This is a genomic window from Arthrobacter sp. HMSC08H08 (assembly GCF_001807575.1).
GTDB lineage: Bacteria > Actinomycetota > Actinomycetes > Actinomycetales > Micrococcaceae > Pseudoglutamicibacter > Pseudoglutamicibacter albus.
Genome location: NZ_KV789382.1, coordinates 57,672 through 115,342, shown reverse-complemented (window position 1 = coordinate 115,342; position 57,671 = coordinate 57,672). Strand labels below are relative to the sequence as shown.

Annotated in this window: 51 protein-coding genes and 2 tRNA genes (2 of these 53 cut by a window edge); 9 read left to right on the top strand and 44 right to left on the bottom strand. The window is 61.0% G+C overall.

The genetic code is table 11. The features are described 5' to 3' along the window. From HMPREF3175_RS03740 to rimP, 20 genes are all read right to left on the bottom strand, one after another. On the bottom strand, window positions 1–163 hold the beginning of the coding sequence (locus tag HMPREF3175_RS03740) for a ribonuclease J (protein ID WP_070490722.1). The gene continues 1,547 nt to the left of window position 1, outside the view; only the first 163 of its 1,710 coding nucleotides appear in the window; its start codon is at window positions 161–163; its stop codon lies off the left edge, out of view. 17 nt (window positions 164–180) lie between these two features. Next, complete coding sequence (dapA, locus tag HMPREF3175_RS03735; protein WP_070490721.1) at window positions 181–1,083, bottom strand: 4-hydroxy-tetrahydrodipicolinate synthase; 903 nt, start codon at window positions 1,081–1,083, stop codon at window positions 181–183. A gap of 10 nt (window positions 1,084–1,093) precedes the next feature. Beyond that, window positions 1,094–1,552, bottom strand: coding sequence for a hypothetical protein (locus HMPREF3175_RS03730; RefSeq protein WP_070490720.1), 459 nt, complete (start codon window positions 1,550–1,552; stop codon window positions 1,094–1,096). 21 nt (window positions 1,553–1,573) lie between these two features. Beyond that, window positions 1,574–2,347, bottom strand: coding sequence for a 4-hydroxy-tetrahydrodipicolinate reductase (gene dapB / locus HMPREF3175_RS03725; protein ID WP_256276263.1), 774 nt, complete (start codon window positions 2,345–2,347; stop codon window positions 1,574–1,576). Window positions 2,348–2,444: 97 nt separating this feature from the next. After that, window positions 2,445–2,939, bottom strand: a complete 495-nt coding sequence (locus HMPREF3175_RS03720; protein WP_370977538.1) for an S-ribosylhomocysteine lyase — start codon at window positions 2,937–2,939, stop codon at window positions 2,445–2,447. A gap of 67 nt (window positions 2,940–3,006) precedes the next feature. Then, entirely contained in the window at window positions 3,007–4,491 is a 1,485-nt protein-coding gene (locus tag HMPREF3175_RS03715) for a M16 family metallopeptidase (RefSeq protein WP_083289386.1), read from the bottom strand. A 128-nt stretch (window positions 4,492–4,619) separates the two neighbouring features. Next, window positions 4,620–6,308 (bottom strand): thiamine pyrophosphate-binding protein, encoded by a 1,689-nt coding sequence (locus tag HMPREF3175_RS03710; RefSeq protein WP_070490718.1) that lies wholly within the window; start codon window positions 6,306–6,308, stop codon window positions 4,620–4,622. Window positions 6,309–6,426: 118 nt separating this feature from the next. Next, window positions 6,427–7,200: a cyclase family protein gene (locus tag HMPREF3175_RS03705; protein ID WP_070490717.1), complete on the bottom strand. Its 774-nt coding sequence runs from the start codon at window positions 7,198–7,200 to the stop codon at window positions 6,427–6,429. A 262-nt stretch (window positions 7,201–7,462) separates the two neighbouring features. Next, complete coding sequence (locus HMPREF3175_RS03700; RefSeq protein ID WP_070490716.1) at window positions 7,463–9,691, bottom strand: polyribonucleotide nucleotidyltransferase; 2,229 nt, start codon at window positions 9,689–9,691, stop codon at window positions 7,463–7,465. A gap of 288 nt (window positions 9,692–9,979) precedes the next feature. Then, the gene (gene rpsO, locus HMPREF3175_RS03695) at window positions 9,980–10,249 is read right to left on the bottom strand and encodes a 30S ribosomal protein S15 (protein WP_035756943.1); all 270 of its coding nucleotides are present in this window, start codon (window positions 10,247–10,249) and stop codon (window positions 9,980–9,982) included. A gap of 196 nt (window positions 10,250–10,445) precedes the next feature. Beyond that, the gene (locus HMPREF3175_RS03690) at window positions 10,446–11,237 is read right to left on the bottom strand and encodes a class I SAM-dependent methyltransferase (RefSeq protein ID WP_256276262.1); all 792 of its coding nucleotides are present in this window, start codon (window positions 11,235–11,237) and stop codon (window positions 10,446–10,448) included. Window positions 11,238–11,250: 13 nt separating this feature from the next. Continuing rightward, window positions 11,251–12,246 carry a bifunctional riboflavin kinase/FAD synthetase gene (locus HMPREF3175_RS03685; RefSeq protein WP_070490714.1) on the bottom strand — a complete coding sequence of 332 codons (996 nt, stop codon included), beginning with the start codon at window positions 12,244–12,246 and terminating at the stop codon, window positions 11,251–11,253. 148 nt (window positions 12,247–12,394) lie between these two features. Continuing rightward, window positions 12,395–12,892, bottom strand: coding sequence for a hypothetical protein (locus HMPREF3175_RS03680; protein ID WP_256174163.1), 498 nt, complete (start codon window positions 12,890–12,892; stop codon window positions 12,395–12,397). A 15-nt stretch (window positions 12,893–12,907) separates the two neighbouring features. Then, window positions 12,908–13,282: a hypothetical protein gene (locus HMPREF3175_RS03675; RefSeq protein ID WP_035757076.1), complete on the bottom strand. Its 375-nt coding sequence runs from the start codon at window positions 13,280–13,282 to the stop codon at window positions 12,908–12,910. A 93-nt stretch (window positions 13,283–13,375) separates the two neighbouring features. Continuing rightward, window positions 13,376–14,284, bottom strand: coding sequence for a tRNA pseudouridine(55) synthase TruB (gene truB, locus HMPREF3175_RS03670; RefSeq protein WP_070490713.1), 909 nt, complete (start codon window positions 14,282–14,284; stop codon window positions 13,376–13,378). Between the two features lie 7 nt (window positions 14,285–14,291). Further along, the gene (gene rbfA, locus HMPREF3175_RS03665; protein ID WP_070490712.1) at window positions 14,292–14,720 is read right to left on the bottom strand and encodes a 30S ribosome-binding factor RbfA; all 429 of its coding nucleotides are present in this window, start codon (window positions 14,718–14,720) and stop codon (window positions 14,292–14,294) included. Window positions 14,721–14,938: 218 nt separating this feature from the next. Next, the gene (gene infB / locus HMPREF3175_RS03660; protein WP_070490756.1) at window positions 14,939–17,794 is read right to left on the bottom strand and encodes a translation initiation factor IF-2; all 2,856 of its coding nucleotides are present in this window, start codon (window positions 17,792–17,794) and stop codon (window positions 14,939–14,941) included. Window positions 17,795–18,055: 261 nt separating this feature from the next. Further along, window positions 18,056–18,373, bottom strand: coding sequence for a YlxR family protein (locus HMPREF3175_RS10625; RefSeq protein WP_070490755.1), 318 nt, complete (start codon window positions 18,371–18,373; stop codon window positions 18,056–18,058). Window positions 18,374–18,431: 58 nt separating this feature from the next. Beyond that, complete coding sequence (nusA, locus tag HMPREF3175_RS03650; RefSeq protein WP_035756929.1) at window positions 18,432–19,412, bottom strand: transcription termination factor NusA; 981 nt, start codon at window positions 19,410–19,412, stop codon at window positions 18,432–18,434. 2 nt (window positions 19,413–19,414) lie between these two features. Then, complete coding sequence (rimP, locus tag HMPREF3175_RS03645; protein ID WP_256174161.1) at window positions 19,415–20,047, bottom strand: ribosome maturation factor RimP; 633 nt, start codon at window positions 20,045–20,047, stop codon at window positions 19,415–19,417. A 63-nt stretch (window positions 20,048–20,110) separates the two neighbouring features. Between rimP and HMPREF3175_RS03640 the strand changes: the two genes are divergently transcribed. Continuing rightward, a complete protein-coding gene (locus HMPREF3175_RS03640) occupies window positions 20,111–21,259 on the top strand; it encodes a hypothetical protein (RefSeq protein WP_070490710.1) in 1,149 nt (382 codons plus the stop codon). A gap of 26 nt (window positions 21,260–21,285) precedes the next feature. Here HMPREF3175_RS03640 and HMPREF3175_RS03635 read toward each other — a convergent pair whose 3' ends face one another. The 6 genes from HMPREF3175_RS03635 to dxr all read right to left on the bottom strand — a co-directional run bounded on the left by HMPREF3175_RS03635 (window position 21,286) and on the right by dxr (window position 28,893). Then, window positions 21,286–22,086, bottom strand: coding sequence for a sulfite exporter TauE/SafE family protein (locus tag HMPREF3175_RS03635; RefSeq protein WP_070490709.1), 801 nt, complete (start codon window positions 22,084–22,086; stop codon window positions 21,286–21,288). 8 nt (window positions 22,087–22,094) lie between these two features. Then, entirely contained in the window at window positions 22,095–23,891 is a 1,797-nt protein-coding gene (locus HMPREF3175_RS03630; RefSeq protein WP_070490708.1) for a proline--tRNA ligase, read from the bottom strand. 163 nt (window positions 23,892–24,054) lie between these two features. Beyond that, window positions 24,055–24,972 carry a GNAT family N-acetyltransferase gene (locus HMPREF3175_RS03625; RefSeq protein WP_052048564.1) on the bottom strand — a complete coding sequence of 306 codons (918 nt, stop codon included), beginning with the start codon at window positions 24,970–24,972 and terminating at the stop codon, window positions 24,055–24,057. Between the two features lie 18 nt (window positions 24,973–24,990). Next, window positions 24,991–26,127: a flavodoxin-dependent (E)-4-hydroxy-3-methylbut-2-enyl-diphosphate synthase gene (gene ispG, locus HMPREF3175_RS03620; protein WP_035756919.1), complete on the bottom strand. Its 1,137-nt coding sequence runs from the start codon at window positions 26,125–26,127 to the stop codon at window positions 24,991–24,993. A gap of 129 nt (window positions 26,128–26,256) precedes the next feature. Further along, complete coding sequence (locus HMPREF3175_RS03615) at window positions 26,257–27,609, bottom strand: M50 family metallopeptidase (RefSeq protein WP_035756917.1); 1,353 nt, start codon at window positions 27,607–27,609, stop codon at window positions 26,257–26,259. A gap of 21 nt (window positions 27,610–27,630) precedes the next feature. Next, window positions 27,631–28,893: a 1-deoxy-D-xylulose-5-phosphate reductoisomerase gene (gene dxr / locus HMPREF3175_RS03610; protein ID WP_256174158.1), complete on the bottom strand. Its 1,263-nt coding sequence runs from the start codon at window positions 28,891–28,893 to the stop codon at window positions 27,631–27,633. Window positions 28,894–29,138: 245 nt separating this feature from the next. On the opposite strand from dxr, the gene HMPREF3175_RS03605 reads away from it, so the two are divergent. Beyond that, window positions 29,139–29,603 (top strand): GNAT family N-acetyltransferase, encoded by a 465-nt coding sequence (locus tag HMPREF3175_RS03605; RefSeq protein WP_052048563.1) that lies wholly within the window; start codon window positions 29,139–29,141, stop codon window positions 29,601–29,603. 223 nt (window positions 29,604–29,826) lie between these two features. Here HMPREF3175_RS03605 and HMPREF3175_RS03600 read toward each other — a convergent pair whose 3' ends face one another. The 6 genes from HMPREF3175_RS03600 to rpsB all read right to left on the bottom strand — a co-directional run bounded on the left by HMPREF3175_RS03600 (window position 29,827) and on the right by rpsB (window position 35,368). Next, window positions 29,827–30,414 (bottom strand): DivIVA domain-containing protein, encoded by a 588-nt coding sequence (locus HMPREF3175_RS03600; protein ID WP_370977533.1) that lies wholly within the window; start codon window positions 30,412–30,414, stop codon window positions 29,827–29,829. Between the two features lie 50 nt (window positions 30,415–30,464). Beyond that, window positions 30,465–31,982, bottom strand: a complete 1,518-nt coding sequence (locus tag HMPREF3175_RS09855) for a phosphatidate cytidylyltransferase (RefSeq protein WP_083289376.1) — start codon at window positions 31,980–31,982, stop codon at window positions 30,465–30,467. Next, entirely contained in the window at window positions 31,982–32,539 is a 558-nt protein-coding gene (gene frr, locus HMPREF3175_RS03590; RefSeq protein WP_070490706.1) for a ribosome recycling factor, read from the bottom strand. Before frr ends, HMPREF3175_RS09855 begins: the two co-directional genes overlap by 1 nt. Window positions 32,540–32,709: 170 nt before the next feature. After that, the gene (gene pyrH / locus HMPREF3175_RS03585; protein ID WP_035756906.1) at window positions 32,710–33,435 is read right to left on the bottom strand and encodes a UMP kinase; all 726 of its coding nucleotides are present in this window, start codon (window positions 33,433–33,435) and stop codon (window positions 32,710–32,712) included. Window positions 33,436–33,652: 217 nt separating this feature from the next. Beyond that, a complete protein-coding gene (tsf, locus tag HMPREF3175_RS03580) occupies window positions 33,653–34,489 on the bottom strand; it encodes a translation elongation factor Ts (RefSeq protein WP_070490705.1) in 837 nt (278 codons plus the stop codon). A gap of 42 nt (window positions 34,490–34,531) precedes the next feature. Continuing rightward, window positions 34,532–35,368 carry a 30S ribosomal protein S2 gene (rpsB, locus tag HMPREF3175_RS03575; protein ID WP_035756896.1) on the bottom strand — a complete coding sequence of 279 codons (837 nt, stop codon included), beginning with the start codon at window positions 35,366–35,368 and terminating at the stop codon, window positions 34,532–34,534. A 389-nt stretch (window positions 35,369–35,757) separates the two neighbouring features. Here rpsB and HMPREF3175_RS03570 point away from each other — a divergent pair, with 389 nt between their 5' ends. Next, a complete protein-coding gene (locus tag HMPREF3175_RS03570; RefSeq protein WP_035756893.1) occupies window positions 35,758–36,399 on the top strand; it encodes a LysE family translocator in 642 nt (213 codons plus the stop codon). A gap of 323 nt (window positions 36,400–36,722) precedes the next feature. Here the strand turns inward: HMPREF3175_RS03570 and HMPREF3175_RS10455 are convergent, their stop codons facing one another. Further along, window positions 36,723–36,998, bottom strand: a complete 276-nt coding sequence (locus tag HMPREF3175_RS10455) for a GNAT family N-acetyltransferase (RefSeq protein ID WP_232219312.1) — start codon at window positions 36,996–36,998, stop codon at window positions 36,723–36,725. A 301-nt stretch (window positions 36,999–37,299) separates the two neighbouring features. Further along, window positions 37,300–38,625, bottom strand: a complete 1,326-nt coding sequence (locus tag HMPREF3175_RS03560) for an ISL3 family transposase (protein WP_141739871.1) — start codon at window positions 38,623–38,625, stop codon at window positions 37,300–37,302. 319 nt (window positions 38,626–38,944) lie between these two features. On the opposite strand from HMPREF3175_RS03560, the gene HMPREF3175_RS03555 reads away from it, so the two are divergent. Then, the gene (locus tag HMPREF3175_RS03555; RefSeq protein ID WP_070490753.1) at window positions 38,945–39,448 is read left to right on the top strand and encodes a M23 family metallopeptidase; all 504 of its coding nucleotides are present in this window, start codon (window positions 38,945–38,947) and stop codon (window positions 39,446–39,448) included. A 68-nt stretch (window positions 39,449–39,516) separates the two neighbouring features. On the opposite strand, the gene HMPREF3175_RS03550 is transcribed toward HMPREF3175_RS03555, so the two are convergent. Next, window positions 39,517–41,607 carry a CocE/NonD family hydrolase gene (locus HMPREF3175_RS03550; RefSeq protein WP_070490752.1) on the bottom strand — a complete coding sequence of 697 codons (2,091 nt, stop codon included), beginning with the start codon at window positions 41,605–41,607 and terminating at the stop codon, window positions 39,517–39,519. 42 nt (window positions 41,608–41,649) lie between these two features. Beyond that, entirely contained in the window at window positions 41,650–43,272 is a 1,623-nt protein-coding gene (locus HMPREF3175_RS03545; protein WP_083285537.1) for a peptide MFS transporter, read from the bottom strand. A 246-nt stretch (window positions 43,273–43,518) separates the two neighbouring features. On the opposite strand from HMPREF3175_RS03545, the gene HMPREF3175_RS03540 reads away from it, so the two are divergent. Then, window positions 43,519–44,436: an oxygen-dependent tRNA uridine(34) hydroxylase TrhO gene (locus HMPREF3175_RS03540; protein ID WP_070490704.1), complete on the top strand. Its 918-nt coding sequence runs from the start codon at window positions 43,519–43,521 to the stop codon at window positions 44,434–44,436. A 173-nt stretch (window positions 44,437–44,609) separates the two neighbouring features. On the opposite strand, the gene HMPREF3175_RS03535 is transcribed toward HMPREF3175_RS03540, so the two are convergent. Beyond that, window positions 44,610–44,683: transfer RNA gene (locus HMPREF3175_RS03535), tRNA-Ile, on the bottom strand. 327 nt (window positions 44,684–45,010) lie between these two features. Here HMPREF3175_RS03535 and HMPREF3175_RS03530 point away from each other — a divergent pair. The 4 genes from HMPREF3175_RS03530 to hutH all read left to right on the top strand — a co-directional run bounded on the left by HMPREF3175_RS03530 (window position 45,011) and on the right by hutH (window position 50,566). Further along, a complete protein-coding gene (locus HMPREF3175_RS03530; protein ID WP_070490703.1) occupies window positions 45,011–45,865 on the top strand; it encodes an IclR family transcriptional regulator in 855 nt (284 codons plus the stop codon). A 136-nt stretch (window positions 45,866–46,001) separates the two neighbouring features. After that, window positions 46,002–47,705, top strand: coding sequence for a urocanate hydratase (gene hutU / locus HMPREF3175_RS03525; protein ID WP_070490702.1), 1,704 nt, complete (start codon window positions 46,002–46,004; stop codon window positions 47,703–47,705). 52 nt (window positions 47,706–47,757) lie between these two features. Further along, window positions 47,758–48,966 (top strand): imidazolonepropionase, encoded by a 1,209-nt coding sequence (gene hutI, locus HMPREF3175_RS03520; protein ID WP_083289375.1) that lies wholly within the window; start codon window positions 47,758–47,760, stop codon window positions 48,964–48,966. A 43-nt stretch (window positions 48,967–49,009) separates the two neighbouring features. Continuing rightward, complete coding sequence (gene hutH / locus HMPREF3175_RS03515) at window positions 49,010–50,566, top strand: histidine ammonia-lyase (protein ID WP_070490701.1); 1,557 nt, start codon at window positions 49,010–49,012, stop codon at window positions 50,564–50,566. A 121-nt stretch (window positions 50,567–50,687) separates the two neighbouring features. On the opposite strand, the gene HMPREF3175_RS03510 is transcribed toward hutH, so the two are convergent. The 7 genes from HMPREF3175_RS03510 to HMPREF3175_RS03480 form a co-directional block, all read right to left on the bottom strand. Further along, window positions 50,688–51,902, bottom strand: coding sequence for a glycosyltransferase (locus HMPREF3175_RS03510; protein ID WP_070490700.1), 1,215 nt, complete (start codon window positions 51,900–51,902; stop codon window positions 50,688–50,690). Window positions 51,903–51,933: 31 nt separating this feature from the next. Beyond that, entirely contained in the window at window positions 51,934–52,824 is an 891-nt protein-coding gene (locus HMPREF3175_RS03505) for a DMT family transporter (RefSeq protein ID WP_070490699.1), read from the bottom strand. 97 nt (window positions 52,825–52,921) lie between these two features. Next, window positions 52,922–53,758, bottom strand: a complete 837-nt coding sequence (locus tag HMPREF3175_RS03500; protein ID WP_070490698.1) for a phage holin family protein — start codon at window positions 53,756–53,758, stop codon at window positions 52,922–52,924. A 138-nt stretch (window positions 53,759–53,896) separates the two neighbouring features. Then, a complete protein-coding gene (locus tag HMPREF3175_RS03495; RefSeq protein ID WP_070490697.1) occupies window positions 53,897–54,982 on the bottom strand; it encodes a glycosyltransferase family 4 protein in 1,086 nt (361 codons plus the stop codon). Window positions 54,983–55,093: 111 nt separating this feature from the next. After that, window positions 55,094–55,165 (bottom strand) — tRNA-Asn (locus HMPREF3175_RS03490). A 67-nt stretch (window positions 55,166–55,232) separates the two neighbouring features. Beyond that, window positions 55,233–57,170, bottom strand: coding sequence for a DNA primase (dnaG, locus tag HMPREF3175_RS03485; RefSeq protein ID WP_070490696.1), 1,938 nt, complete (start codon window positions 57,168–57,170; stop codon window positions 55,233–55,235). A gap of 12 nt (window positions 57,171–57,182) precedes the next feature. Continuing rightward, on the bottom strand, window positions 57,183–57,671 hold the final stretch of the coding sequence (locus HMPREF3175_RS03480; protein ID WP_370977531.1) for a deoxyguanosinetriphosphate triphosphohydrolase. Its footprint extends 972 nt past the window's final position; the window shows 489 of its 1,461 coding nt (coding positions 973–1,461); its start codon lies off the right edge, out of view — the gene reads right to left on this strand; its stop codon occupies window positions 57,183–57,185.

Here is a 57,671-nt window from a genome sequence, read left to right as displayed (position 1 = left end):
AGTCAACGATGAGTAGCTTGCCGTCCATTTCATAGACGGTCATGTTACGACCCACTTCGCCAACCCCACCGAGTGGGTAGACGCGAAGTGTTCCCTTAGGTAGTTGAGGCGGTGCTGAGACCTTCCGGTCGACGTCGAACGCGATGGTCGGTGTGTCAGTCATCCTGTTGATAAGCCTTTCTATAGATGTAGACCGCCCTCCGCGAGGTCTGCGAGTACGGGGGCGAGCTCAGCATCCGTAGGCTCCACGAGTGGGAGGCGGACGTGAGCGCTCGGCAGGACACCCTGCCGCTGAAGAACTGTTTTCGATGCCACGGCTCCTTGGAGATGGCTCATGATGCCACGCTGGAGCGGGTCGATGTCCGCGTGGGCTTTGCGTGCGGTCGCAAGATCACCGTTGGCGACCGCGTCGATCATGGTGCGGTATTGCGCAGCCGCGATGTGCGCGGTCACGGACACAAGCCCGATCGCACCGATCGCCAGCAACGGCAACGTCAGCCCGTCTTCACCCGAGTAGATGTCAAGGTCGGTGCGGGCGATGACCTTGGTGGTCTCCATGAGGTCGCCCTTGGCGTCTTTGAGGGCCACGATGTTGGGGTGCTTGGCCAGCGCTACGATCGTTTCGGTCTCGATGGGTTTCACGGAGCGGCCTGGGATGTCATAGAGCATCACGGGTAGGTCTACCGCATCGGCGATGGCTTCGAAGTGGGCTTGGATGCCTGCCTGGGATGGCTTGTTGTAGTACGGGGTCACCAGCAGCAGCCCGTCAACGCCGACCTCTTTCGCCATGCGGGAGAGGTTGATCGAGTGGCGGGTGTCGTTGGTTCCGGTGCCCGCCACGACAGCGGCGCGGTCCCCGACTTCCTCGACGACTGCCTTGAACATTTCGACGTTCTCTTCGTCAGTCAATGTCGAGGTTTCGCCCGTGGTGCCGGTCACGACCAGCCCGTCACAGCCGTCGTCAACAAGCTTTCGGGCCAGGGCGCGCGCGGCGTCAAGGTCGAGCTCACCGGTGGCCTTGAAGGGCGTCACCATTGCGGTCAGCAGTGTTCCGAAGCGTGGACGATCAGTGTGAAGTGCCATGGTTCCCAGGTTACCTGTCTGTGCTGTTTCGGGCTTGTTTGCGAAGCGATATGGCGGTGCGCATGGATTCGCGGGCACGCCGGCGATCCCCCGCCGCATCGTATGCGAGCGCGAGCCGATGCCAGGACTGCCACCTCTCAGGATGTTCTTTGGCTTCTGCCGCGTATTTCTTGAAGTCTTCGTCTGCGGCTTCTTTAACGATGCGCCCCGACGGCATGCGCGGCAAGTCATCGCGTGGCAGTAGGCCTTGCTCTTCTAGTTCTTTGGCCATGGCCTCAGTCGTGGCGCCGAACGTGACCTCGCGTACAAGGATCCACACGCCGATGAGCGGGACCACGAGGATCGCGGCACCCAGCGCGATCCCGATCGGCTCGCCGGTCTGCCACAACCTCACCACGGACCCGAAGAACGCGATGAGATAGATGATGTAGACGGCCAGGATGATGCCGGTGAAGATTTTCGCTTTCATAGTGTTGCGCTATACCTGCCTCTATGCGCCGAGGTCGAGGTAGCCTTCCAGCCCGTGGGTCAGCCCGGGCCGTTGCGCGACGGTGCGCAAGCCGAGCAGGACCCCAGACATGAAGGAGACACGGTCGAAAGAGTCGTGGCGGATCGTGAGCATCTCGCCTTCACCGCCCAGTAGCACCTCTTGATGAGCCACGAGGCCGCGTAGGCGCACCGCGTGGACGTGAACGTCGTCGACCACGGCCCCGCGCGCTCCGTGCGGGTCGGTTTCTGTTGCATCGGGGCTTGGTGCCCGTCCGGCTTCGGCACGCGCTTGGGCGATCATGCGGGCCGTGCGGTCCGCGGTGCCGGAGGGCGCATCGACCTTGTCGGGGTGATGCATCTCGATCACTTCAACCGATTCGAAATACGGTGCCGCTTGAGCGGCGAACTGTGCGGCAAGCACGGCACCGAGCGCGAAGTTAGGGGCGATCAAAACCCCAACCTCCGGCTGACCTTCAAGCTGGGTGCGGACTGCGGCGAGGCGGTCGGCATCCCAGCCGGTAGCGCCAACAACCGCGTGGATCCCGTGTTCGATAGCGAACGCGACGTTATCGGCAGTCGCTGATGGAACGGACAGATCCACCATGTGGGTCGCGTTCGCATCGAGCATCGCATCCAGCGAGTCCCCTCGCCCGATCTGTGCGACCACCTCCATATCCGGTGCGTTCCCGACGGCCTCAACGGCTTGGGATCCCATGCGCCCGCGGGCGCCGATAACGGCTACGCGGAGAGGCGAGGTGGTCTGCGTGTCAGTCACGATGTGCTGCTCCAAAGTGAGGTTTTAGCGTTCTGATGCGTTGCGGTATTCGAACGGTGAAGTATCTAAACTGTGCCGTATCTAAACTGTGCCGTTTCTAAACCGTGGCGCTGCGGTCGAACGGGTCGAGCGAGAAGTCATCGCGCAGGATGCGTTCTGCCCAGGCCTTCGCCGAGTGCAGCGAGTGGTCTTTGAAGTTACCGCACGAGACTTCGGTGGTGCCTGGGACGTCTTCCCATTCGACGGTGTCGCGGATCGCTTCAAGTGAGGACTTGAGCGCGCGGGCCACTTCTTCGATGCTGGGGGTGCCCCACGTGATGAGGTGGAAGCCGGTGCGGCATCCGAATGGAGAGCAGTCGATGATGCCATCCAAGCGAGTCCGCAGAAGACCCGCCAAGAGGTGTTCGATGGTGTGTAGGCCAGCGGTGTCGATCGCCTCGTGGTTGGGTTGCAGCAAACGCAGGTCGAAGTTGGAGATGGTTCCGTTGCCTTCAGGACCGTGCTCTACCGCGATGAGACGCACATAGGGAGCCTTGACCGCGGTGTGGTCAAGCTCGAAGCTCTCGACGTTCGCCATGTTCTTTTCAGCCACGATTCCTCCTGACACGGTTGCCCGTGAAACCTAATTCTGCAGTTGTAAAGCGCAGTTGCCGTTAAGGTTACCGGGTGGCGGCGCCGCTGGCCCTCGTTACGTAATCAGGCTCAGTTACGTAGTCAGGCTCAGTGACGTAACCGGGCTCAGTTAGATCACCGGTCTGGCCGATGAAAGCCTCGGGCGCGAGGATCACGGCGGTTCGCGGTTGCGCGGCTAGACGGGCGGCGAGCGCCTTGACCTCATCGATGGTTACGGCCCGCAGTTTCTCGAGTGTTTCTTCGAGGGTTACGTAGTGGCCGGTCATGAGTTCAGCTCCTGCTAGGCGTGACATGCGTGGCCCGTGGTCCTCGCCGGTCAACACGGATTGGCCGGCGAGTGAGCCGACTGCCCAGTCGAGTTCGTCCTCGGTGATGCCGGCAGCTGCGATGAGGTCGAACTGCTCCCCTAAGACCGTGAGCGTGGTTTCGGCGTCTTCGGGCGCGCATCCGGCATACAGTGAGAAGAACCCGGTGTCTGAATAGCCGGCGGTCATCGCGAAGGTTGAGTACGCGAGTCCGCGGCGTTCACGCACTTCCTGGAAGAGGCGTGAGGACATTCCCCCGCCTAGCACCGTGGAGAGGATCGAGAGCGCAAAGCGGTTCTCTGAATCCGAGGGCAGGCCAGGAACGCCCAGGAACACTTGGGCTTGTTCGATGTCTTTATAGATGCGGAAAACACCGGACTGGGCTCCCGGCATTGCCCGTAGCTCTTCAACAGGTTCAGGGATACCGCCGTGGGTTGCCAGCGCCTGCGCGTCCACTTCTACCCCGTACACGCCGGTGCGGCGCGGCATCGGAGTGCGTTCGGTCTCTAGATCCCAGCCGCCGTCTTTGAGGGCCTGGGTAGCCAACCGAACCACCTCATCGTGCTCTACCGCGCCCGCCGCCGTGATCACGAGCGTTTCCGGGGAGTAATACTTGTTGTAGTGGTCACGGAACTCTGCAACTTTGAGTTCGCGGATCTCGGCACGCGTACCGCCGACGGGGCGGGCCAGTGGATGCTCACCGAAGATGAGCCGAGAGAACTGCTCGTGGGCCATCGAGAGCGGGTCATCGGCATCCATCGCAAGCTCATCCAAGATGACCCCGCGCTCCCGTTCGGCTTCTTCGTGGTCCAGGAGGGGCTGGGTCACCATGTCAGAGATGACCTCGATCGCCATCGGCAGATCCTCACCCAAGACGCGGGCGTGATAGCACGTGGTCTCCTTGGTGGTTGCGGCATTCGCTTCCCCACCCACGCGGTCAAAAGCCAAGGAAATTTCGAAGGCCGAACGAGTCGGGGTGCCCTTGAACAAGAGGTGTTCCAAGAAGTGTGTGGAACCGTATTGGCCTTCAGCCTCATCACGGGAACCCACGCCCACCCAGAAACCCACCGAAGCCGAAAGTGCCGCCGGCATGTGCTCCGTCAAGATCCGCACCCCTGAAGGCAAAACCGTGCGGCGAACCACCGAGCCGTCTTCATCCTGCCGTAGCGTCTGCTCAAGACGCTCAGGGGACGGGACCAACGGCAAATCTATCGGCACAACGAAATCCTTTCGCGCTAGGTTATATAGCTCAGCAAGCTATACGACTCAGTAGGTTATACGACTCAGTGGGTCATGTGACTCAGTGGGTTATACAGCACCGCGGCTGAGGTAGCTCAGTGGCCTTTGAAGGCTTCCGCGAGCCACCACGCCCCGGAGTCCGATGCGATCTTCGCGTCAATCACGAGCGGCGCTTGAGGATCGCTAGCGAGCCATTCGCGTACCGCCGCGAGGTCCTGGACCCTACGCACCGTAACCCCTTCGGCTCCGAAACCGCGGGCGATCGCCGCGATGTCGGTATCCGGGAACGTGACCGTGGACATGTCAGGTTCTGAACCGTCCGCGTTGAAGTGGTAGATCTCGGCTCCGTAGGCGGCATCGTTATAGACGATGCACACGAGCGGAAGCCGCAACCGGACCGCTGTCTCAAGCTCCGCGATCGCCATATGGAATCCACCATCCCCGGTTCCCAGAACCGGCATCCGGTCCGGCCTGGCCAGCGCCGCGCCGATCGCGGTGCCCAGCCCCAGCCCGATCGCCTGGAAAGCCTGCGTGAAGCAGAATCCATCAACGTCCGGAACATCCAGAAACTGGCTCGGATACCCCATGAAGTTACCCGAATCGATACTCACGATGCGTTCGGCAGGCAGGATCTTGTTGAGTTCGATAGTCAACGTGCGTGGGTCGATGCGCGCTTGCGTTCCGACGTCAGTGGACAGGTCGCTGTAGGGTTCGCTCGCCCACGAGCTGCGGGAAGCGATGAGTTCGCGGTTGGCTTGCGTCCGGTAGCCGGTGCGAGGTGCCGGGTGCTGTTCACGGATGTGCTCAAGCACATCGGCGGCGGTTTCGGCGGTGTCGCCGAGCACCCCGAGCGTAATGGGCCTGTTCCGCCCCAGCGCGGCGTCTTCACAATCGACCTGCACCACCGCCGCATCCGGGCTGATCAGGGTTCCGTGCCGCATGGTCCACATGTTCATCGCGCACCCGAACCCCACAATGAGATCCGCGTTGCTGATGAGCTCGGCCGTCACAGGCGATGAGAATCCCCCGGAGATCCCGAGGTTGTAATCCTTGCCGTTGAAAAGCCCCTTCACAACCGCCGAGGTCGCCAACAGCGCACCCGTATGCTCCGCCAGTTGCGAGATCACACCACCTGCGTGCTTCGTGCCGCGCCCAGCGACGAACACAGGGCGCTGTGCCCGAATGATCAGTTCCGCGAGCGCGGCAACGCTCGCCCGCGAAGGCCGCACAGGTTCCGCCCGATGTAGACGCTCAGCGGCTGGAACAGCGCGGGCCGGACCGGCTTGATCAGCGTACGCGGGCTGAACCTGAACATCCAACGGGAGGTTCAAAACCACCGTCCTGCGGTCGTTGACCGCCGTACGGTAGGCGCGCACCACATCGTCCACCACCGTCTCAGCGGAATGAACCCGCACCGAGACCGCATACACCGACTCCGCTAGCCCATCCTGATCCATCGCGAAGTTCGAGCTCACAGCGCTCGCCGCGGACTCACCGGTCAGAACGATCATCGGGGTGCGGGACTTCGCGGCCTCACCGATCCCGGTGGTCGCGTTCGTCAGCCCACAGCCCTGATGCACGCTCAGCACCGAAACCTTGCCCGAAACACGGGCATACGCATCCGCCATGTTCGCCGCCCCGCCCTCGTGACGGGCCGCGGTGAACGGGACCCCGTGGGCTTTCAACGCGTTCGTGACCACGAAATTACCGCTACCCACCACACCGAAAGCGTGCCCCACACCCAACTGGGCCAGCAGGGCTGCGACCTGTTCAGCGACGTTCATAACCACTTCTTCAATCTTCCAATGCCTTAGCGACGGCACCCAACCTCAGTGACGGCAGGGCCGAGTTCGCACCGGAGGCGTTACTTCGCCGTGCTCGTTTTACTTCTCAGCGCCTGTTTTACTTCTCAACGAACGTGTAGACACGGCATGGGGAGCCGGTGCCGCCCACGATCGGTAGCGGGGCCACACAGATCATCGAGCCAGTTGTTGGTAGCTTCGCGAGGTTCTTCAACGACGTGATCCCGTATTTATCCGCACCCAGCAGATAGTAGTGCACCGGGAACGGTGGGTCCTGTTCCCCGCCGCGGCCGGCATCGATCCCGACAGTCTCAACGCCCATGCCCGAAATCGGAAGCTCATCCGCCATGTAGCGGGCGCATTCGACCGTGAAGCCTGGGGTGTGGGAACCGGCCTCGTCCGCGTTGAGGAACGCTTCCTCGCTGTGGTCGTGCTGATCCCAGCCGGTGCGGAACAAAAGCCACGCTCCTTCCGGGAACGCGCCGTGACGTTCTTGCCACTGTTTCAGGTGTGAGACATCAACCAGGAAGTCCGGGTCAGCCTCAACCTCAGCGGTGAAATCCAAGACCACCGCCGGGCCAGTCAGCCGCGGCAGATCGATCTGGGATACGTCCTTACCCTCGCGGCCGCTGATCCAGTGGATCGGGGCATCCAAATGGGTTCCGATGTGCTCACCGGTACGGATGTTGTGGTGCTTCCAGAACGGGCCCGGCTCGTCATAGGCCGAGACCTGTTCGAGGCTGAAATCATCCAGGTTCGGGAACGGGTCAGGCAACGTCAACGTCGGCGTCTCAGACGACAACGGCGCCGTAAGATCCACCATCTCTATCGAACCGGATGCCACCCCGGCCAAGAACGCCTCTACTGCAGACATCGCCCCTCCAGAATCCAATACAACTGCGCCGATGGTTAGTAATGCTTAGTTAAGAACGTTTGGTTAACAATGCTAACCATCGTGATCCACGCCTCACTCGCAACCCAAACCAATGACGATGCATGACGTGGGCACCAGACGCACAGACCCTTACAGCACAAGACCCCCTTACAGCAAAAGGCCCCGGAACCGTTGACTGGTTCCGGGGCCCGCGTATCAGCGAATCAGCTCAAGCGATCACAGCCACGCGTGCGCTGACGCCTTACTCGGCGTCCTTCTCAGCTGCTTCCTCGTCAACGACTGGGGCGAGCGAGAGCTTGCCGCGGTCGTCAACCTTGGTGATCTCAACCTGGAGCTTCTGGCCCACGCCCACAACGTCTTCGACGTCGTTGACGCGCTGGCCGCCGTTGAGCTTACGCAACTCGGAGATGTGCAGCAGGCCATCCTTGCCTGGCGTGAGCGAAATGAACGCGCCGAAGGAGGTCAGCTTCACCACGGTACCGAGGTAACGCTCGCCAACCTCAGGGATCTGCGGGTTAGCCATCGCGTTGATCGTTGCGCGTGCAGCTTCAGCCGCAGCGCCGTCGGTCGCGCCGATCAGGACCGTGCCGTCATCTTCGATCGAGATTTCAGCGCCGGTGTCTTCCTGAATCTGGTTGATCATCTTGCCCTTAGGACCAATGACCTCACCAATCTTTTCCACTGGGATCTTCACCGAGATGATGCGTGGAGCGTATGGGGACATCTCGTCTGGGGCGTCGATCGCAGAATCCATGACGTCCAGGATGTGAACGCGGGCCTCGTGAGCCTGCTTGAGTGCGGCAGCGAGCACGGAAGCCGGGATGCCGTCGAGCTTGGTGTCCAGCTGGATCGCGGTAATGAAATCGCGGGTACCGGCCACCTTGAAGTCCATGTCACCCATCGCGTCTTCAGCACCGAGGATGTCAGTCAGGGCCGCGTAGCGGGTCTCGCCGTCCACCGTGTCGGTGACCAGGCCCATCGCGATACCTGCAACAGGTGCCTTGAGTGGAACACCAGCGTTGTACATCGACAGAGTCGATGCGCAGACCGAACCCATCGAGGTCGAGCCGTTGGAGCCCAACGCTTCGGAAACCTGGCGGATCGCGTATGGGAATTCATCACGCGATGGCAGAACCGGAACCAGAGCGCGCTCCGCGAGGGCGCCGTGGCCGATCTCGCGGCGCTTTGGCGAGCCGACACGGCCCGTCTCGCCCGTGGAGAACGGCGGGAAGTTGTAGTGGTGCATGTAGCGCTTCGCCTTCTCTGGGGCGAGCGAATCGATCTGCTGCTCCATCTTGAGCATGTTCAGGGTCGTAACACCCATGATCAGGGTTTCGCCGCGCTCGAAGATCGCGGAACCGTGAACGCGCGGCAGAACCTCGACCTCGGCCAGCAGCTGGCGGATGTCAGTCAAACCACGACCGTCGATGCGGACCTGGTCCTTCAAGATGCGCTGACGCACGATGTGCTTGGTGAGTGCACCGTACGCCTTGGAGACCTCGGATTCGCGTTCCTCGAACTCCTTGCCCTCACCGGCCAGAGCCTCAAGGACCTCTTCCTTCAGCGCATCGTCAGCGTCCTGGCGCTCCTGCTTATCAGCGATCTGGTAGACCTCTGCAAGCTTCTGCGCAGCGATCTTCTCGACTGCCTCGTAGGCGTCGTCCTCGAAGTCGAGGAAGATCGGGAACTCACGGGCAGGCTTAGCCGCACGCGATGCGAGGTCAGCCTGCGCCTCAACGAGTGCACGGATGAATGGCTTGGCGGCTTCGAGGCCTTCAGCGACAACGGTCTCGGTCGGTGCCGTGACGCCGCGATCGTGGATGAGTTCCCACGCGTGATCGGTAGCGCCAGCCTCGACCATCATGATCGCAACATCATCGCCAGCAACGCGGCCTGCAACAACCATGTTGAACACGGCCTCATCAAGCTGGGTCTTGGTTGGGAACGCAACCCACTGTGGGCCTTCGCTGTCTTCGATGAGCGCGATGCGCACGCCACCGATCGGGCCGGAGAACGGCAGACCCGAAAGCTGGGTGGACATCGAGGAAGCGTTGATAGCGACCACATCGTAGTAGTCATCCGGGTTGATCGAGGTCACCATGACCACGATCTGAACCTCGTTGCGCAAGCCCTTGACGAAAGACGGGCGCAGCGGGCGGTCCATCAGACGGCACGCGAGGATCGCCTCAGTCGATGGACGGCCTTCACGGCGGAAGAACGAGCCCGGGATCTTACCCGCAGCGTACATGCGCTCTTCAACGTCGACGGTGAGCGGGAAGAAATCGAAGCCCTCACGCGGATGCTTACCGGCGGTGGTTGCCGAGAGCATCGAGGTGTCATCATCGAGGAACACCATCGCCGAACCAGCAGCCTGCTTGGCTACGTGGCCGGTCTCGAAACGGATGGTGCGCTTACCAAAACGGCCGTTATCAATCACGGCCTCTGAATATTGAATGTCAGTAGCTTCCACTACAGTTTTCTCCTCAAAATGCACGTCAACAACGAAACGCGTTTTCGCGGTTGGTGCTCGATCGAGGCCATCGGTACTGCAATCTGGCCGCCCTCTTGAGGACGAACAACCGGCCGCCCTGTTGAGGACGTGTTCCGGAAATACCGCACCGCGGGCCACTACCGAGGACCACACGCGAACGTCTTGAGCGTCAACGTTCTTGACTATGTATTGGATTAGATATTGATGTTTGAACTTCTGATGCGTTAACGCCCCGGAAAGGTCTTCCGGGGCGTTAAACGTGAGACATTAGCGGCGCAGACCGAGGCGCTCGATCAGCGAACGGTAACGCTCAATGTCTACAGACTTGAGGTAGCCGAGCATGCGGCGGCGGCGACCAACCAGGGCCATGAGGCCACGGCGGGTGTGGTGGTCGTGCTTGTGATGCTTCAGGTGCTCAGTCAGGTCAGAGATACGACGGGACATGACAGCGATCTGAACCTCAGGGGAACCAGTGTCGCCCTCGTGGATCGCGTATTCCTTGATGATCTCTTGCTTTACGGCCTGGTCAAGAGCCATGTATTTACTCCTTGAGAGTGTGCCGCGTACAGTGAACCCGCACGGGATCGCCCTCAACTGATATCGCTGGGCCATCGTCGCCGGGGATGTTAGCCACCGCGGACTGCAGCTAACACCAGCTATAAGTCTATCAAGCCGATCCAAAGCCCGCGATGAGCCTCAGAACACAGCGGCGTCGGGCCGCTTCACGCGAGTCTCACGTGCGTGTGTTGCGTACCGCGAGCGTCCTGTACGGAAGCTCGATGCACTCCCCCGGCTCAAATCCCAGATGCTCGTGCAAGTACCAGCGCAGGTTATCTTCAACCCGTTGCCGGGTCTTCTGATTCGCCCGCAACCAATAGGCTCGCGTGCGGGTCAGCTCGAACACCTGCTCAACACTGAGCCGCTGCACCCAACGGTCTTCGCGGACCGCCTCGATACGCCACAGCGGCCCCGCCTGCGCGGCAGCTTGAGCATCCCGATGCACATCGCCGGCATGCATGATCCGCGCTAAACGGTGCACCCACGGCACCTGCACATCCAGCTGATTCCACACAAGCCCCAGCACCGGGTCACTCGCTGCCTGGGTGATGCGCGCGGCCTCGGCGCCAGCCTCGATCGGATCAACCCAATGCCACGCTTGCGCGGCAACCACCGCATCGACCGTTTCCTCCAGACCGGTGGACTCCCCCGTGCCGATCAACGTGTGTTCAACCCCAGGAACCTGTTTCCGCAGCACCTCAAGCATCGATACGGAAGGTTCAACCGCTATCACCCGATGCCCCGATGCAACCAGGTCGCGCGTGAACAAGCCCGTCCCCGCGCCGACCTCGACCACGCGACGGGTAGCGCTACCATCTAGCAGCCACGGCACGCACCACTGCGGATAGGTAGGCCGAACCGCATCGTAGTCGGCACCCGAACCAGTCCACGCAGAACCGATCAACGCACGCTTCGCGCCAGCCAGATTCGGCCCGCGCTGCGGAAGATCCGGGACTTGCCCCGTCAAACCTGAACCGTTCTCAACCAGCGGCTACTTTGACCACGTCAGGGCGGGCTTTGGCATCAGCGCGCAGAATCTCACGAGCACGGTCAACGTCCATGTGCATCTGCTCGATGAGCGCCTCAGGGCCGCGGTAGGTGATGGTTGGCCGTAAGTGGTCCACAAACTCGAGCACCACATCCTGCTCATACAAGTTAAAGTCCTCGACCTGCTCGCCCTCGGGACGGCCCATCACAAACGCCTCAGCGACACGCACCACGCCATCGAACGTCGGGTTCGTACCAATCGAGATCGCAGACGGCCACCACACCCCGGCCTGATCGATCAACCAGCCCGCATACACGCCGTCAGCCGGCATCAGACCGGTCGCGTCATCGGCCAGATTCGCGGTAGGGAAACCGAGCTCGCGGCCGCGCGCGAAACCGTGCGCCACCGTCCCGAACATGCGGTGATTACGGCCCAAAACCTCCGCCGCGGATTTCACATCCCCCACCTGCAGCGCTTCACGCACCCACGTCGAGGACCAGCGCCGCTGCAGGCCCACATCAGCCAGCGTGACAACCTCGAAACCAAACTTCTCACCCAGCGTGCGCAAACACTCGATGTCACCCGCGTTGTCCAGGCCGAACCGCACGTCCTCACCCACCACCACGGCACGGGCATGCAACACATCCACCACGTAGTTCTTCACGAACTCTTCAGGGGTCTGTTGCGCGAACTCCCACGTGTAGTTCAGGCGCAGAACCGCGTCAACCCCGGCCTCAGCACAGTGGATGTCCTTGATCTCATCAGCCATGATCGGAACCGGCGCAAACGCCGGCCGGTGCACCGTGGCAGGATGCGGGCTAAACGTCATCACAACACCGGCACACGGCGGCTCGCTCGCGGCAGCGAGCTCAACAACCCGTTCCAGCAAGGCCATGTGCCCGCGGTGAACGCCATCGAAATTACCGATCGTCACCACCGAACACGTCAGCGACTCCGGAACCTCAGAAGGATCCGTCCAAATATGCACAAAGACTCCTCGTGTGCTGAAGATCGATTCTCACGTCACCGCGGTGTGCGCTTGTCACCTCACGATGCGGTGGCCGGGCCGGATAAGCACCCGTCCGTGACACCCCGCGCTATTCTCTCACGAACGCCACGACCGCTGCGCTCTACGCTCACGCCGCGACCTTGTGGGGCCGGTGAACCCACAGCCACCAGAAACCGATGATGGGCAGAACGAACGGAACATAACCGTAGCCTTGACCAAAATGGCTCCACACGCTCGCCTTCGGGAACAATTCAGGCGAGATATACGACAAGATCGAGACCGCAACCACGCCAACGAACTCAACAATCACCGCCGCGAACGCCGCACGCCAGGCTGTGACACCCGGTAGAGCGAGTGCGACCGTAGCCACGATGTAGATCACAGCCGCGAGCGCCGAGAGCGAGAACGCGACCGGCGCGAGCGAGAAATCAGTCGCAATCTGATACACAGAACGCGCAAGAGCCGACAACGCAAACACGCCATACACCGCAACCAGGATCCGGCCAAGGCCCTTATTTTTCGTCTGCACTGGGCTATCTGGCTGCACTGCGTTATCTGACTGCGGTGCGTTATCTGGCTGCGGTGCGTTATCTGGCTGTGCCGTATCCTTCACGTGATTATCCATTCCACTCATCAATCCCTAGCCGGCAAAGAATCCTTGACCGTGCCACACCTGCTGCATACGAACCAGCATGACCAGCACAGTAAAGCCTGCCGCGGCCATCACGGTGTTGGACCAGCGGGACTTATCCCCGATCGCCCACCATGCCGCCAAAGGAACCAGCAACAAAGCGGTCGCGAGGTATCCCCAGAACTCCCATCCAGCGCCTAGAAGCGGGGCAGAGCCGGCATGCCGCACCGCGGCCTGAATCCCGTACACCACCAGATACAGCTCAACCAACGCGAGGCTCAGAATCGAAGAGTCCGCCGGGAAGGTGCGGATCACCGTCATCGCGATACCAACGATCATCGAGATCACGCACACCACAACGCCCGCGATCGCGAAGCCATCCATCAACACGACTACAGAATCTCCTCGAACAACAACCTAGAAAGCCAACAACTGAGAAACCAGCAAGCTAGAAAACCACCGAAGGCGGGTCTGTGCCTAGCGCGGCGCGAAAACCAAGGCGGGTTTGGCCATCGAATGCGTGCCTTGAGCCTTGTTCTCGATCAAAGCGATCAAGTCACCGGCCGGGTCGATCGCCGCGGTCACCCCCGCCGACTCCGACGGCGTGATGCGCCGGCCGTGCCCGAGCTCAATCGCTTCCTGATCGCTCACGTGCCGGACCGGGAACAGCGCGCGGGCAGCATCCGCGAGCGACAACACAATGAACTGCTCCGCAAGCTGCTCCAGCGTGCGAGCCTGGCCCAAATTGAAGCCACCCACACGCGTACGCCGCAACGCGGTCAAATGGCCGCCCACGCCTAAAGCCTCGCCCAAGTCGCGCGCTAAAGCACGCACGTATGTGCCAGAAGAGCAATCGACCACAACGTCAACGTCCATCGTCGTGCCGTCATTGGCGCGGCGAACATCCAAAACATCGAAACGGTTCACCGTGACGGCCCGGGCCTGCAACTGCACGTTCTCCCCGTCACGGACCCGCTGATAAGCGCGTTTACCGTCCACCTTGATCGCCGAAACAGCCGAGGGCACCTGCTGAATCTCCCCCGTCAACCCGGCCACCGCATCGTCAAGCTGGGGGCGAGTCACCGCCGCAACATAACGACGCTCAAGGATCTCCCCTTCGGCGTCCTCAGTCGTGGTGGTTTCCCCCAAACGAATCGTAGCCACATAGGTCTTCGATTCGCCCACGATATAGGTCAGAAGCCGGGTAGCTCGACCCACACCGGCAACCAGCACACCGGTCGCCATCGGATCCAACGTGCCCGCATGCCCCACTTTCCGGGTACCGGCGAGCCGCCGCAAGCGACCCACCACATCGTGGCTGGTCATCCCAGCGGGCTTATCAACAACAACCAGGCCCGGGGTCGGTTCAGTCTGCGCTTGAGACATACAGCGCTTAAGCCTCGTCTTCCGGTGCCTTATACGGCTCAGCATCCCCAGCGTATTCTGCGCCCTCGGCAAGCTCAGCTACCGCAGCGTCCTTTTCACGGGCGGCACGCAACAGCTCCTCAACGTGGGAGGCGTTCATCGGGACCTCATCCGGAACGAACTCCAAGGTTGGGGTCAAGCGAGTTGTTAGCTGCGAGCCCAGCTCCTTACGCAAACGGCCACGGTAGGCTTCGAACAGCTCAGCAATCTGAGCCTTCTGCTCATCGTCACCCAAAACCGTGTAGTAGACGGTCGCATTCTGAAGATCATTCGTCACGCGCGCATCCGTGACCGTCACAGACTCCATCGCATCATCACGAACCACCTTCGTGAGAGCCTGCGCCATAACCACCTTGATGCGCTGGGCCAACTTAGCTGCACGCGGCGAACCAGTCATGATGTGCTCCTTCCCTGCGCACCACCAACAGTTGCGTGCGCTACCAACAATATTCTCTGCCTCCATCCTATCGGTGCGTAGCCCCTGCCTTGACACCAGCCGGTCTCGCCAACGCGAAAGCCCGCGGCGGGCAAGAGCACATGTGCTCTCAACCCGCCGCGGGCTTTGTGTTTATAACGCTAGCTACTGGTAAGCAGACTAGGCTCGTGGTCAGCAGACTAGGCGCGTGGCTTCTCTTGAAGCTCCCACGTCTCGATGATGTCGCCTTCCTTGATGTCGTTGAAGCCACCCAGGCCGATACCACATTCGTAGCCCTCACGGACCTCGGTGGCATCATCCTTGAAGCGACGCAACGACTCGATCGTGAGCTTGTCATTGACGACCTTGCCGTCACGGACCAAACGAGCGTTCGCGTTACGGCGGATCAGGCCGCTACGGACAATCGAACCGGCGATGTTACCGAACTTCGAGGAACGGAACACTTCGCGGATCTCCGCCGAGCCAAGCTCAACTTCCTCGTATTCAGGCTTGAGCATGCCCTTGAGCGCGTTCTCGATGTCCTCGATCGCCTGGTAGATGACCGAGTAGAAACGCATGTCAACGCCTTCTTCATCCGCGTACTCAGAGACACGCTCTGCGGGGCGGACGTTGAAGCCGATGATAATCGCGTTATCGACCGTTGCCAGGTTGACGTCGTTCTGCGTGATAGCACCCACGCCACGGTGGATCACACGCAACTGAACCTCATCGCCCACATCGATCTTGAGCAGCGAATCCTCAAGCGCTTCAACAGCACCGGATACGTCACCCTTGAGGATGAGGTTGAGGGTATCGATCTTGCCCTCAGCGACAGCGTCATCGAAGTTCTCAAGCGTAATGCGCTTACGGCGCTTAGCGAGCATCGCGTTACGGTCCGCTGCCTCGCGGCGCTCTGCGATCTGGCGGGCCGTACGCTCATCCGGAGTCACTATGAACGTGTCACCAGCGCGCGGAACGTTCGAAAGACCCAAGACCTGCACCGCACGCGAAGGCAACGCGACATCGAGCGCTTCACCGTTCTCATCGAACATCGCACGGACGCGACCGTGCGCCTTACCGGCCACGATCGTGTCGCCGACCGCGAGCGTACCCGACTGAACCAAAACGGTCGTGACCGCACCGCGGCCCTTATCCAGGTTCGCTTCGATAGCGATACCGCGAGCGTCCTTATCCGGGTTAGCACGTAGCTCGAGCGCTGCGTCCGCGGTCAGAAGGATCGCATCCAACAGGTCATGGATACCGATGTCCTGCTTAGCGGAGATCGGCACGAACATCGTGTCGCCGCCGTAATCCTCAGGGACCAGGCCGTACTCAGCGAGCTGGCCCTTGACCTTCTCAGGGTTGGCTTCCGGCTTATCGATCTTGTTCACCGCAACCACGATCGGCACGTCTGCCGCCTGAGCGTGGTTGAGCGCTTCAACCGTCTGCGGCATGACACCGTCGTCAGCTGCAACAACCAGCACAGCGATGTCAGTGACCTTGGCACCGCGGGCACGCATCGCCGTGAAGGCTTCGTGACCAGGGGTGTCAATGAAGGTCAAGAGGCGTTCCTCTTCACCGTTGTCACCTTCGTGCATCGTAGAGATCTGGTATGCACCGATGTGCTGGGTGATGCCGCCGGCTTCACCCTCGATTACGTTGGAGCGGCGGATCGCATCCAGGGTGCGGGTCTTACCGTGGTCAACGTGACCCATGATGGTCACCACAGGTGGACGAGGCTCGAGCATGTCCTCGGTCTCGGCCTCGGCTTCTGCCTCGAGGTCGATGTGGAAGGACTCGAACAATTCGCGCTCTTCGTCCTCTGGGGACACGACCTGGACCTTATAGCCCAGCTCTTCACCGAGGATCTCAAACGTCGATTCATCCAGCGACTGGTTAGCCGTAGCCATTTCACCGAGGTGGAACAGCACCGTCACAAGTGCGGCTGGATCTGCCTTGATGCGTTCAGCGAAGTCAGCCAAGGTCGCACCGCGACGCAACCGAACTACCGTGTTGCCATCGCCGCGTGGAACAACCACGCCGCCGATGACTGGTGCGCCCTGTTGCTCCATCTCCTGGCGCTTGGCGCGCTTGGACTTGCGGTTGCGACCACGGCGTGGACCGCCGCGACCGAATGCTCCTGCCGCGTTACCGCGACCGCCGCCGCGGCCACCACGGAAACCGCCTCCGCCACCGGAACGTCCGCCACCGCCTGGCCGACCGCCACCACCTGAACGGCCACCACCTGGACGCGGCTGATTGACGTTGAGGTCGAGCTTCTTAGGCATCATGTTCGGGTTAGGGCGGGGACCGCCTGAACCCGAGGCCGCACCGCGTGGTGGGCGTGGCGCGCCTGGACGTGGGCCGCCCGAACCTGCAGAACCCTGACGTTGCCCGCCGCGGCCGCCGCCTTCGCCGCGCATGCCCTGCTGGTTTGAGAACGGGTTGTTGCCTGGACGTGGGGCACCACCACGGCCTCCACCCGGCCGTGGGCCTGGGCGTGCGCCACCGCGAGGTGGGCGTGGGCCAGCATCGTTGCCGCGACCCTGTGAGGATGGGGTGCTGAACGGGTTGTTACCTGGGCGTGGGCCTGGCTTTGGACCAGGTTTCGGCGCAGCAGCGCGCGGGGTCGCCTGAGGCGTTGCCGGAGCCTTCTTAGCCGGGCCTGGCTTAGCCGCTGGCGCCGGCTTAGCGTCAGGCTTCTCAGCGGCTTTAGGCTCCTGCTTCGGGCCGGGCTTAGGACCCGGTTTAGGTCCAGGCTTAGGGCCCGGTTTCGGCGCTGGCTTCTCCGCCGATGCCGCCTTCTTTGCGGTAGCTGGCTTAGCTTCCGGCTGAGGGGCGTCATCAGCTGGCTTAGCGGCAGCTGCTGGAGCTGGATCGGAGGTTCGGGTTCCCGCACCCTGAACCTGCGCAGTCTTCACCTTCGGTTGATCCGCCTGAGCGGAATCGCCGCCTGCTGCGTTCGGGAATGCTTCCCGCAAACGCTTGACGACCGGCGGCTCGATCGTGGAGGAAGCTGAGCGGACGAACTCGCCCATCTCCTCAAGTTTTGCCATGGCTTCCTTTGACGGAATGCCGAGCTCTTTAGCGAGCTCATGTACGCGGACCTTCTTGGCCACAGTTCTCCTTCTCTGGTCCGCGTATCCTTTTGAACGCTCAGGCGCATCAAGTAAAAGCGTTGCACGTGACGCGTAAGACCACGGACCCTAGATTTCGTGGTGTGCGCCCCGCTAAGCGGAACGCACGCTGATTTCCGAGCCTGAGGTTGTTCATCTCTGGCCCATCACCGTTGCGTGTTCATCGGGTTGCCACTCTTCTTAACCCGCTTTCTGATCGGTCATGGTTGAACCCTGGACACCGGTTATGCCCAGGTTGATGACGGCAAGCAACTCATCTTCATCAACGACACTGCGAGCCCTGAAGGCCCTGTTCGCTGCGTTCCGATTCACTGCCCGCCGTACACACTCGGGGTTACGGTGCACCCAAGCACCGCGCCCCGTTTTACGGCGTTGCGGATCCGGAACCACTCGCGCGCTTCCGGGGTTTCGCACTAGCCGCAAAAGAACGGCTTGGTCATCGGTGAGCCTGCACCCTATACAGGTCCGGATGGGGCGACGTGAAGAACCTTTGTTCACCACGGACTCCCATCCTCCGCCCCGTATTTGGGCGCAACAGACTGAACTTCTGACCTGTCTAGTCTACCGCGCTCTGACGCGCTGGCGAGACAACGTCGATTCTCCAGCCCGTGAGCTTGGCCGCAAGACGAGCGTTTTGCCCCTCCTTGCCGATCGCAAGTGAGAGCTGATCGTCCGGGACAACAGCGCGGACGTGGTGGAGGTCTTCGCTCAAAACTTCAACCGAGAGCACCTTGGCTGGCGAAAGCGCGTGAGCTACAAACTGTGCAGGGTCTGGATCCCACGTGATGATGTCGATCTTCTCGTCGTTGAGCTCGGTCATCACCGCGCGCACACGAGAACCCATCTCGCCGATGCAGGCTCCCTTAGCGTTGAGGCCCTCAACGCGGGCACGCACCGCGAGCTTGGTGCGGTGGCCCGCTTCACGTGCGATCGAAACGATCTCGACCGTCTTGTCCTGGATCTCCGGGACCTCAAGTTCAAACAGTTTATGCACCAGCTGCGGGTGGGTGCGTGAAACCGTGATCGAGGGGCCTTTAGGGCCGCGGTGCACATCGGTGACATACACGCGCAGACGACGCCCGTGGCTATAGTCCTCGCCCGGTACCTGCTCCGGTGGTGGCAGGACCGCTTCAAGGGTTCCAAGATCAACCTGGACCATGCGCGGATCACGGCCCTGCTGGATCACGCCGGAGAGGATCTCGCCTTGCTTATCACGGAAGGTGCCTAGGACGGCTTCATCTTCAGCATCGCGCAGGCGCTGGAAGATCACTTGCCGCGCCGTCGCTGCCGCGACCCGGCCGAAGTCCGCAGGCGTGTCATCGAACTCACCGATCCGCTGGTTATTCTCATCAACCTCAGGCGCCCAAATGGTGGCGACACCGGTTTTACGGTCCAATTCCGCACGCGCTCCGCGGATAGCGCCCGGCTCCTTGTCATAAGCGAGGACAAGCGCATGCTCGATCGCGTTGATCAGCCGATCCAGCGGAATATCGCGGTCCTTTTCAAGCTGACGCAACGCCGTCATATCAATATGCATTCTTAGGCCTCCTCGCCCGTTAGACCTGACTGTGCTGGATCTTCCATTGACTCTTCTGCCGCATCCCCGGCGTCCTTTACGGCAGCCAACCGTGCCGCCGCCGTCGCCTCGATGTCAACCTTCGCGCGACGAATGTCAGCATACTCGCGCCGCACCGGATCAAGCACCTTATCTTTCATGCCCTTCTTAGGTGCAGGCTTGATCGGCTCGATCACAATGCCCTCGTCGTCGGCCTCAAGCACGGTGCCTGTGAAGTCTTCATCCTCGCTCACCACACGAATCACACGGCCCACGTTGCGCTGGAAGTGGCGAGGCTGTGTGAGCGGACGCGAAGCCCCCGGCGAGGAAACCTCAAGCTCATAAGCACCCGAGGAGGCAAGCAAACCGTTATCCAAAACCTCGCCCACCTGCTGCGAAACTTCAGCGAGAACATCCAGATCCACCGCATCCGTACCGCTCGGCAGATCAACCAGAATCTGCAGGGTTGGTGTGTTCCCACCTTTGACCGTGACGTCCTCGACGATCAAACCAGCATCGCTGATCACAGGCTCGATAGCTCGCGTGATTGCTTCAGGAGCCCATGGCGAACCCTCGTGCCTCGACGCGTTATCGGCTGGCATGCTGTGGGATGACACGCTATTCCTCCCTTTACGCTGTGTCTGTACCGATCTACCCTACCCGCATGGCACCATAGCGTTATGCGTTCAGTACAGGATTCCACGGAGTCAGCGACACAGGAGACGTCGCCGGCAACTCAGGAAGCTCCGCAGGCCCAGGGTAACGACCAACAGACCCCAGGCGACGGCCAACAAACCTCGGGAGACGACCAACCAACCTCGGGCAATAACCAACAGTCCCCAGGCGACGGTCGGCGGGCACGGCGGGATACCCAACAGTCCCGCGGTTCCGGTTCACGGATGGGCCGCGCCGCCGTGTCTGTGCTGATGGTGAGCGCATGCTGGTTAGGCGTCACAACCACCACGAGCAGCTATTCCGCTAACGCAAGGCCTGGAGACGCTGTATTCGATAAGGCGGTGTCCCGGACCGAACACAGCCCTGTGTACCGTGCCCGGGTTTTGCTCGCGCAGGTAGATCAGGCCCATAGCGGCGAGGATGTCACGGCCGCGGCACGCACAGCCTATGAGCTGTTGAGTGGCTCGGACGCCTGGGGCGGGCCGGCTACAAACCGTGAGATGCGGTGGATCGAAGAACATGTAGCCGCTCAGAAAGCCAGCGGGCAGGATAACGCTAAAGACGCCGCCGTCCTCTCCGGTGAGCTTATGCAGTTGGCCTTGCGTCCTAGCGATAATGAGCAGCTGAGCCGTGAGGATGCATCCCGGCTGATCGCAGCCTCCGTCACGCTGTACTCGGCTTCCCAGAAAGCCGGCGCCCCACCCCTAGATAACGATGCGGCCGCAGTGATCAAGGAAGCGTTAGCTTCCGCAGACATCACCGACCCCGTGGCGGCTTTAGGGGACGTGGTTGCCCTAGCGGACCCCAGCGAGCCTGAACAGGCCGCCGCCTTGTGGGATCGGACGGGCCGAACATCAGCCAAAATCACTGAAGCGGCACGCATCATCGCGCACCGAAACCCAGCAGACAGCAATCAGGAATGGTTCGAAGCCTCGCGCGATCTCACGCTCGGTCTCGGTAAGGCCTCCGGGCACCCTTATGCTGCTGCGACCATCGGGCCGCGGGAAGACTACCTCGCATCCGGGACCGAAAAGCTCGCTTCAGCGCAAGCATCACTTGCTGAACCGCTGCAACACCTCGCGGCGCACTATCACGGCGAGGCGCGCATCGTGCTCATGGCTTTGTCTTTCCAGCTCGCCGGATACACGCGTTAGCTAGCCGGGCTCACTAACTCAGCGGGCTAGCTCAGTTGCCGAAGGGTGTCCGCTCCAACGCTGATGATGAGCGCGGTCACGACCACGAGGAACACGATCCGCACAAAACGTGAGCCGGCTGAAACTGCCATACGCGAACCGATATAGCCCCCGAACATGTTCGCGATCCCCAGTCCGATACCGAGCGGCCACACGACGTGGCCTGCGGGGATGAAGAAGCACAACGCACCGAAGTTGGTGGCCCAGTTAGCGATCTTCGCGCACGCTGATCCATCCAGGAACGAATACCCCAAAACCCCAACCAAGGCGATCACCAGAAACGATCCTGTGCCCGGCCCCAGCACACCATCATAAAACCCGATCGCGATACCGATCCCCCACGCCCGAACATGGTGCTTCATGCTCGCATGCTTGAGCGCGGTTGAGGCCCCCATGTTCTTCTTAGCGAGCGTGAAAACGAAAACCACAACAAGCGCTACGAGGATGATGGGCTTGAAAACCTCGGTCGGCAGTATCGAAGCTACGGCCGCCCCACCCACCGAGGCGAGCCCCGCGGTGAGTGCAAGCCCGAGGCTCGTGGCTAAGTCCGGCCTTACACGCCGGCCATACGTGATAGCCGATGTCGTGGTACCGAAAATCGAGCCGACCTTATTCGTGGCCAAAGCCTGAACCGGGGTCAGCCCCGGAATCAGCAACACGACCGGAAGCTGGATCAACCCGCCGCCGCCAACCACCGAATCGACCCATCCCGCAAGGAAACCGGCGCCCAAAACTAACAGGATCAACCCGATGTTGAGCGCGCCGGTGTCCGTGAGGATGTAGTCCATAGGCGAGCTTAGTGAGCTGCGAGCTGGGCAACGTGCTCAACTACCACATCGAGCGCGATATTCTCGGCCTCGCCCGTGGCGCGGTCCTTGACCTCAACCATGCCATCGGCCACGCCGCGGCCCACAACAACAGTGGTAGGGATACCGATCAGCTCAGCGTCACGGAACTTCACGCCCGCAGAAACCTTGGCGCGGTCATCGAGCATGACCTCCAAGCCGGCTTCATCGAGCTTGCCCGCGATGTCCTCGGCGGTTTCCGTGAGCTCTTCCCCCTTGCCAGCGATGATCACCACAACATCGGCGGGTGCCACAGCGCGAGGCCACACCAGACCCTTGTCGTCATGATGGGCCTCAGCGATAGCCGCAACCGCGCGGGTCACGCCCACGCCGTAGGAGCCCATCGTGACAACCTGCGCTTTACCGTTGGGATCCAAAACCTTCAGGTCCAACGCTTCAGCGTAGCGGCGGCCCAACTGGAAAATGTGGCCCATCTCGATGCCGCGGGTCGTCTTTAACGGACCGGAACCATCGGGTGCGGGGTCGCCGTCTTCCACCGCAACAGCCTCAAGCACACCATCCCAGCCGAAGTCACGGCCTGCAACCAAACCGAAGACGTGATGGTCACGGAGGTTCGCGCCCGTGATCCAGGTTGACCCCTCAACAACACGAGGGTCAACGAAGAACGGGACGCCCGAACGTGCTTCACGACCCAAAACGGCCTCATCCTTCGACAAGCCAGGGCCGATGTAGCCCTTGACCAGTTCAGGGTGACGGCCGAGGTCGTCATCGGTGGCAACCTCAACCTGGGATTCGCCGACGATACCCATGAGCTCACCGATGGTCGCCTCGATTCGTTTGAGGTCAGCCTGGCGGTTGCCGGGCACACCCACGACGGCGAGTTCGCGCTCACCGTTCGGTGTCACAACAACCAACGCAACGCACTTGAGTGTGTCCGCGGCAGTCCACGGGGTGTCCTTCGGGTGGTTCTCGTTCGCTGCGTCAACGAGCGTTTCGATGGTCTCGCTGTTCGGGGTCAGCTCAACGTGGGCGGCCGGCGCGTCGGTGTAGTCGATCGGGTCCAGCGGCGGCGTCGTCACGGCCTCAACGTTGGCGGCGTAACCGCCTGGGGAGACCACGAACGTGTCCTCGCCCGCTTCGGTTGGGTGCAGGAACTCTTCCGACTTCGAGCCACCCATCGCTCCCGCCATCGCGAAGACCGGGCGGACCTCCAGGTTCAAACGCTCAAAAATCTTCAGGTACGCGGCGCGGTGGGCCTCGTATGCCTCGTCGAGGCCTTCCTCATCCAGGGTGAAGGAATAGGAGTCCTTCATGATGAATTCACGGCCGCGCAACAGGCCAGCGCGCGGGCGGGCCTCGTCGCGGTACTTCGTCTGGATCTGGTACAGGTACACCGGCAGATCCTTATACGAGGAGTACATGTCTTTGACCAAGAGGGTGAACATTTCCTCGTGCGTTGGCGCGAGTAGATAGTCGGCCTTACGGCGGTCCTGCAGACGGAAAATGTTGTCTCCGTATTCTTCCCAGCGGCCCGTCGCCTCATAGGGCTCTTTCGGAAGCAACGCCGGGAAATGCACTTCCTGAGCGCCGATCGCGTTCATTTCTTCACGCACAATGTTCTCGACCTTGTTCAGGACCTTGAGCCCCAGCGGCAGCCAGGAATAGATGCCCGGTGCTGCACGGCGGATGTAGCCAGCCCGGACTAACAACTTGTGGCTTGCGAGCTCAGCTTCGGCAGGGTCGTCGCGCAGCGTGCGGAGAAAGAACGTTGAAAGGCGTGTTACCACAGGGCCTCCCCTTTCAGGGTGGATCGGGGTGTGCAGAGTGAATCAGCAAATCGGTTGCGTTCACCGTTAGTATCCGGTGACGGCTCGTGTCCAGTGTAGTCTGCCCACGCATAGCGGCCGGCTATGTGGCGCGCTGCCGCGTGCCCGTCCCGGGATTCGATGCTCATAGCAGGACGGTCGCGAACATCCCGGTGGTTTGGAAACCCACCTTCTCATAGACGGCTCGAGCCGCGTGATTGTAGTCGTTGACGTACAGGCTCGTCACGGGCGCCCACGTGTGCGCATGGGCCACGACATCTGCCACGCGGCTCGCTGAAAGCCCGATGCCGCGGTGGTCCGGATGCATCCATACGCCCTGGATCTGTGTGGCTTGGCCGGTCACAACCCCGAGCTCGGCTTTGAACCGCACCGTTGTGCCCGCCGCACCCGGCTCGAGCAGAGCCTGCCCGCACGCCAGCAACTGTTTGACCCGCGCCCTATAGGAGGCCTCGCCTACATCGAGGGGTGAATAGCCAAGCTCCTCGGTGAACATCGCAACGGAAGCCGGCCAGAACGCATCGAAATCACTCACATACCCTTGCCGGACTCGGCCAGATCCTTCGATCACAGCCGGGCCTTCCAACGTCATGAACGGCTGGGTGAGCCGCACACTACGCGGGTAGAAGGCCGGGCTGGTCTTCACCACATCCCAGATCCCTTCAACTCCTGCTTTCGGACCGAAAATCGAGGCGAAGCGCTTACGGCTGGTCAGGACCCGCCGCCCGAACGCTTCACCGTGTTCCCGGGCTTGCTCGCCTTCATCCGCGGTCACAGGCACCACGTTCGCGCCCAGCCAGCACGCCGCAACCATCACGCCTGCATCATCGAAGCGGCCCAGGATGCGCGCGCCAGGCAACACATCGATCTTGCCGCCAACAACATCGAGTTGCTGCTGAACGAAAGCATGCTGGACAGGGTTGCGCGCGATCAACGCGAGCAACGCTGGCGCGTCCTCATTCGTGAGGGTGCGGATGCTGGGGTCCGGCGAGCGCAGATCCGCCATCCGGGCGCCGGCCCGGTTCACGATCTGCCGGATCACCATTGACGTTGAGACCGTTACCTAGTGGACGGACACGGAAGGCGATGCGCCTTCGGTCTCGCTTGCGCCCATCTCCTCGGCGATGCGGTGGGCTTCTTCGAGCAGGGTTTCCACGATCTGGTCTTCACGGACCGTGCGGATGACCTCGCCCTTGACGAAGATTTGGCCCTTGCCGTTGCCGGATGCGACACCGAGGTCGGCTTCTCGTGCCTCGCCTGGCCCGTTGACGACGCAACCCATGACGGCCACACGCAGCGGAACCTTGAAGTCTTTGAGGCCTTCGGTCACGTTGTTGGCGAGCTCATACACATCGACCTGGGCGCGTCCACAGGACGGGCAGGAAACGATTTCGAGCTGGCGTGGACGCAGGTTCAGCGATTGGAGGATCTGCTCGCCGACCTTGATCTCTTCGACAGGTGGGGCCGAAAGTGAGACACGGATCGTATCGCCAATACCTTGGGAGAGCAGCGCGCCGAAAGCGGTTGCGGACTTGATGGTGCCTTGGAAGGCAGGACCTGCCTCGGTGACACCCAGGTGCAGCGGCCAATCGCCCTTCTGAGCGAGCAGCTCATACGCGCGAATCATCACGACCGGGTCAGAGTGTTTGACGGAGATACCGAAATCGTAGAAATCGTTTTCTTCGAACAGCGCGGCTTCCTGCAACGCGGATTCAACGAGAGCCTCCGGGGTTGCGCGGCCGTATTTCTCCAGCAGGCGCTTATCGAGGGAGCCGCCGTTGATGCCGATGCGGATCGGGGTCCCATGCTGCTTCGCGGCAGCGGAAATCTCTGCAACCTGGTCATCGAACTTGCGGATGTTGCCCGGGTTGACACGCACCGCACCGCAACCGGCCTCAATGGCTGCGTAGACGTACTTGGGTTGGAAGTGGATATCCGCGATCACCGGGATCGTGGACTGTTGCGCGATGACCTTCAGCGCATCGGCGTCCTTGTCTGTTGGGCACGCGACACGGACAATGTCACAGCCAGCGGCGGTGAGCTCGGCGATCTGCTGCAACGTAGCGCCGATGTCGTGAGTCTTCGTGGTCGTCATCGACTGCACGGTGATCGGGTGATCCGAGCCCATACCGACGTTGCCGACCATCATCTGGCGGGTCTTGCGCCGCGGAGCCAACGTCATAGGTGGTGGTGTAGGCATTCCCAAATTAACCGATGACACGAGGTGTCCTCCAAGAACTCATACGTGATAAACGAATCCACTGCTGTGCTCTATCTTCCCATGCCGCTGCCGGCACCTTCACATGTCTTATGCGGCATCTGAGGCAAGCTACAGCAGGGACACCGGTTTCACGAGGTCGGCATAGATCAAGATCACACCCATGACGAGCAATAAACCTGCAACAACATAGGTGACCGGGAGCATCTTCGAAAGATCCACCGGTCCCGGGTCAGGGCGCTTGAAAATCTTGTTGAACGTTTTGCGGATCTTCTCCCACAAAGCCCCTGCGATATGACCGCCATCAAGCGGCAAGAGCGGGATCAGGTTGAACACGAACAGCGCGACGTTCAGCGAACCCATCAGGCTCAGGTAGCTTGCGAGCTTATCTTTGACGCTGATCTGCTCGAAAGAGGTGATCTCGCCGGCGATGCGGCCCACCCCTACCACGGACATCGGCCCGTTCGGATCGCGTTCAGCTGGGCTGAACGCGGCCTGGGCAACGCCAGCAACTTTCTGCGGAAGCTGAGTCACAACACCAGAAACAGCTTTGACATTCTCCCACACAAAACCCGGGACCTCACCTACCGGCCGCGGCCGGATCTCAGCTGTCGAACCGATGCCAGCGAAACCCACCGACTCCACCTTGGCAGTACCGTCACGGTTCTTCTCAACCATCCCCAAAGGCGAAACAACAGGCCGAGCCGTCTCAACCGGAACCAACGTTGTGGTCGATGCGACACCATCGCGCTCATAACCGATGCTGAGCTCTTGATCAGGGCTTGCCTTGATCCGGTCCGTGAGTGCAGACCAATCAGTGTCGTCAAGCGAAACACCGTCAACCGAGGTAATGACATCCCCAGGCTTCAAGCCCGCCGCATACGCCGGCCCAGCTGGGGCACCCTCAGGGCAGCTCTGTCCCTCCCCCGCCGGGCGCGTGTTCTCGTCATCCACTGCTTGAAGACACTGATACACCTCAGACACCGTGGTCGTAGGAGTCGCGACCCCGAAACCAGTAAGAACAATCCCAAAGAACACGAACGCTAAAAGCAGGTTCATAAACGGGCCACCCAGCATGATGATGATCCGCTTATACACCGGCAAGTTCAAAAACAATCGCTTCTCATCGCCAGGCTGCAGAGTCTCAGCTTCAGCCTTCTTCGCCTCATCGGACAACTGCTGAAAAATACCGGTGCGTGTAGGCCGCTGCTTGCCGTCCTGATGCGGCGGATACATACCGATCATCGTGATGTACCCACCCAGCGGCAGCAATTTGATCCCGTACTCTGTCTCCCCTTTACGGAAAGAGAACAGCGTAGGCCCAAAACCCACCATGTAGCGAGGCACGCGCAAACCGAAAGCCTTAGCCGGCAGTAAATGCCCCACCTCATGCAACGCAATCGAGATGCCGATACCCACCAGCATCACCAGCGCGCCAATCACATACGCCAGAACCTGATCCATCTCAATCCCAACCGGTAAAACTCAAGCCCACAGCTTGCGGGCTTTATCGCGCGCCCACTCTTCGGCGGCCAAAACCCCTTCAACACTACGGCCATACTCTGCCGTGTTCGCATCCGAGTCATAAGCCTCAACCACCTCGGCCACGACCTCGACGATCCTCCGGAAACCGATCGCGCCGTCGTGGAAAGCATCCACCGCTTCCTCATTGGCTGCGTTATACACGGCCATGTGCGTCGGTGAAGCCTCTTGCGCTTTCTTCGCAAGCTCGATAGCAGGGAACGCCTCATGATCCATCGGGAAAAACTCCCACGTATGAGCCTGCGTCCAATCCACCGGTGTGCACGCCCCCGGCAGGCGATCCGGCCAATTCAAACCCAACGCGATCGGCAACCCCATATCCGGTGGAGACGCCTGCGCAATCGTGGAACCATCCACGAACTCGACCATCGAATGCACCACCGACTGCGGATGCACTACCGGAACAATCCGCTCCAGCGGGACGTCGAACAGCAGATGCGCCTCAATCACTTCAAGCGCCTTATTCACCAAGGTCGCCGAATTGGTTGTGACCACACGCCCCATATCCCAGGTAGGGTGAGCCAAGGCCTGCTGCGGGGTGACATCCTCAAGCTGCTCGGCACTCCAGCCGCGGAACGGACCGCCTGATGCGGTGATGATCAAACGCTCAACCTCGCTACGGGTTCCCGAACGCAAGGCCTGCGCGATCGCTGAATGCTCCGAATCCACAGGAACGATCTGCCCCGGCGATGCCGCATCCATCACCAGCCGGCCGCCAGCAACCAGCGACTCCTTATTAGCCAACGCCACCACAGAACCGGCCTCAATAGCCGCCAGCGTAGGCCGCAAACCGCGCGAACCCGTGACCCCGTTGAGCACCACATCCACATCAGGCAACGCCGCACACGCGCGCGCCGCGTTGTCACCAACCACAACCTCAGGTACATAAGCGTCCAGGCCCGCGCCATCGACCTCAACCTCACCGACACCGGCAAGCTCAAGCCGCCCCTCACGTGAAGCAACCTCCTTAGCACCTGCCAGATGCAGCAAGAAGCCGCCGCGCACATCGTCGGCACTCATCTCCTCAGCGCCAGCCAAACCCACCACATCCGGCCGGAACGCCACCGCCTGCAACGCTAATTCGCGAGCCTGCTGCCCCGCAGAAATAGCCCGGACCGCAAACCGGTCCCCCGCACGGGCGATCTGCGCCAAAGCCTGAGTACCGATCGACCCCGTCGAACCCACAATCACAACAGACCTAGCCACAACAAGCTCCCTCACAAACCGAACAACCCAGCATCAACAATAAAAACCAGCAACCCCACCACACTGCTGCGGAAGCGCCCCAGCATCTACAGGCAAACGCGCCCCTGCTAGTGTGCCATGACTAGCCAACGCAGCTGGCACCCGAAACCGGTGATAGCCCAACATTGAGGCAAAACCCAGGTGGGCACCATCTGGCCTAAGATAGATAAGCAATACATATTCATTCATTAGCACCCGGAGGAAACATGCGCCTGCGCCCCGTTGAACCTGCGGACCTCGAGCACTTCTTCGCTCACCAACAGGACCCGGACGCCAACCATATGGCGGCCTTCAGCGCCCGCAACCCCAGCGACCGCAGCGTCTTCGACTATCACTGGGGCCTCATGTTGCGCGACCCTAAAATCCAGGTGCGCACCATTGAGCACGATGGTGAAGTAGCCGGCTCGATCGTCATGGCTTTCCACGAGGACTACGCGGAGCTTTCCTTCTGGACCGATAAATCCTTCTGGAACCAGGGAGTCACCACCGCCGCCGTGGAAGCGATGCTCGAGGAATTCCCGCAGCGGCCCGTTCGCGCATCCGTGGTGGCTGACAACGTGGGAACACACAAAATCCTTGAAGGCCGCGGTTTCAAACAAGTCGACCAGACCAGGGACTTCTCCAACGCACGCGGAGAAATCGTCGCCGAAGACCACTTCGAACTCAGCTAACGCGCTGGCCTGTAGCTGAGCTCTGTAGCTAAAACACGTAGCTGATATGCGTCGCTGATATGCGTAGCTGTGCTCCGTGGCTGCACTCCGTGGTTGCAACCTTGAGCAATATTATTTGAGCAATACAGTTATCTAACGTTTGGGCCCGGCACCTTGTGGCGCCGGGCCCAAACGTTGACAACGCGCTAGTGGGTCATCGTTCTAGTGGGTCGTCTTGGCCGCGTTAGTCGATCGCGGCCATGAGTTCGATGGTGCGGTCCAAGAACGCATCCACCTGGTTCTCTTCATAGCCTTCATCGCCCTCAGCGCGCCTAAACACCACACGGCGTACATCGTCAACGCTCAGGGGGACATCGTGTTCGAAGTACTGGATGAGACGGTCACACAACGCGTCGACGTCTGCGATGTTATAGGACGGTACGTTCCGTTTGGATGGACGGCGGAAACGCTCCCCCGGCGCTCGATGCAGACGAGCCCGCAACACCATCGCGACCTGAGAGATGTTCTCAAGCCAACGGTCGTGGCCTTCAGACTCGATCAGGGCGTTGCGTTCACGGGCCGCGAAGACGTCCTCGAGCCGGTCCAAAGCCGCATCGACTTCGCGAGGATCATAGCCGCCCCTGACCGGGTCGAACGTTGCCCGCCGCACTACAGAGCTCGTGACAACGTCCCTGTTCAGGTTCTCCGCCTCATACGTCTTACGGGCACGCGCCAAGAAATCCTCGACCTGACCGGTGTCGTATCCAAAGGCGTCGTCAGCCACCCGTGCAAACAAAGTGCCAGCCAGACCGGCGTTATCCGTTCGAGCCACCGTGGCGCTCCTTCGATAGAGGTATGTGCAAGTGAGAGTTTATCTGAGGGTTAGGCCAGCGCTTCAGCCAACATAACCACTGCGTAGCCGAAAGGCATCGCAAACAAGAGGGAATCCAGGCGGTCCATCATGCCGCCGTGCCCCGGCAACAAGTTAGACATGTCCTTGACCCCGAGCGCACGCTTGACCATCGACTCAGCGAAATCGCCCAACGTGGCGCACACGACCGTCGCAATAGCCAAGACAACGCCAAGCCACCACGGTATCTGCAGAACCCACAGGCACAACGCGATACCCACGATGGTCGCGCCCAGCAGCGAACCTGCGAAGCCCTCCCAGGACTTCTTAGGGCTGATGCGTGCCGCCATCGGATGCTTACCCAGGGTCACCCCGACGATGTAGCCGAACGTGTCGTTAGAGACCACCAGCAGAACAACCGTGAGCAACGCGGCAGCACCACGCTCGGTTTGAAAAATCAAGAACGCGAAAGAGGCCAGCAGCGGGACCCACCCCACCACTAGAACGCTCAGCCCGATCGACTGTGAGCCGTGCGAACGCCCCTCAAGCAGGTTCCAGATCACCACGAGCACAAGGCAGGCGGTCAACCCCAAGGAGAGCGCGACAGGCCCGTAGATGCCCGCAAGCAACGGCAAAGCGACGCTCGTGATGAGAAGTGGTGCCAACGGAATAGGGATACCCGTGCGCGCCTTGAGCGCACGCGAGACTTCCCACGAACCGATACCTGCAACCAAGCAACCGAGCGCGATCAGCAGATAGGGAAAAACAAAAAGCCCGAGACCAAGCACGGCGAGAAGACCCGCGCCCACGCCGATCGCCGCCGGAAGGTTACGGCCCGCTTTAGACGGTTTCGGCTCAGGCAAATCATTCGGATCAGGAACACTCAGCGGTTCCAGCGCCCCGTACGGTGCAGGTAGCGCACCTTCTTCAGGCACGGCATCCTGCCCAGCCAACGCATCCCTGTCATACGTTGCAGCTGCATCCTGTTCAAACAGGGCAGTTGCATCGTGTCCGAACCGCGCCGGTGCTTCCTCTTGATGCGCTGCCGTTGCATCCTGCTCATACAGCGCGGTTGCATCCTGTTCAGCCTCCACAGCAGCAACAGGCTCGGGCGTTTCATCGTAGGCAGGCTCCCACGCCGCATTTTGATCGGCCCTCCACCCCCGCAGCTCAGCCGGCTCCGGCGCCTCAACGATAGGCTGCGGCGCCGTGTGAGTCTCCTGCGCTGTGTGAACCTCCTGCGCTGTGTTGGCTTCAGCCACGGGTTCGGTGGTGTCGGCTTGCGCGTTGCCGGTTTCGAGAACTGGTGCCTCAAGATCCTTCGCTTCGGGGGTCTCAGCTTCCGCTGCCGCGGCTGCCGCAGCTGCTGCTCGCTCGGCTTGACGGCGTGCCCGCCTGCTCCCGGGTGCTGCAGGACGCCTTGAAGCGCGCGATGGCGCATCGACATGCGTCGATGCGGCACGGCGCGCTCGCGTCTCATCAACAGACACCGATGAGCCCAGCCCCTCGACAGGGCTGGACTCATTCCGGAAACCAGACGTGTACGTCATTAGATCTCGAGGAGCTCGGCTTCCTTGTTCTTGGTCATCTCGTCGACCTGCTCGCCGAACTCACGAACCATCTGGTTCAGTTCGTTCTCGCCGCGCTTGACGTCGTCTTCGCCAACGCCGCCGTCCTCTTCAAGTTCCTTGAGCATGTCATTGCCCTTACGGCGATGGTTACGCAGGGCTACCTTGTGCTCTTCAGCCTTGGTGCGCACAAGCTTGACGTACTCGTTGCGGCGTTCCTCGGTCAGCTCCGGCATCGTGATGCGGATCTGGCGGCCGTCGTTGGATGGGTTAGCGCCGATCTCCGAATCGGAAAGCGCCTTCTCGATCGCGCGGATCGAGGAGGCATCGTAAGGGTTGATGAGGATAGTGCGCGCATCCGGCACCTGGAAGGACGCCAGCTGCTGAAGCGGGGTGAAGGAGCCGTAGTACTCAACCATCACTTTGGCGTATAGGCCCGGGTTTGCCCGGCCGGTACGGACAGTTGCGAAGTCTTCTTGAGCTGCTTCGATCGTACGTTCCATAGCGGAGCGGGTTTCGCCCAGCACTTCCTGGATCATCGGAACTCCTTCGAGGGTTCTATTTACACCGTCAACGTGCACCACAGGTTATACGTACCAAAGGTGCATCTTGTCATACATCTTAGGCTACCCACTCGCTTTGCTAAGCCCCAGGGCTACCCTGTTTGGCTTCTAGCGTTACCACCTACCTCATGGGCTAGGCCGCCACTTTAGGCGACTGTGACGTGAGTTCCCTGGGCGGTGCCGCGGATCGCTGCCGCGACGTTGCCTTCGCCTTCCATGCCGAAAACGAACATTTCCAGGCCGTTGTCCTTACACATCGTCATCGCGGTCTGATCCATGACCCGGATGTTGCCGGCAAGGGCTTCGCTGTAAGTGAGTTTCTCGAACTTCTTAGCGTCAGGGTTGGTTTTCGGGTCCGCGGTGTAGACACCGTCGACACCGGATTTGGCCATCAAAACCTGGTCAGCGTGGACTTCAAGCGCCCGCTGGGCCGCGACCGTATCGGTTGAGAAGTATGGGAGGCCAGCACCTGCACCAAAGATCACGACGCGGTCTTTCTGCAGGTGGCGGATCGCGCGGCGTGGAATGTACTCTTCAGCGACCTGGGACATCGAAATGGCGGACTGGACGCGGGTCTCAACACCGGTCTGCTCAAGGAAGTCCTGAAGCGCCAGGCAGTTCATGACGGTTCCGAGCATCCCCATGTAGTCAGCACGGGAACGGTCCATACCGGATTCCGCGAGCTCAGCTCCGCGGAAGAAGTTGCCGCCGCCAACAACGATCGCTGTTTCTACCTCGCCTACGGTCGAGGCGATCTGTTCGGCGATGCGCCGCACGGTCGCCGGGTCCACGCCCAGCTTGCCGCCACCAAACACCTCTCCCGAGAGCTTCAATAGGACTCGCCGGCGCTGCTTGCTAGGGGTGTTCGACATCAAGGCTCCTTTAGGCGTTCAAGGTGGGTAGGCAATCGACCTTTATTTTCGCATACGCCGCCCGCCGCTATTCGAGGCGTGTCGGTTGCGTCACTCACGAGCCGTGACCCGTTGCGCTCCACGATGCGGCAGCCGGCTTTAAACGGTTGCGCCCGCACTCGTGACGAGTGCGGGCACACCTGGTGTCTATCGGAGCGTGAGGCCCCTACCAGCGTTGTTAGGCGCCAACGCGGAAACGTGCGAAGGCGACAGCCTTGGCACCAGCTGCATCCAGGACCTGCTGGATGGACTGCTTGGTGTCCTTAGCGAATGGCTGATCAACCAGGACCTTCTCCTTGAAGAAGCCGGTCATGCGGCCGTCGATGATCTTCGGCAGTGCCTGCTCTGGCTTACCCTCGGCGCGTGCGGTCTCTTCAGCGATGCGGCGCTCTTCAGCGACCAGGTCCTCGGGGACGTCCTCGCGGGTGAGGTAGACAGGAGCCATAGCTGCTGCGTGGACAGCCACGTCGTGAGCTGCGGTTTCAGCGGCTTCACCAGTGCCGTCGACTGCGAAGAGAACGCCAACCTGTGCAGGCAGGTCCTGCGAGGTCTTGTGCAGGTATGCCTTCACGAGTGGGCCTTCAACCTTTTCGATGCGGCGCAGCTGGATCTTCTCGCCCAGAACACCGCTGAGCTCCTCGATCTCCTCAGCGACAGTGTTCTCGCCGATCTTTGCGGCGAGCAAAGCGTCAACGTCAGCGACGTTGTTAGCTACTGCGGCATCGAGGGCCTTGTTTGCCAGCTCAACGAACTTCTCGTTCTTAGCGACGAAGTCAGTCTCAGCGTTGAGTTCGAGCATGTAGCCTGCACCGTCAACAACCTTTGCGGCCACGAGGCCTTCAGCGGTTGCGCGGCCTTCACGCTTGGATGCCTTGTTGAGGCCCTTCACGCGGATGATCTCGAGGGCCTTGGCGGTATCGCCGTCAGCCTCATCGAGAGCCTTCTTGACATCCATCATGCCGGCGCCGGTGCGCTCACGCAGTTCCTTGATGTCTGCGGTGGTGTAGTTCGCCATTCGAGTTATCCCCGTTCGTAGGAAGTTGTGATGGACGGAAAATTACTTGGACTCGGTAGCCGCCTGGCCACCGTCTTCTTCAGCCTTCTCAGCTGGAGCTTCCTCAGCCTGTGCGGTTGGGTTCTCACCCTCGAGGAGTTCGCGCTCCCACTCCGCCATTGGCTCTTCGGCTTCGCCCTTGTTACCGCCCTGGCGAGCCATGAGGCCCTCTGCGACGGCGTCTGCGACAACGCGGGTCAGCAGGGATACGGAGCGGATGGCGTCATCGTTACCTGGGATTGGGTACTGGACCTCATCTGGGTCGCAGTTGGTGTCGAGGATCGCGACAACTGGGATGCCCAGCTTGGTTGCCTCGTCGACTGCGAGGTGTTCCTTCTTGGTGTCGACAACCCACAGCATGGATGGGGTGCGGTTCATGTTGCGGATACCGCCGAGGTTTGCGCGCAGCTTGGTCAGCTCGCGCTCAAGCAGCAGCAGTTCCTTCTTGGTGTACTTCGAACCTGCTACGTCGTCGAAGTCGATCTCTTCGAGTTCCTTCATGCGGTTAACACGCTTGGAAACGGTAGCGAAGTTGGTGAGCATGCCGCCCAACCAGCGGTGGTTGACGTATGGCATGTTCACGCGCTGAGCCTGCTCAGCGATGGCTTCCTGGGCCTGCTTCTTAGTGCCGACGAACAGGATCGTGCCGCCGTGGGCTACGGTCTGCTTGATGAAGTCGTATGCACGGTCGATGTAGGACAGCGACTGCTGCAGGTCAATGATGTAGATGCCGTTGCGCTCGGTCATGATGAAGCGGCGCATCTTTGGGTTCCAGCGGCGGGTCTGGTGGCCGAAGTGGACACCGGAATCGAGCAACTGGCGCATGGTCACGACGGACATTGCGTTCTCCTTGTACGGGCACGGTGGCCCTGTTGTATTTGACGGTTATTGGCCAGGCATTGCGCCGGCCCCTAGTGAAAACGCACCGTTTGGTCGCTTCATCCGTTTCCAACATCGCACCAAGCCTGGACAGGTTTGGCTGTTGTTGGACCGTGGGATGGGCGTGCATGCCTGTGATGCGCATCGATGATGATGTATATCGGCGACATGCAGCGTCTTCACGCGAAGTCAGTTTCGGGCACACGAGATCGCACGCACAAAACTGCTATTCCAAGTCTACATCATGTTTTGGGGCTCTTCAGAGTTGAGTGTGGGGTGAGGCATCCAGCCCGCCAGTGATCATCAGCATGCGGAGTCGGATATCGGTCGACGCATGGCATACTGAGCGAATGCTTTCGGTTGCTACGCTTTTCGCCTTTGGAGTTGCGGTGACTCCGCTTGTGATCACTCCGGGCGCAAGCTTTACGTTGGTGAGTTCACGAGGGCTGGTGGGGGACAGGCGTGGTGCTTGGGCTGTGATCGTGGGGACGGCTGCCGGAATCATCAGCCATGGTGTGCTTGCGGGGCTGGGACTCGCCGGGGTGGTGGTGCGCTCCGCGGAGTTGTATCAGGTTCTGCGGCTGGTTGGCGCGATGTATCTGATCGGCCTTGGTGCGTGGCTGGTGTGGCGCTCGCGGCTCAGCCGCGCCCCGGCGGAGAGAGAGCATGCCCGAAGCGACTCCAAATCCGTTGCGCAGGAGATAGGGCAGGCGTACTTGGCGAACGTGCTCAACGTGAAGGCGGCCACCGTGTACCTCACGCTGGCGCCACAGTTCGTGCCGATGGACCTGATCGGAGTGACTTCGATGCTGATGCTCGCTCTGGTCCATGTCTGCGTGATGGCCGTCTGGCTTGGGCTCTGGTCAACGGGGCTCGCGAAGCTGTCCAGCGCCTTCAGCGTAGCGTCCTGGAAGCGGTGGATTGACGTCGGAGGCGGGACGATTCTCATTGTTCTTGGCATCCGTACAGCTGCCGCGCGCGGGGAGGTGTAGTAGGCCAAGGCGTTGTCGACGATGGTGTGAAGGCATCAAGCCGAGGTTTCTCGCCGCAGGTGGTGTGGGGCAAACGGTAGTCGAAGTGGTGCCTCCAGACCCTGATCGATTCTCTGCGGTCGGTCTCGAAAGCGTACGGGCGGCGTCGTGAAGGCATTCATCGGCACGTAGCCGCCGGTGCGTTCGATCCTCCCGCTATGGAGGGTCATGTGGATCTTGGTGGGAGCACCCCTCGTTCACGCCCGGGAAGCGCGCGGTGGCCGCTGTCGCGGAACTGCTCCGCCTCGCTGTTGATGCTGTTCAGCCGGCGCGGGGTCCTACTATCAGTCTTCCGATGAGTGTTGCAGTCTCTCGGACGCAAGCCGCGCATAGACGAGGGTGTCGGTCCACTCGCCCTTACTGAACCAGTCCTGGATGTGATGCGCTTCGAGCCGGAGTCCGACGCGGCGAGCGAGTGCTGCGGAAGCGCTGTTGCGGGCATCCATCTGCGCAGTGATGCGGTGGAGCCTGTAGTGGTCGAACCCGAGGGCAAGCACTGCCCGGACGGCTTCGCTGGCGAAGCCGTGCCCGCCGTATGACGGGTCGAGAACCCACCCGATCTCGGCCTGGCGGTGCTCGGGGTCGGTGAGTCACAGTGCCACGTCGCCGATCGGGACGCCGTGATGCTCGATGACAGGCCCTCCGCAACCTCCTCTCGGATCATCCGCCGTACGGACTCGGGGGTGTAGGTGGGCTCTGGCAGGTGGCCGAAGCGCCGCACGGCCTCATCCCTGGTACCTGCTGCATACGCTTCCGCGTCCAGCTCGGAGAGCTGGCGCAGACGAGTGTTCTCACAGGTGATCGGGAGGAGGGAGACATCCAGCATGCACCTAAGCTAACAGGGATCGGATAACTGGCTCTTCAGAGTTGAGTGTGGGGTGAGGCATCCAGCCCGCCAGTGGTCAACAGCATGCGGAGTCGGTAGTGCTCGAAGTTTCTGAAGCCGCGAGCGATGCGACGACCGAGCTCGATGAGCCCGTTGATGGCCTCGGTGCCGCCGTTGCTGGCACCGTCGGTGTCGAAGTACGCCAGGAACGCTGTCCTCCACCGGCGCAGCGTCTTTCCCAGCCTCGCGATCTCCGGGATCGGGCAGGACGGCAACGAGTTGATGAGCTTCTCGGCCAGACGCCGACCCTGGGCAGGGGTGGGCTGGTGGAACACGTCACGGACGTCTTGGGCGCACATGTAGGCGACCTCGACCGCGACGTGATCGGGGTGGGCTGCGAACGCTGTTTCCAGGCGGGTCTGCTGGCGGGCGGTGAGGCGTTCCTGCCCGGCCCGGAGGATGTGACGGATGCCGTAGAGCGGGTCGCCCGTACGGCCTCGGTGGCCGAGGGTCTCCTGCTGGACCCGACGGCGCGCGTCATCGACGGCGCTGGTGGCGAGCTTGACGATGTGGAACGCATCCAGCACGCAGGTGGCGTCCTCGAGCTGGTCATCGATCGCGTTCTTGTAGCCCTGGAACGGGTCGAGTGTGGCGATCTCGACCTGCTTGCGGAACCCTTCGCCGCATTCGTCGAGCCAGTCCCGGTAGGCGTTGCCGGATCGGCCGGGGACGAGGTCGAGCAGCCTGGCGGTGGGGTGGGGTCCGTGAGTCAGGTCCACCATCCCGGTGGGCTCCTTCGGACCGCGCCGTCTTGGGTTGCGGTGGTGCCAGACATGCTCGTCCACGCCCAGGATCTGCACGCCCTCGAAGCGGGATGGGTCGTTCGCGGCCGCGATCAGGACTGGTCGGATCTGGGACCAGAGGGTGTTCCAGGTCGTGCCGAGCTGGCGGGCCAGGCCCTGGATCGTCGCTCCCTCACGGCCGAGTTGTCCGATTGCCCAGCGGATCGCGCGCGTGCTCAGCAGCCCTCGCGCAGCGCAGACGTTGGGGTTCTGCTCGACGAAGGTGGCGACGTCGCAGAGGGGCTCGCGGCAGATCCAGCGGCGTTTGCGCCACCGGATCCTCACCGGCCTGCCTGCCCAGGGCGCGTCGATCATCGAGGTCACGATCCGGCCATGCCCTGTGGCGATGACTCCACAGCCGGGGCATCCGGCGACGGGATCGCAGGACTCCACCTCGAGTACCAGGCTCGTGGGGTCTTTCAGTACTGCGGTCAGATGGAGGTTGGGGAAGTCGAGGAGGAGATCGCATCGGCAGCAGCGGTTGAGCGTGTCGGAGCAGGCGCACGTAGAGTTGGGCATCGTCGAGGTCCTTGGTGTGAGCAGAGGTTAGAGTCCGCTCATCATCGGGGACCTCGACGTCTACCCCCTAGCACCCGTGCCCGATCGGCGTGCCCACACTCAACTCTGAAGAGCCTGTTTTGGCTTGCGTTTTCCACCGATCCACAGTCTCTTTTGCGTCGGCTGTCTATCCACAATTTCGCTCGCCGCTGCCCTTCCTCATCGATCCTGCAGTGGACTGTGAACCATGAAAACTCATAGCCCCTCCCCTGCTCGCAACCGCTTTTCGACTATCGTGCCCCTCCCCGGCACCGGCTTGCCTCGCACCGTGTTGTTATGCATGCTTGCCCTGATCTGCACGGTGGCTCTCACGGCGGCGAAACCGGTTCCGCCGGTCGGCCGTGAACCCACGGGCTCTGAATCCTGGGAAGACGTAGGGATGTTGCGTGGGTTCGAAGCCCCTGAGCATGTATGGAGTGCTGGAAGCCGCGGGGTCCAGTTGAAAGCTGCCGCCGGCGATGCGGTGGTTGCACCCGCCGACGGCGTGGTCAGCTTCGCTGGAAAAGTGGCAGGGCGGCCAGTGGTTGCGATCCAGTTACCTTCAGGCTGGCGTACAACCGTCGAACCTGTTGATGCATCGGTTCGCAAGGGCGACCGCGTTACTGCCGGCAAGCGCATCGGTACTGTCGCGGCGGGTGGCCCGTGTGATCAGCGATGTGTTCATTGGGGTTTAAAAACAGGCAGCGGGGCCAACGTCTTATACAGAGACCCCCGAACACTGCTCTCTGAACAGCCTTCGGTTTTGTGGCCGGATGCTGACACCCCGCCAGGATCCGGGCCCTAAAACTATGAGGGTCTAGACGTTAGCCCCGCTACTGTTGAGCGAATTCACGTTGGCGCGAGCTCGCTCACTTAGCTTGCGATACGTGGGTGCTCTTTCTCCCAGGTCTTCTCGAAGATCAGCTCGTCGTCGTTATATGCGAGCACATGGGAGTACGTGTAGATGTTCTCGGCATCACAGCTCATGCGTGTTGTCGCAAAAACCTTGGTGTCCCAGTCCATGTCTGGCCGGCGCATCCCCACGGTCCACACCGATTCGGTGCGTGCAGAGAGCGGATCGTCCTTATTGATCCAGTAGGTCTCAACCGTGTCTTCGTCATAGTGCAACCCATCCGGGTACACGCGCGTGCCGCCATAGGCGGGGTCCACCTGCAACACGGTTTCGTTGGCCACCACGTCTTGAGAGATCAGCCGTTCAGGGCGCGCCGCACCCGCTGCCCCTGTTTCGCCTGCCTGCGGATACTTCACATCCAACGGAACTAGCCGGACTGGATCATCGAAGCGCACCGAAGCATCCGCAGCGGCACGCTCTGCCGCGCCTTCGCCGTCGGTGGGTTCACGGACCGGCAGCACCAGCGCGCTCGCGGCAGGATCAATACTGAACCCTTCCCCGCCTGGCTGCGGCCAGACCCACGGCCAGTAGGCACTCGAGACAGCTACACGGAGCACGTGGCCGGCAGGGAAACGGTAGCCCACTCCCGTGATCGGGACCTCAACCTCAACCCACTCGCCTACCGGCATCGCTACGGCCTTATCGCGGCCTTCGCGGGCGCTGAAGTTCAGGTTGCCGCGGGTCACCAAGGTCGAGGAGCCGTCTTGAGCGACATCGTTGATGCGCACATACACTTGGCCGCGTTCGGTCGGTGATGAGACCCGTAGCTTGACCGAAGCGTTGCCGAGCACGTCGATGTCTTCTGTCACCGGGAAGTCGAATACAACTGACTTACCGTCATCGCTACGCTGGTCCACCGGCAAGTCAGCTGCGTTGCCGTACGGGAAGTAACGGCCGGCGTCTGCACCCACATCCTGTGGTGAGGCCACACGCACCTCAAGAGCGCCATCGCTGTTGGTGCTCTGTGCGGCGAACGGTGAAACATGCGCACCGTCCAGGCTCAGCTCGGTTGGTTTGATGTGCGGGCTAGGCCACTGCTTTTCTGCAACCCAGCGGCCCGGCATCTTGTCATAGGCGGAACGCGGCGGCACCGAATCGGTGATCCAGCCCCGGAATAGCGGAGTATCCATCGCGCCGTTGTCTTTGCCCTTGAGCCAATGATCCCACCAGCGCAGGGTCTCACCCAAGAAGTCGATGTGCGGGCCGGGGCGCAAGTCGCGGTCAGGATACTGATGCGCCCACGGGCCTACGATGCCGCGGACATTCTTACCGAGTGCGGACAGATGCTCGGTCAGCCGCAGGACGGTGTCACGGTATGGGTCATACCAGCCGCCCACCGCCATGACCGCGGCGTCAAGCGAGCTGTAGTCTTCGCACACAGATCCGTGTTTCCAGTAGTCGTCACGGACCTGGTGCCCAACCCACGTGTCGATGAACGGCTCGATGTTCTCAAGCCGGTACTTCCACTGATCGAGCCATTTCTCGCCCCACACCCGCTTATCAACCGGGCGGGATTCGAACGCGAGCATCGTTCCGGCCCACGCGTGCATGTCGATCCCAAGCATCGAGCCGCCGAAATAGTGCACGTCGTTGTCGTAGCGGTCATCAGTTGAGCACACTGTGACGATCGCTTTCAACGCTTCTGGCTGATAGCTCGCTAGCTGTAACGAGTTGAACCCGCCCCAGCTGATGCCGAACATACCGACCTTGCCCGTGCACCAGTCTTGCTTGGCGATCCACTCGATCACCTCAAGCCCGTCATTGTGCTCTTGCTGATCGTATTCATCCCCCGGTACGCCTTCACTGCTGCCGTGGCCGCGGATGTCCACGCGAATGGATGCGTAGCCGTGGCCTGCATAGAACGGGTGCCGTTCGTGATCGCGCGGGGCAGTCCAGTCTCCGTGGCGGTACGGCAGATATTCCAGGATCGCTGGAACCGGATCATCAGTTACAGGCATCCATGCTTTCATCCACAATCGTGTGCCATCGCTGAGAGGAATCCAGTCCTCAACGATCTCGACTTTAAACGGAAGGTCTTCAGGTTTCAGCATGTCCACTCCCTACCTCTAAGTTGTTGCTTCTACGCTGCGGATTTACGCGACTGCTTGGATGCGGCGGGTCATCCATGGGCTCACCAGAATGAGGAACACACCGTAAGCCACAATCAGCCCGCCTTGAATACCGAAGTAGGCGGCAGCGTTAGAGAAGTTATCGAAGTCGAACAGTTTCACAATCTGGGCCTGCAAGCCTTGAACCAGCGCCATCGCGGCGAACCAGACCGCCATCGTCTGGCTTGCGAATGCACGCGGGGCCAGCTTGGTGGTCGCGCTCATCCCGGAGGTCTGCAGGATCAGGTCGCCTAGGCCTAGGAAGATGTAGCAGCCGATGAGCCACGCGCTAGCCAGCAGACCCATCGCAGGGGTTACCGCGGCACCCATCGCAACGGTCAAGAACGCAAGCCCGCCGAGGATCGTACCGATACCGACCTTGGTTGCAACCGACGGTTGGCGCCGGCCCAGCTTGACCCACAGCCATGCCAGAACCGGCCCCATGATGATCTCGACGATCGCGGTCAGCGAGATGTACCACGTGGATGGGTACTCGAAGCCGAACGCGGTGTTATCGGTCTTGTTCAGCGCCAAGAAGTTCAGCGTGTTACCGGTCTGGAAGTAGGTGAGGTTGTAGGCGATCAGGGCGATCAGCAACAACACGTAGGGCCCGAGGTTGCGGCGTTCAACCGCGGTGACCTTCTTGGAGAAATACATCCACAGCAGAAACGCTGCCGGCACGATCATCGTGATGATGCTAACCGCGTTGACCACGTTATCTAATCCGTCAGTCGAGCGGGTCCCAAAGAAGATACCCACGGCGACAACCGCTACGGCAGCGGTCACGATGATCCAGAAGTTGGCATCCGGTTTGAACGCGGCACGCACGAGCACTTCGCGGCGCTTACCACCCAGGTTCCGACCCATCGCGATATAGAGGATGAGGCCGAGGACCATGCCCACCGCGGCCGATGCAAACCCGAGGTGCCAGTTGATGTTCTGACCCAGCCAGCCTGCAACGAGCGGGCCGAGGAACGCACCGATATTGATACCGGCGTAGTAGATCGCGAAACCGGAGTCACGGCGGGCATCGTCCTTACCGTAAAGCTCACCGACCTGGGTCGCGACGTTCGGCTTGAGCAGGCCCGTACCGAGGATGATCAACCCTAGGCCGATCCATGTGGTCACCTCGGCAGGCAGGCCCATGCAGATGTGGCCTGCCGCGATGATGATCGCGCCCCACAGGGTCGCCCGCCCTGTGCCCACGATACGGTCGGCAACCCACGCGCCAGCGATACCCAGCAGGTAGACCAAGGCACCATATGCCGCCACGATCGAGGATGCGGTGGACTCTTCGTAGCCGAGCCCTCCGTTGGCGATCGCATCAGCGAAATACAGAGCGAGGATCGCCTGGAAACCCAGATAAGAGAAACGCTCCCAAATCTCGAGGTTGAACAGCGCGAACAACCCCATGGGGTGGCCCATGAACCTGCGGTCCTGATGCACGTGCGCATCGTGTTCAGTAGCTTGGGCGAGCTTCTCTTGCGGAATCCGGTCTTCAGCGATCTGCACGCCGTCGATCAAGACCTCCCCCGGTGAGCCCTCTACCGGGATTGGGTCTTGAGTGAAGTCACCTTCTACCTGGCCCTGTTGTTCGTCTCTACTCATTTACATCTCACAATCGTTCCTCATTGGCACTGCCCCGCATTGTTGCCAGTCTCATGCATTGCTAACAATCGATGCTGATAGGCGCCACTACTTATCACTTTCAACGCTAGCGCCCTTACGTGAACAGTCAACAGAACATGTCAAAGATCTCCTTGAGGCTTCTCTGCGGCTCAAGACGGGTGCTCCATGTTCTGGCAGGCAACCTGGTATATAGCCGGTGCTGATCGCCGGCGTAGAATTAGGGGTATGTCCGTTCAGAAAATTGTGTTGTTCTACGTGTTTACTCCGCTGGCAGATCCAGAGGCTGTGCGTTTGTGGCAGTACACGCTGGCTGAAAGCTGCAACCTTAAAGGGCGCGTGATCATCTCGAAGGATGGCATCAACGCGACCCTCGGGGGCGATATCAGCGATGTTAAGAAATATGTGAAGAACACGCGCTCCTATGAGCCGTTCCGTTCTGCAGACATCAAGTGGTCGGATGGCTTGGGAGATGACTTCCCACGCCTGTCCGTCAAGGTTCGCCCTGAGCTGGTGACGTTCACGACCCCGAATGAGATCGAGGTGGACGCCAGCGGCGTGGTGGGTGGCGGCGAGCGCCTCAAGCCTGCGCAGTTGCATGAGCTTATGGATGCCCGCGGTGAGGATGTTGTTTTCTTCGATGGCCGCAACGCGATGGAGGCGGAGATCGGCCGTTTCCGCAACGCCGTAGTCCCGAACACTGATACAACCCGGGATTTCATCGAAGAGATCGAGTCCGGTAAATACGACGACCTTAAAGACAAGCCTGTCGTGACGTATTGCACGGGTGGGGTTCGTTGCGAAGTGCTGACGGTTCTCATGAAGAACCGTGGTTTCCAAGAGGTCTATCAGCTCGATGGCGGGATCGTCCGCTACGGCGAAGCCTACGGCAATGACGGCTACTGGGACGGATCGCTATATGTATTCGATAAGCGCATGCACATGGAGTTCGGTTCCGGCGCCGAAAGCCTCGGCTCCTGCATCGAGTGTGGCGAACGCACTCCGGTGTTCGTCAACTGTGTGCACCCATCGTGCCGCTCGCAGTTCTTGCGTTGCGAAGCCTGCACTGCCGCAGGCAAGCACCCTGAATGCCCAGAATGCATGAAGCAGGCGGCCACCGCCCCCGCAGCGCTGGCGACCAACTAGACAGCACCGGCTACCAACTAGGCTGCGCTGGCGACCACAACTAGGCCGAGGCTGCATAGCATTTAACCGCGATGGCGGGCTCACCACTAACGTGTGGTGAGCCCGCCATCGTTGTCATAACCTGGCGTCAGTAGCGCGCCGTACCGGCCTGCACTGGCCGAGGTTGTGACGTGTAGGGCGTGCGGGGCTTGAACCCGCGACCCAAGGATTATGAGTCCTTTGCTCTAACCAACTGAGCTAACGCCCCGTAGTGGCTGCTGGAAGCGGCCTAGCTACGAGAGATAAGCCTAACGGAAGCGTGCCTGTTGCGTGAAAAAGTATCCGGGGCGAGTCCAGCGCGCACGGTACACTCATGCCCGGCATCAGCTATTCGCGCCACGATGCGGTGCCCCGTGCTGTACCTAAAGAATCCTCACGGCACACTGAGGCACCTATGTTGAAACTGAGATGCAGCTGAGAGTTTCTCGCCTTGTTTGAGTTTCGGCTTCCTATTCGGGCTTTCACCTAAACTTTGTGGTGGACTAAGGGGACGTCATCACGGATGATTATGGTAATGCGCCAAAGAGAGGCCTCAATGTCGAAAGTTCCTGCGGCAGACGCAACACTTCGCGTCCTCTCCTACTTGGCGTCCCAACCTCGCCCCACAGCCGCAAGTCACATCAGCCGTGCCTTAGACATTCCACGTTCGAGCCTCTATGACCTCTTGCAGGCACTCGTTGCCCGGGGCTATGTGATCCACCATATGGAGGACCGCGCGTACGGCCTCGGCCCGTCGGCTCATGAGCTTTCCTCGGGCTATAACCGCCATGCACCCTTGGCACGCCTGGGTCGCCGCATCGTCGAAGCGCTTGTGGATCGGGTCGGCGAATCTGGGCACCTTTCGATTCTGCGCGGGCAGGAAACCGTGTACCTCGTTGAGGCTCGGGCGCAAAACCGCACGAGCCTCGTGACCGATGTGGGTGTGCGCCTCGATGCTTTGCGGACCGCGAGCGGCCGCGCGATCCTTGCGAAGCTACCGAATCAGCAGATCAACGCGCTTTTCCGCTCAGGCCCTGAACGCACGCGAGCGGCTATTGCCATCCGCATGACGCGCGAGCTCGGTTACGGCTGGGAGGACGGCCTGGTCAGCCCGGACTTCTGTTCGGCCGCCGTTCCGGTCCTGGATGCCTCCAAGTGGCCGATCGCCGCGATCGCTTTGACGTGGAAACGCGGCAAAGCGTCTCTGGATCAGCGCGTGCTTGACGACCGCGTTGAGGAGCTCTATGAAGCTGCAGCTACCCTGCAGCGGCGACTCGGGATCCTCGCACCCAAGATCGCTCACCAGCCAAACGAGATCATCGAGCAAGAAGGGGTGACGGTCCTCTCGCCCGAATTAGCCGCAAATATAGACGACAGCTCGGTCAGGTCACACATCATCACCGAGGCATAAACCGCCCCTCCAACCTCGCTTTGTCCGGTATCTCGGACGCGCCTCGCGTGATCACGCGGTTTTTAGTGCGTTGAGACCATTTTCATGATGAGCTATCTCCAGGCCATAAACCCGGCTTCAACATAAGGAGACCATCATGAGCTTTGCCCACTTGACCTCCCCCGGCCACGAACCACGCGAGGTTCGTGCACCCCGCGGAACCGAGCTCACTGCCCGCTCGTGGCAGACAGAAGCGCCTCTGCGCATGCTCATGAACAACCTCGACCCAGAAGTTGCAGAACGCCCTGATGACCTCGTGGTCTACGGCGGCACAGGCCGGGCGGCACGCTCGTGGGAGGCTTACGACGCCATCGTGGATTCGCTCAAAGAGCTCGCCGATGACGAGACGCTGCTGGTTCAGTCGGGCAAACCAGTTGGCATCATCCGCACCAACGTGTGGTCCCCGCGCGTGCTGATCGCTAACTCGAACCTCGTGGGCGACTGGGCCAACTGGCCAGAATTCCGCAAACTCGAAGACGAAGGCCTCATGATGTATGGCCAGATGACCGCGGGTTCCTGGATCTATATTGCAACCCAGGGTATTTTGCAGGGCACGTTTGAGACGTTCGCCGCGGTTGCCAAGAAGCGTTTCAACGGAACCCTGAAAGGCACCATCACGCTGACTGCGGGTTGCGGCGGAATGGGTGGAGCTCAGCCGCTCGCCGTGACGCTCAATGGCGGTGTTGCACTCGTGGTCGATGTGGACCGCAACCGTCTTGAACGCCGCCGTTCCAAGCGCTACCTGGATGAGATCGCAGATGACCTGGATGCCGCGGTAGCGCGCGCTCAGCAGGCCGTTGAGGCTGGCGAGGCCGTCTCGATTGGGATCGAAGGCAACGCGGCAGCGGTGTTCCCTGAGCTTTTACGCCGGCACAAGGCCGGTGAGCTGAGAATCGATGTTGTCACCGACCAGACTTCGGCCCACGATCCGTTGTCGTATCTACCTGCGGAGATTGCTCTTGATGACTGGGACCGCGAAGCCGAGGCCGATCCGGTGGGCTTCACTAAGAAGGCACGCGAATCGATGGCCGCCCACGTTGAGGCGATGGTTGGTTTCCAGGATGCCGGTGCCGAGGTTTTCGATTACGGCAACAGCATCCGCGACGAGGCCCGTCACGCAGGTTTCGAGCGCGCATTCGACTTCCCTGGCTTCGTTCCGGCCTATATTCGCCCGCTGTTCTGCGAAGGTTTGGGTCCGTTCCGTTGGGTTGCGCTCTCGGGCGACCCTGAGGATATCCGTGTGACCGATGAGGCGCTCAAGGAACTGTTCCCTGAGAACGAGCACCTGCATCGTTGGCTGGATGCCGCCGCTGAACACGTCGAGTTCGAAGGCTTGCCAGCCCGTATCTGCTGGCTGGGTTACGGCGAGCGCCACCAGGCCGGACTGTTGTTCAACCGTCTGGTTGCCGAAGGTAAGGTCACCGCGCCGATCGTGATTGGCCGTGACCACCTCGATTCCGGTTCCGTGGCCTCTCCGTATCGGGAGACGGAGTCGATGCTGGATGGTTCGGATGCGATCGCTGACTGGCCTCTGTTGAACGCGCTGACCGCGGCCAGCTCGGGCGCAACCTGGGTTTCGCTGCATCACGGCGGTGGCGTGGGCATGGGACGCTCGATCCACGCTGGCCAAGTGGGTGTCGCTGACGGTACCGAGCTTGCGGCGGCCAAGCTCACGGCGCTACTGACCAATGACCCTGCGATGGGTGTTTTCCGGCACGTGGATGCCGGCTATTCGCGCGCCGTTGAGGTTGCCGATGAGCGCGGTGTGCGTGTGCCGATGAACCCACGCGTGCGGGACTAGGCAGCATCTGCGAATACTCACATCAGCTCAAGCGTGTTTGAGAGGAGCGCTGATGACTTCGACCCTGTATAGCTCGATTGGTGAGCTGTGGTCGTTTGACCCCGAGCATGGCGCGGTTGATTCCGCGAAGCTCGCTACTTCGGCGGATGCCGGTGTTATCGCTGATGCCGCGCTGGTGGTTGAGGACGGCGTGATCGCGTGGACTGGTCCGGCCTCGGCAGCCCCTGACGCCGATGAGCGCGTTGATCTTGCCGGTGCCGCCGTGGTTCCAGGGTGGGTTGATTCTCATTCCCACATGGTTTTTGACGGCGACCGTTCCGCTGAGTTCGAGGCACGCATGGCCGGCCAGGCGTATGCGGCCGGCGGGATCGCAGTCACGACTGAGGCGACCCGTTCCGCATCCGAGGCTAAACTCGATGCGCTGGTTGCCGATCGTGTAGTGCAAGCGGCGGCCTTAGGTACCACGACGCTGGAGACCAAGACCGGCTACGGTTTGGACGTGGATTCAGAAGCGCTCGCCGCACGTGTCGCGGCCCGCCACGTTGAGGAAGTCACGTTCTTAGGTGCTCACCTGGTCCCGCCGGAATACGAGCATGACCGTGCCGCCTATGTCGATCTGGTGTGTGGTCCGATGCTGGATGCGGTTGCCGATCATGTTGGCTGGATCGATGTATTTTGTGAACAGGGTGCGTTCACTGTCGAGGAGTCGATGCGGGTTCTGCAAGCCGGGCAGGCGCGCGGGCTGGGGTTGCGTGTGCACGGTAACCAGATTGGGCATACGGGCGGTGCCGCTATGGCGGTTGAGCTCGGGGCGGCAAGCGTTGATCACCTGAACTTCTTGAGTAGTGAAGATATTGAGATGCTCGCCGCCTCCGATACGGTCGCGACGATCCTTCCGGCGTGCGATCTGTCCACGCGTGCACCGCTAGCGCCAGCGAGGGAGCTGCTCGATGCCGGCGCTACGGTCGCGATCGCATCGAACCTGAACCCTGGAACCTCCTATACGTCTTCGGTTCCGTTCTGCATCACCACCGCGGTGTTGCAGCAGCAGATGACCCTTGCCGAAGCGATCCGCGCGGCAACCCTCGGCGGGGCGGCAGCGTTGCGGCGCACCGACGTCGGGCATCTTAGCCGCAGCGCACCTGCGAATTTTGCCGTGCTCGATGCGCCCGCCGCGATCCATATGGCCTACCGGCCAGGCATGGTCGGTGTCCGCGCAACCGTGAAGAACGGCCGCATCATCGCCGGCGCACTCGACTAACCACCCTGGGCCCCTGTGGCTCACGTATTGACTGTGTAATTTCATGAAGGAGCACGCAGTGTCCCTACACCAGAATCCAGAGAACTCCTCCCCGTCCACCGTGGTGCTGAACCCGAGCGGTGTGAGCGCCGAGGACGTCATTGCGGTGGCGCGTCATGGCGCCCGAATTGAGCTGGGCCCGGAGGTTTTCCAGACGGTGGATGCGGTCCGCCAACACGTTGAGGACCTCGCGGCCTCCACGACCCCGGTCTACGGGGTTTCCACGGGTTTCGGTGCGCTTGCTGATACCTCGATCCCGCAGGAGCGCCGCACCCTGTTGCAGTCGAGCCTGATCCGTTCCCACGCGGCCGGTACCGGCCCGGAGGTTGAGCGGGAGGTTGTGCGTGCGCTCATGTTCTTGCGTGCCCGCACGCTCGCCACAGGCCGCACCGGTGTGCGGTTCGTGGTGCTTGAAAACCTCGTGGGGCTTCTCAACGCTGGCATCACACCCATCGTCCATGAGTACGGTTCGCTGGGTTGCTCAGGTGATCTCGCTCCGCTGGCTCACTGCGCGATCGTGTTGCTCGGTGAGGGGCGGGCCCGCGATGCCGAAGGCATTGAGCGTCCCGTGCCTGAACTGTTAGAGGAAGCCGGCATCGAGCCGCTGGAACTGGCAGAGAAGGAGGGGCTTGCGCTCATCAATGGCACCGACGGCATGCTCGGCATGTTGCTCATGGCGCTGGCTGATCTGCGTGAACTGGTCGATGTCGCGGATCTGACCACTGCGATGTCGATCCAGGCTCTGCGTGGCCGTGACACCGTGTTCGCACCACAGCTACACGAACCGTTGCGTCCGCATCCGGGGCAAGCGCGCTCGGCCGCTAACGTGTACCGCTGGCTCAAAGACTCCCCGATCGTTGCCGATGTCATGAAGGAAGGCTCCCGCGTCCAGGACGCGTACTCGTTGCGTTGCCACCCACAGGTTGCTGGTGCTGTGAGGGACACGATCTCTCACGCCTCAACCGTTGCTGAACGCGAGCTGGCCTCGGCTATCGACAACCCTGTCGTGTTGGAAGACGGGACCGTCACTTCGAACGGTAACTTCCACGGGGCGCCTGTCGCCTATGTTTTGGATTTCCTCGCGATCGCGGCGGCTGATCTGGCGTCGATCTCTGAACGCCGTAGCGACCGGATGCTCGATAAGTCCCGCAACTTCGGTTTGCCGCCGTTCCTCGCTGATGACCCGGGCGTGGACTCCGGTTTCATGATCGCCCAATACACCCAGGCAGGCCTGGTTGCAGAGATGAAGCGGCTGGCCTCCCCCGCCTCGGTTGATTCGATCCCGTCTTCTGCGATGCAAGAAGACCACGTCTCGCTGGGTTGGCATGCCGCACGGAAGCTCCGCACCTCGGTTGATGCGTTGCGTCGCGTCCTGGCGATCGAGCTCATGACGGCGGCCCGCGCAATCGAGTTGCGTGCCCCGCTCAAACCATCACCTGCCACGGCAGAGGTCATCGAAGCGTTCCGCGCGAGCGTGCCCGGCCCGGGCCCCGACCGTTTCCTCGCACCCGACATCGAAGCGGCAGTCGAGTTCCTCGCAACCCACCCGTGGCACAGCTAGGGAGAACAGCTAGGGATAGAGACAACTCGGCGCCTCAGCTAGCACAAACATAGCTGAGGCGCCGAATCGTTGATGAAGCCGGGCAACCCTGAGCGCCGGTAAGTTCCTAGCGCGAGGGCCCTTAGAGGTAGTCGCGGACGTCAGCTCCGCGGTAGAGAGCCTCGAACGTGGAGATCGTTTTCTCTTCGCCGTGGGTCAGCGCGAGCTGGTGGCCGGCCTCCCCCATCTCGGCGCGTTCGGCCGGTGAAAGGTCCAGGATGCTTGCGAGCTTAGCCGCGAGGTCTTGATCATCGCCTGGGGTGAAGAGGTAGCCGTTGACGCCGTCCTTGACCAGGTGCGGCAGGGCGAGCGCGTCCGCGAGCACCACAGGTCGGGACGCTGAGAGCGCCTCGAGCGTCACGAGCGATTGGAGCTCCGCTGTTCCCGGCTGGCAGAAGACATCCGCGCACAGGTACTCCTGACGCAGGGTTTCATCGTCAACGAATCCGAGGAAGTGGACGCGGTTCTCAATATCCAGCTCCTTAGCTAGCGCTTCGAGCTTGGGCCGCTGTTCACCTTCGCCTACGATCCGCACGTGGGGTTGCGGATGCTGCTTGAGGCGGGCCATCGCTCGCAGAAGAACATCGATGTTCTTCTCCACAGCAAGCCGGCCAGCGAACAACACTGTCTGATAGTCGCGTTGCGGTAGGGTCTCGTCCTTGCGCAGCTCATAGTGGGCCGAGTCGATGCCGTTGGAGAGCGGCAAGACGTGTTTGAGGCCAGCGTTCTCGCGCATCGCGCGGGCCGCGAGCGGGGTCGGTGTGGTGACCACGTCGGCTTTGCCCATGATCTTGCCCATGTCGCGCCACGAGTTACGGGAGACGATGTTGAGGAACCACTGCGGGAACGGGAGGAACGGTTCGAGGTTCTCCGGCATGAAGTGATTCGTTGCGATCAAACGGATGCCGCGTTTGGTGGCTTGCTTCTGGGCTGCGTGGCCGATCATGTAGTGGCACTGGATGTGCACCGCATCGGGCCTGATCTCATCCATGACCTGGCCCGCGATCTTATTGGCGGTCAACGGGGTCACAAGCCGGTAGGTTTCGTGTGTTGGCGCCTTATGCGAGGTGACACGGTGCACGGTGGCTTCCGGGCGATGCTCCACAAAGCTCGGGCCGCGGTCGCTACGTGCCGCAAGGACATGGACTTCATGGCCCCGCTTAGTCAGGTTGGATGCCAGCCGGTAGCAGAACACGGCCGCCCCATTGACGTCGGGCGGATACGTATCGCAAGCGATCAGGATTCTCAGGGGAGTTTCCCGGGTCTCCAACGCAGGCTCCATTTCTCTCGACGCCATCGGCTACAACCTCTAAATTCTATCGAACCTTCTATCGAACCTCGGTGCGCTCAGGGGCCACCGAATCAGGATGGTGCCGGGACAGCTGCAAGACCCCGATAATCGCGATCACGCCCGCGGCGATCATTCCCAGCGCAATGTACCACGGCAATCCAGGCATGAGCTCACCCAAAATGATGACCCCGATCAGCACGCCCACCATAGGATCGATCACGGTCAAACCTGCAACCACGAGTTCTGGCGGGCCGGATGCGTAGGCGTGCTGGTTGAAGTACTGCCCCATGATGCCCACGATCACGATCGCGATCATCGCACCCCACGGAACCTGCTTCCACCAGGTCATCTCCGGGTCCCAGTGCAGGAACGTCACCGCGATCGTGCGAACCAGGACCGCGGTGAAACCGAACAGGATGCCCGCCCCGACGATGTAGAAAATGGCGCCGCCTTTATGGCGCCTGTGAACCAGGGCCAGGATCGCGAGGATCAGGCTGCTGATGCCCAACAGGATGATGATCAGAACACGCTGATTACCGGTCACGAAGGTTTCGTGAGTCGCCTTGATCGCAAGCAGCACGAAACCGATCGCGCCGATCGTGCACACCGTGATCGCACGCCAGGTTGCACCGTTGATGCGGATCTTGCGGTCCCACGAGTTGATGATGGTCGTCAAAACCAGCGCCACCGCCCCCAACGGTTGAACCACCGTGAGCGGGGCGAGCGAGAGCGCAACGACGTTGAGGACCACGCCGGTGATCATCAAGAAAAGACCGATGAGCCACGTGCGGTTCTTCAGCATCTCCAGGATCTGCCGCCCGCTGACCTCACGGCCGTGCGCGTTGCGTACGGCCGCGGCTTGACGCTGCGTACCCAAGGCAAGAAACGCGGCCGATACGAGGGCCGCCGTGACAGCTAACCAGACCATGTTATGTGGTGTAGACATGCACTGGCAGGCCGGGGTTACCGGCCTGCCAGTGTTCACAGAGAATGTTCAAAGCGTGGATTCGAGACTGCTCTAAGCCCTACTTGGAGGCTTTAGCAGCCTTCTTCGCTTTCTTCTTCTTACGCTTCTTCGAGATGCCCAGGATCACGAGCAGAGCCGTAGCGATACCCGCGGCCGCGCCCAGGATCGGCATGACCTTCTCGCCAGCGGCACGGTTGGCCTCATACGAGTCACCACCGGTGCTGACCAGGCCGGTACGCTGAGCGACCGAGCCCACACGAGCCTTGACATCGGACTGGCGTCCCAGGGTGTCACGCAACTGAGCCAAGTGCTCACGGCGGCGGGACAAGCGGCGCTTCAACTCGCCCTCGGAAGGCTTCTCCGAATAGGTCTGCGAGTGATCCTCACGGGAGTTCGGGTTGGTCTGCTTCTTGGACGCTTCCTTCTTGCGCTTCTTCTCTTCTTCCTTTTCCTTTTGCTTCTGCTCAAACTCAGCGATGCTGAAGGCGGTTCCCTGCGAAAGCACACCCATGTCATAACGCAGGCGCGTTGCCGCGTTCTTAGGGATCTCGATCGCTTCAGGAACGATGTTCTTTGCGCGGGTCACACCCACGAGAACAAAGATCAAAGCCAAAATCAGGAAGAACGCAGAGACCAGCAAGGCGGAAACCCACAGTGGCATCACGGTTGCCAAGCCCGCGATCGCGGCGACAACCAGTGCGATCACCAGCAAGCCCAAAAGGCCCAAACCTGCGGCGAGCAGTGCAACAGCAACGCCCAAGGAAACGCCCTTGGCCTGGAGCTGACGCAGAGTCAACTGCACTTCGTCATTAATCTGTTTAGGGGCCAAACGCATCATCACAGATGCGGTCTGACGCAGGTTCTGCGGTTGAGGCAACTGCTCCTGCTGTGTCATGAAATCCGGTCTCCTAGCACACTCGGTACAAACCGGGTGCGAATCGCTTGTGGTTCCTGGTAGTGGTTCCTTGTACAAAACTACCACCGTTTACTCAGAAAGATGAGTTTCAGTTTCCTGCTCTCAAGCAGGTCTCAGTCATCTCTCTTTGGCGTGATATAAAGTGCGTGCTTCCTGGCAAGCCCGCCATAAATCCTCGGCAGAACGCTCCCACGAATAGTGGGCAGCACGCTCGCGGCTGAGGCCACTACGGGCCGCAAACTCATGCGTATTCTCAAGCGAACGAACAGCGGACGCAAAGCCCGCATCGTCATCCGCGTCAACAAAAAGCGCGGCGTCTGCACCTATCTCACGGAAGATCGGGGTATCAGCACACACCACGGGCGTGCCCAACCCCATCGCTTCAACCAGCGGGATCCCGAACCCTTCCGCCTTCGATAACGTGACCGAAGCCCGGGCACGCCGCAAAAGCTCGGCATACTCTTCCTCGCTCACCCCATCATGGAAAACAACCGAGGCCCCCGCAGGGATCAACGCTTCAAGCTCACGACGCCTATCCGGCCTGATCTTGGACAATAAACGCAACGTGTAGCCAGGCAAGTGAGCCATCCCCCGGATCAACGTCTCAACGTTCTTGTACTCCATGAACGAACCCATATAGACCAGCTCATTGGCTGCGCCTTCGGCCGGATCGCGGGGCTGACCCATCGGTGCTGAAGCGTTAGAGACAATCCGGATAGGTCTACGCGTGAGCTCATGCTTGAGCATCAGCGAAGCAGTCGTGTGAGAAACCGTAGCCACAACATCGGCGCGGTTCAGTAGAAACCTCTGCGGCCAATACGCCTTATGGAACAAACGCCACAACAGGCGCACCGGAGCCGGTAAGAAACCCGGCGGAGTAGGGTGCTGATAGTAAATCAAGTCATGCAGCGTGAGCACCAGCGGGAAGCGGCGCCCGAGCGAACCCATCGTCTGCATCGGGCTGAACACCACATCCGGGCGCAAACGATTCACTCGCAAGGACGTCAATGGTTCAAGCGGCGAGGTCGGCGAATTGATCACAACATAGGGCACCGCCGGTAGCATCGGCAGCTGAGCCTCATCCGAGATCAGCATCCGCACTTCATGGTTGCGAGCCAACGCCTCAATCAACGACGCGGTGAAACGCGAAATCCCATCGTGATGATCAGTGCGCGTATAACGCGCATCAACTACCAACTGCACGGACTCACTCCCCCGCGTACAGCTGCAACATGAAGCAGCTTCAACCTGGAACGGCTATGGCCTGGAAAAGAAAAACCCTGGAACAACTTTGGTTCCAGGGTTTCAGTTCAGCTCCCCCGACTGGATTCGAACCAGTAACCACTCGATTAACAGTCGAGTGCTCTGCCGTTGAGCTACGAGGGATCAACAACAGAAGAAGACTTTACCAGGGGTTTACAGGGAAGGCAAAACCGCCTGATACGTTGCCGATTTAGAGCGCGCCCGACTGATATTTGCGGCGTTCCATCTCCAACTCCAGAAGCTGTCGATGCAGCTGCTCGACCCGCTCGGGGTTATCCGAAGCAACCCGTTGCAGTTCTGCAGCAAGATCAGCTTTCTGCCGGTTGACCTGCATCGCGAGCAAACGGTTCACGATCCCCTTGCAATAGCGCCGCAGCTCGTCTTCGTTTGAGGCAGGCAACGGCGCGACCGCCATCTGCGACACCAAGGCGGCCAAGGGTTCCGGGACCTGCTCACGGATCGTCTCAACCCACACCGCCGTTGAAACCTGCATGCTTGCAGCCACCACAATCGCGTCCTTGATCGCCGCGTGCGCCGGAGTCAAGAACCGTGTCTCAAAAAACTTAGACCACGCATCCGCATCGATCAGGTGCGGATTCTGGATCACAACCTCAAGCGCATCCCACTCGATCTTGGTTGCCGGATCCGATATGTTCACGCCCGCCGGTGCAGAAGGACTCCCAGGCTCGCCCGAGAAACCATGCGGCGACCCGTTCACATGAGGCTGCATTCCGCGCCCGCCGCTGCCCCGCTGCGCTGAAACCTGCTGATACGGACCCTGCCCACCGGGGCCGTGCTGGCCGCCCCGTCCGGCCTGGGCCACAGCACGCCGGACCTCAGCAACCTCCATGCCAAGCCAACCGGCAACCTCACGGATGTAAGCAGGCCGCATCGCAGAATCCCGCATCGAGGCGATAATCGGCGCCGCGGCACGCATCGCCGAAACCCGGCCCTCAACAGTTCCTAGATTGTGTCGTTTCAGCTCCGCCTTGAGCGCGAACTCGAACAACGGCGTCTTGTGCTCCAGGACCTCACGCAGCGCCTCATCCCCGCGCTTTTGCCGCACATCGCACGGATCCATGCCATCCGGGCCCACCGCGATGAACGTCTGGGCGACGAAACGCTGATCCTCACGGAACGCACGCAACGCCGCCTTCTGGCCCGCTTCATCGCCATCGAAGGTGAAGACGACCTCGCCACCGGAGCCGAAGTCCGAAAGCAAGCGCCGCGCAACCTTGATGTGGTCCGCGCCAAAGGCTGTGCCGCACGTGGCAACCGCGGTCGTGACCCCCGCCAGGTGGCACGCCATAACATCCGTATAGCCCTCAACCACCACGAGCTGCTTCTTCTTAGCGATCTCCCGGCGTGCCAAATCCACGCCATAGAGAACCTGCGACTTCTTATAGATCGCAGTCTCCGGGGTGTTGAGATACTTCGGCCCCGGATCATCCTCATAGAGTTTGCGGGCACCGAAACCGATCGTCGCGCCGGTCAGGTCACGGATCGGCCAGATCAACCGTCCCCGGAACCGGTCATAAATACCGCGCTGACCTTCAGAGAACAAGCCGGTCTCTTTGAGCTCATCCTCCGTGAAGCCACGGTTGCGCATCAACCGCAACAAGTTATCCCACCCCTGCGGGGCGTACCCCACACCGAACTGCTCAGCATGTTCAGCGCTGAAACCGCGGCTCGTGAGTTCCTCCCGCGCCGTCTGGGCCTCCGGGGTCTGCAACTGCTTGCGGAAAAACTCCTCCGCAACCTTGTGGGCATCCAAAAGACGCTGCCGGCGCCCCACCTGCTCCTTGCTAGGCCCCGAACCGCCGTCCTCATAATGCAGCGTGACACCCACACGGCCAGCCAAATACTCGACCGTCTCAGCAAACGACGTCGAATTCATCTGCATCAAAAACGCGATGACATCCCCGGACTCGCCACAACCGAAACAGTGGAAGGAACCCATCTGGGGGCGCACATGAAACGACGGCGTGCGCTCATCATGGAACGGACACAAACCCTTATACGAACCGATACCAGCGGATTTCAGTGAGACATATTCCTGGACGATCTCTTTAATATCAGTGCGTTCACGGACCTCATCGATATCCGCACGCTTAATCAGCCCTGCCATGATGCCACCATTCTAGGGCTTCCCCTCGGATGGCTTCTCCTCGGGTGTTTGCCCCTGAGGTGATCGCCCTTCAGGCGCTTTCCCCTCAGGCATAGAGACCGGGACGAAGAAATCATGCGTGCCCACCGCGGGCGGGAACTGCCCGCCACGCACCAACGTGAGATACCACTCAAGCGCTGAGGAATCCGTCAGCGATGCGACCTGATCGATCACCGCGCGGACCCGTGCGGCATCATCGACCGCCATGATGTAATCCTCACGGAAGATCGGATCCAGGTATTCACCTTCAGTCTTCAACAGCAGCTCAACCAGCTCACTAAGAACCTCAGCTTGGCGGCTATAGATCGGCTGACGCTCATCGACCGTCATGACATACGCGGTAGCCATGCCTTTCATGACAGCGATCTCAACCTCGGTTTCACGCGGAACCACAAGGCTCGCAGCATAACGGGTCAACGGGTCCGTCCCGTACCGCTGTTGCGTGGCCTTGAGCGCTGCAGA

What these genes read in the sequence shown, in the direction of transcription:
- dapA (WP_070490721.1), bottom strand. Translation starts at nt 1,083, where the DNA reads ATGGCACTTCACACTGATCGTCCACGCTTCGGAACACTGCTGACCGCA.
- HMPREF3175_RS03730 (WP_070490720.1), bottom strand. Translation starts at nt 1,552, where the DNA reads ATGAAAGCGAAAATCTTCACCGGCATCATCCTGGCCGTCTACATCATC.
- HMPREF3175_RS03710 (WP_070490718.1), bottom strand. Translation starts at nt 6,308, where the DNA reads ATGAACGTCGCTGAACAGGTCGCAGCCCTGCTGGCCCAGTTGGGTGTG.
- HMPREF3175_RS03705 (WP_070490717.1), bottom strand. Translation starts at nt 7,200, where the DNA reads ATGTCTGCAGTAGAGGCGTTCTTGGCCGGGGTGGCATCCGGTTCGATA.
- rpsO (WP_035756943.1), bottom strand. Translation starts at nt 10,249, where the DNA reads ATGGCTCTTGACCAGGCCGTAAAGCAAGAGATCATCAAGGAATACGCG.
- HMPREF3175_RS03680 (WP_256174163.1), bottom strand. Translation starts at nt 12,892, where the DNA reads ATGGATAATCACGTGAAGGATACGGCACAGCCAGATAACGCACCGCAG.
- HMPREF3175_RS03675 (WP_035757076.1), bottom strand. Translation starts at nt 13,282, where the DNA reads ATGGATGGCTTCGCGATCGCGGGCGTTGTGGTGTGCGTGATCTCGATG.
- truB (WP_070490713.1), bottom strand. Translation starts at nt 14,284, where the DNA reads ATGTCTCAAGCGCAGACTGAACCGACCCCGGGCCTGGTTGTTGTTGAT.
- rbfA (WP_070490712.1), bottom strand. Translation starts at nt 14,720, where the DNA reads ATGACTGGTTCGCCGCGTGCAGCTAAGTTGGCCCAGCGCATCAAGGTG.
- infB (WP_070490756.1), bottom strand. Translation starts at nt 17,794, where the DNA reads ATGGCAAAACTTGAGGAGATGGGCGAGTTCGTCCGCTCAGCTTCCTCC.
- nusA (WP_035756929.1), bottom strand. Translation starts at nt 19,412, where the DNA reads ATGCATATTGATATGACGGCGTTGCGTCAGCTTGAAAAGGACCGCGAT.
- HMPREF3175_RS03640 (WP_070490710.1), top strand. Translation starts at nt 20,111, where the DNA reads ATGCGTTCAGTACAGGATTCCACGGAGTCAGCGACACAGGAGACGTCG.
- HMPREF3175_RS03635 (WP_070490709.1), bottom strand. Translation starts at nt 22,086, where the DNA reads ATGGACTACATCCTCACGGACACCGGCGCGCTCAACATCGGGTTGATC.
- HMPREF3175_RS03625 (WP_052048564.1), bottom strand. Translation starts at nt 24,972, where the DNA reads ATGGTGATCCGGCAGATCGTGAACCGGGCCGGCGCCCGGATGGCGGAT.
- ispG (WP_035756919.1), bottom strand. Translation starts at nt 26,127, where the DNA reads ATGCCTACACCACCACCTATGACGTTGGCTCCGCGGCGCAAGACCCGC.
- HMPREF3175_RS03615 (WP_035756917.1), bottom strand. Translation starts at nt 27,609, where the DNA reads ATGGATCAGGTTCTGGCGTATGTGATTGGCGCGCTGGTGATGCTGGTG.
- HMPREF3175_RS03605 (WP_052048563.1), top strand. Translation starts at nt 29,139, where the DNA reads ATGCGCCTGCGCCCCGTTGAACCTGCGGACCTCGAGCACTTCTTCGCT.
- HMPREF3175_RS09855 (WP_083289376.1), bottom strand. Translation starts at nt 31,982, where the DNA reads ATGACGTACACGTCTGGTTTCCGGAATGAGTCCAGCCCTGTCGAGGGG.
- frr (WP_070490706.1), bottom strand. Translation starts at nt 32,539, where the DNA reads ATGATCCAGGAAGTGCTGGGCGAAACCCGCTCCGCTATGGAACGTACG.
- pyrH (WP_035756906.1), bottom strand. Translation starts at nt 33,435, where the DNA reads ATGTCGAACACCCCTAGCAAGCAGCGCCGGCGAGTCCTATTGAAGCTC.
- tsf (WP_070490705.1), bottom strand. Translation starts at nt 34,489, where the DNA reads ATGGCGAACTACACCACCGCAGACATCAAGGAACTGCGTGAGCGCACC.
- rpsB (WP_035756896.1), bottom strand. Translation starts at nt 35,368, where the DNA reads ATGTCCGTCGTGACCATGCGCCAGTTGCTCGATTCCGGTGTCCACTTC.
- HMPREF3175_RS03570 (WP_035756893.1), top strand. Translation starts at nt 35,758, where the DNA reads ATGCTTTCGGTTGCTACGCTTTTCGCCTTTGGAGTTGCGGTGACTCCG.
- HMPREF3175_RS03560 (WP_141739871.1), bottom strand. Translation starts at nt 38,625, where the DNA reads ATGCCCAACTCTACGTGCGCCTGCTCCGACACGCTCAACCGCTGCTGC.
- HMPREF3175_RS03555 (WP_070490753.1), top strand. Translation starts at nt 38,945, where the DNA reads ATGCTTGCCCTGATCTGCACGGTGGCTCTCACGGCGGCGAAACCGGTT.
- HMPREF3175_RS03550 (WP_070490752.1), bottom strand. Translation starts at nt 41,607, where the DNA reads ATGCTGAAACCTGAAGACCTTCCGTTTAAAGTCGAGATCGTTGAGGAC.
- HMPREF3175_RS03545 (WP_083285537.1), bottom strand. Translation starts at nt 43,272, where the DNA reads ATGAGTAGAGACGAACAACAGGGCCAGGTAGAAGGTGACTTCACTCAA.
- HMPREF3175_RS03540 (WP_070490704.1), top strand. Translation starts at nt 43,519, where the DNA reads ATGTCCGTTCAGAAAATTGTGTTGTTCTACGTGTTTACTCCGCTGGCA.
- HMPREF3175_RS03530 (WP_070490703.1), top strand. Translation starts at nt 45,011, where the DNA reads ATGTCGAAAGTTCCTGCGGCAGACGCAACACTTCGCGTCCTCTCCTAC.
- hutU (WP_070490702.1), top strand. Translation starts at nt 46,002, where the DNA reads ATGAGCTTTGCCCACTTGACCTCCCCCGGCCACGAACCACGCGAGGTT.
- hutI (WP_083289375.1), top strand. Translation starts at nt 47,758, where the DNA reads ATGACTTCGACCCTGTATAGCTCGATTGGTGAGCTGTGGTCGTTTGAC.
- hutH (WP_070490701.1), top strand. Translation starts at nt 49,010, where the DNA reads ATGAAGGAGCACGCAGTGTCCCTACACCAGAATCCAGAGAACTCCTCC.
- HMPREF3175_RS03510 (WP_070490700.1), bottom strand. Translation starts at nt 51,902, where the DNA reads ATGGCGTCGAGAGAAATGGAGCCTGCGTTGGAGACCCGGGAAACTCCC.
- HMPREF3175_RS03505 (WP_070490699.1), bottom strand. Translation starts at nt 52,824, where the DNA reads ATGGTCTGGTTAGCTGTCACGGCGGCCCTCGTATCGGCCGCGTTTCTT.
- HMPREF3175_RS03500 (WP_070490698.1), bottom strand. Translation starts at nt 53,758, where the DNA reads ATGACACAGCAGGAGCAGTTGCCTCAACCGCAGAACCTGCGTCAGACC.
- dnaG (WP_070490696.1), bottom strand. Translation starts at nt 57,170, where the DNA reads ATGGCAGGGCTGATTAAGCGTGCGGATATCGATGAGGTCCGTGAACGC.